Annotated in this window: 42 protein-coding genes and 4 pseudogenes (2 of these 46 cut by a window edge); 23 read left to right on the top strand and 23 right to left on the bottom strand. The window is 61.8% G+C overall.

Annotation, left to right across the window (positions count from 1 at the left end; genetic code table 11):
* The 5 genes from ltrA to E5F05_RS02005 all read left to right on the top strand — a co-directional run.
* On the top strand, nt 1-1414 hold the 3' portion of the coding sequence (ltrA, locus tag E5F05_RS02025) for a group II intron reverse transcriptase/maturase (protein WP_146719809.1). Its footprint begins 110 nt before the window's first position; only the last 1414 of its 1524 coding nucleotides appear in the window; its start codon lies beyond the left edge, outside the window; it ends in the stop codon at nt 1412-1414.
* Nucleotides 1415-1633: 219 nt separating this feature from the next.
* A complete protein-coding gene (locus tag E5F05_RS02020; RefSeq protein WP_184117655.1) occupies nt 1634-2146 on the top strand; it encodes an Lrp/AsnC family transcriptional regulator in 513 nt (170 codons plus the stop codon).
* On the top strand, nt 2143-3663 hold the full coding sequence (locus E5F05_RS02015) for an ABC transporter substrate-binding protein (RefSeq protein WP_146719807.1): 1521 nt from the start codon (nt 2143-2145) through the stop codon (nt 3661-3663). The genes E5F05_RS02020 and E5F05_RS02015 overlap by 4 nt, the downstream gene beginning before the upstream one ends.
* 76 nt (nt 3664-3739) lie before the next feature.
* A complete protein-coding gene (locus E5F05_RS02010) occupies nt 3740-4690 on the top strand; it encodes an ABC transporter permease (protein ID WP_146719806.1) in 951 nt (316 codons plus the stop codon).
* On the top strand, nt 4683-5558 hold the full coding sequence (locus tag E5F05_RS02005; protein ID WP_146719805.1) for an ABC transporter permease: 876 nt from the start codon (nt 4683-4685) through the stop codon (nt 5556-5558). The genes E5F05_RS02010 and E5F05_RS02005 overlap by 8 nt, the downstream gene beginning before the upstream one ends.
* A gap of 494 nt (nt 5559-6052) precedes the next feature.
* Here E5F05_RS02005 and E5F05_RS02000 read toward each other — a convergent pair whose 3' ends face one another.
* From E5F05_RS02000 to E5F05_RS01990, 3 genes are read right to left on the bottom strand one after another with little or no spacing between them, the layout of a single operon-like run.
* Nucleotides 6053-6613, bottom strand: coding sequence for an AAA family ATPase (locus tag E5F05_RS02000; RefSeq protein ID WP_221274310.1), 561 nt, complete (start codon nt 6611-6613; stop codon nt 6053-6055).
* A gap of 40 nt (nt 6614-6653) precedes the next feature.
* Nucleotides 6654-7784 (bottom strand): MraY family glycosyltransferase, encoded by a 1131-nt coding sequence (locus tag E5F05_RS01995; protein WP_146719803.1) that lies wholly within the window; start codon nt 7782-7784, stop codon nt 6654-6656.
* A 38-nt stretch (nt 7785-7822) separates the two neighbouring features.
* Nucleotides 7823-8524 (bottom strand): tyrosine-type recombinase/integrase, encoded by a 702-nt coding sequence (locus E5F05_RS01990; protein WP_146719802.1) that lies wholly within the window; start codon nt 8522-8524, stop codon nt 7823-7825.
* Nucleotides 8525-8666: 142 nt separating this feature from the next.
* Between E5F05_RS01990 and E5F05_RS22035 the strand changes: the two are divergent.
* A pseudogene (locus tag E5F05_RS22035) lies at nt 8667-9185 on the top strand (transposase); the annotation flags it as partial.
* 337 nt (nt 9186-9522) lie between these two features.
* On the top strand, nt 9523-10308 hold the full coding sequence (locus E5F05_RS01980; RefSeq protein WP_146719800.1) for an IS5 family transposase: 786 nt from the start codon (nt 9523-9525) through the stop codon (nt 10306-10308).
* Between the two features lie 145 nt (nt 10309-10453).
* Here E5F05_RS01980 and E5F05_RS21100 read toward each other — a convergent pair whose 3' ends face one another.
* From E5F05_RS21100 to E5F05_RS01965, 4 genes are read right to left on the bottom strand one after another with little or no spacing between them, the layout of a single operon-like run.
* Nucleotides 10454-10594, bottom strand: coding sequence for a hypothetical protein (locus E5F05_RS21100; RefSeq protein WP_184117656.1), 141 nt, complete (start codon nt 10592-10594; stop codon nt 10454-10456).
* Nucleotides 10595-10601: 7 nt separating this feature from the next.
* Nucleotides 10602-10880 carry a hypothetical protein gene (locus E5F05_RS01975; RefSeq protein ID WP_146719799.1) on the bottom strand — a complete coding sequence of 93 codons (279 nt, stop codon included), beginning with the start codon at nt 10878-10880 and terminating at the stop codon, nt 10602-10604.
* Entirely contained in the window at nt 10877-12061 is a 1185-nt protein-coding gene (locus E5F05_RS01970; RefSeq protein WP_146719798.1) for a type II secretion system protein GspD, read from the bottom strand. The genes E5F05_RS01975 and E5F05_RS01970 overlap by 4 nt, the downstream gene beginning before the upstream one ends.
* A complete protein-coding gene (locus E5F05_RS01965; RefSeq protein WP_146719797.1) occupies nt 12058-13509 on the bottom strand; it encodes a S8 family peptidase in 1452 nt (483 codons plus the stop codon). The genes E5F05_RS01970 and E5F05_RS01965 overlap by 4 nt, the downstream gene beginning before the upstream one ends.
* A 292-nt stretch (nt 13510-13801) precedes the next feature.
* On the opposite strand from E5F05_RS01965, the gene E5F05_RS01960 reads away from it, so the two are divergent.
* Nucleotides 13802-21343: a polymorphic toxin-type HINT domain-containing protein gene (locus E5F05_RS01960; protein WP_186805500.1), complete on the top strand. Its 7542-nt coding sequence runs from the start codon at nt 13802-13804 to the stop codon at nt 21341-21343.
* Between the two features lie 35 nt (nt 21344-21378).
* Nucleotides 21379-21777 (top strand): hypothetical protein, encoded by a 399-nt coding sequence (locus E5F05_RS01955; RefSeq protein WP_146719795.1) that lies wholly within the window; start codon nt 21379-21381, stop codon nt 21775-21777.
* A 237-nt stretch (nt 21778-22014) separates the two neighbouring features.
* Here E5F05_RS01955 and E5F05_RS22030 read toward each other — a convergent pair whose 3' ends face one another.
* Nucleotides 22015-22224 (bottom strand): tyrosine-type recombinase/integrase, encoded by a 210-nt coding sequence (locus tag E5F05_RS22030; protein WP_146719794.1) that lies wholly within the window; start codon nt 22222-22224, stop codon nt 22015-22017.
* 71 nt (nt 22225-22295) lie between these two features.
* On the opposite strand from E5F05_RS22030, the gene E5F05_RS01945 reads away from it, so the two are divergent.
* From E5F05_RS01945 to E5F05_RS01910, 8 genes and pseudogenes are all read left to right on the top strand, one after another.
* A complete protein-coding gene (locus E5F05_RS01945; protein ID WP_221274503.1) occupies nt 22296-22589 on the top strand; it encodes a helix-turn-helix domain-containing protein in 294 nt (97 codons plus the stop codon).
* Between the two features lie 131 nt (nt 22590-22720).
* Nucleotides 22721-23212 (top strand): hypothetical protein, encoded by a 492-nt coding sequence (locus E5F05_RS01940; protein ID WP_146719793.1) that lies wholly within the window; start codon nt 22721-22723, stop codon nt 23210-23212.
* 8 nt (nt 23213-23220) lie between these two features.
* Nucleotides 23221-23583: a DUF6960 family protein gene (locus tag E5F05_RS01935; RefSeq protein WP_146719792.1), complete on the top strand. Its 363-nt coding sequence runs from the start codon at nt 23221-23223 to the stop codon at nt 23581-23583.
* Nucleotides 23584-23732: 149 nt separating this feature from the next.
* Nucleotides 23733-24326 (top strand): annotated as a pseudogene (gene istB, locus E5F05_RS01930) (IS21-like element helper ATPase IstB); the annotation flags it as partial.
* Between the two features lie 74 nt (nt 24327-24400).
* Nucleotides 24401-24583 (top strand): annotated as a pseudogene (locus E5F05_RS22025) (hypothetical protein); the annotation flags it as partial.
* 215 nt (nt 24584-24798) lie between these two features.
* On the top strand, nt 24799-26043 hold the full coding sequence (locus E5F05_RS01920) for an ISL3 family transposase (RefSeq protein ID WP_186805499.1): 1245 nt from the start codon (nt 24799-24801) through the stop codon (nt 26041-26043).
* A gap of 284 nt (nt 26044-26327) precedes the next feature.
* Nucleotides 26328-28247: an AfsR/SARP family transcriptional regulator gene (locus E5F05_RS01915; protein ID WP_244944472.1), complete on the top strand. Its 1920-nt coding sequence runs from the start codon at nt 26328-26330 to the stop codon at nt 28245-28247.
* Between the two features lie 589 nt (nt 28248-28836).
* Entirely contained in the window at nt 28837-29841 is a 1005-nt protein-coding gene (locus E5F05_RS01910) for a hypothetical protein (RefSeq protein WP_146719789.1), read from the top strand.
* 195 nt (nt 29842-30036) lie between these two features.
* Here E5F05_RS01910 and E5F05_RS01905 read toward each other — a convergent pair whose 3' ends face one another.
* The 7 genes and pseudogenes from E5F05_RS01905 to E5F05_RS01870 form a co-directional block, all read right to left on the bottom strand.
* Entirely contained in the window at nt 30037-31446 is a 1410-nt protein-coding gene (locus E5F05_RS01905; RefSeq protein WP_221274502.1) for a type II secretion system protein GspD, read from the bottom strand.
* Between the two features lie 83 nt (nt 31447-31529).
* A pseudogene (locus tag E5F05_RS01900) lies at nt 31530-32662 on the bottom strand (S8 family serine peptidase).
* A gap of 917 nt (nt 32663-33579) precedes the next feature.
* Nucleotides 33580-34593, bottom strand: coding sequence for an Ig-like domain-containing protein (locus tag E5F05_RS01895; RefSeq protein ID WP_244944471.1), 1014 nt, complete (start codon nt 34591-34593; stop codon nt 33580-33582).
* A 478-nt stretch (nt 34594-35071) separates the two neighbouring features.
* Entirely contained in the window at nt 35072-35479 is a 408-nt protein-coding gene (locus E5F05_RS01890) for a hypothetical protein (RefSeq protein WP_146719787.1), read from the bottom strand.
* A gap of 566 nt (nt 35480-36045) precedes the next feature.
* Complete coding sequence (locus E5F05_RS01880) at nt 36046-36339, bottom strand: helix-turn-helix domain-containing protein (RefSeq protein WP_146719786.1); 294 nt, start codon at nt 36337-36339, stop codon at nt 36046-36048.
* On the bottom strand, nt 36332-36616 hold the full coding sequence (locus E5F05_RS01875) for a type II toxin-antitoxin system RelE/ParE family toxin (RefSeq protein ID WP_184117680.1): 285 nt from the start codon (nt 36614-36616) through the stop codon (nt 36332-36334). Before E5F05_RS01875 ends, E5F05_RS01880 begins: the two co-directional genes overlap by 8 nt.
* 126 nt (nt 36617-36742) lie before the next feature.
* Nucleotides 36743-37069: a hypothetical protein gene (locus E5F05_RS01870; RefSeq protein ID WP_146719785.1), complete on the bottom strand. Its 327-nt coding sequence runs from the start codon at nt 37067-37069 to the stop codon at nt 36743-36745.
* A gap of 138 nt (nt 37070-37207) precedes the next feature.
* Between E5F05_RS01870 and E5F05_RS21825 the strand changes: the two genes are divergently transcribed.
* Nucleotides 37208-38128 (top strand): tyrosine-type recombinase/integrase, encoded by a 921-nt coding sequence (locus E5F05_RS21825; RefSeq protein WP_184117679.1) that lies wholly within the window; start codon nt 37208-37210, stop codon nt 38126-38128.
* Nucleotides 38089-38406, top strand: a complete 318-nt coding sequence (locus E5F05_RS21820; protein ID WP_146719783.1) for a tyrosine-type recombinase/integrase — start codon at nt 38089-38091, stop codon at nt 38404-38406. Before E5F05_RS21825 ends, E5F05_RS21820 begins: the two co-directional genes overlap by 40 nt.
* 198 nt (nt 38407-38604) lie before the next feature.
* Here E5F05_RS21820 and E5F05_RS01855 read toward each other — a convergent pair whose 3' ends face one another.
* From E5F05_RS01855 to E5F05_RS01840, 4 genes are all read right to left on the bottom strand, one after another.
* Complete coding sequence (locus E5F05_RS01855; RefSeq protein ID WP_146719782.1) at nt 38605-39069, bottom strand: hypothetical protein; 465 nt, start codon at nt 39067-39069, stop codon at nt 38605-38607.
* 26 nt (nt 39070-39095) lie between these two features.
* Nucleotides 39096-46826 (bottom strand): polymorphic toxin-type HINT domain-containing protein, encoded by a 7731-nt coding sequence (locus tag E5F05_RS01850; RefSeq protein WP_146719781.1) that lies wholly within the window; start codon nt 46824-46826, stop codon nt 39096-39098.
* Between the two features lie 476 nt (nt 46827-47302).
* A complete protein-coding gene (locus E5F05_RS01845; RefSeq protein WP_146719780.1) occupies nt 47303-48361 on the bottom strand; it encodes a hypothetical protein in 1059 nt (352 codons plus the stop codon).
* Nucleotides 48358-48657 carry a hypothetical protein gene (locus E5F05_RS01840; RefSeq protein WP_146719779.1) on the bottom strand — a complete coding sequence of 100 codons (300 nt, stop codon included), beginning with the start codon at nt 48655-48657 and terminating at the stop codon, nt 48358-48360. Before E5F05_RS01840 ends, E5F05_RS01845 begins: the two co-directional genes overlap by 4 nt.
* Before the next feature lie 128 nt (nt 48658-48785).
* Here E5F05_RS01840 and E5F05_RS01835 point away from each other — a divergent pair, with 128 nt between their 5' ends.
* Entirely contained in the window at nt 48786-52751 is a 3966-nt protein-coding gene (locus tag E5F05_RS01835; protein ID WP_184117666.1) for an RHS repeat protein, read from the top strand.
* A 7-nt stretch (nt 52752-52758) separates the two neighbouring features.
* Nucleotides 52759-53355, top strand: a complete 597-nt coding sequence (locus tag E5F05_RS01830) for a hypothetical protein (RefSeq protein WP_146719777.1) — start codon at nt 52759-52761, stop codon at nt 53353-53355.
* A 76-nt stretch (nt 53356-53431) separates the two neighbouring features.
* Here the strand turns inward: E5F05_RS01830 and E5F05_RS01825 are convergent, their stop codons facing one another.
* Nucleotides 53432-54031, bottom strand: a complete 600-nt coding sequence (locus tag E5F05_RS01825) for a macro domain-containing protein (protein ID WP_146719776.1) — start codon at nt 54029-54031, stop codon at nt 53432-53434.
* 117 nt (nt 54032-54148) lie between these two features.
* Between E5F05_RS01825 and E5F05_RS01820 the strand changes: the two genes are divergently transcribed.
* Nucleotides 54149-55618 (top strand): polymorphic toxin type 17 domain-containing protein, encoded by a 1470-nt coding sequence (locus tag E5F05_RS01820; protein WP_221274441.1) that lies wholly within the window; start codon nt 54149-54151, stop codon nt 55616-55618.
* Nucleotides 55619-55647: 29 nt separating this feature from the next.
* The gene (locus E5F05_RS01815) at nt 55648-55968 is read left to right on the top strand and encodes a hypothetical protein (protein ID WP_146719775.1); all 321 of its coding nucleotides are present in this window, start codon (nt 55648-55650) and stop codon (nt 55966-55968) included.
* A gap of 179 nt (nt 55969-56147) precedes the next feature.
* On the opposite strand, the gene E5F05_RS01810 is transcribed toward E5F05_RS01815, so the two are convergent.
* The 3 genes from E5F05_RS01810 to E5F05_RS01800 form a co-directional block, all read right to left on the bottom strand.
* Complete coding sequence (locus tag E5F05_RS01810) at nt 56148-56555, bottom strand: RES family NAD+ phosphorylase (protein ID WP_184117667.1); 408 nt, start codon at nt 56553-56555, stop codon at nt 56148-56150.
* Between the two features lie 68 nt (nt 56556-56623).
* Nucleotides 56624-57115, bottom strand: a complete 492-nt coding sequence (locus E5F05_RS01805; protein WP_184117668.1) for an MbcA/ParS/Xre antitoxin family protein — start codon at nt 57113-57115, stop codon at nt 56624-56626.
* 354 nt (nt 57116-57469) lie between these two features.
* Nucleotides 57470-57671, bottom strand: the 3' portion of a protein-coding gene (locus tag E5F05_RS01800) for a hypothetical protein (protein WP_146719772.1). 137 nt of this gene lie beyond the right edge of the window; the window shows 202 of its 339 coding nt (coding positions 138-339); its start codon lies off the right edge, out of view; it ends in the stop codon at nt 57470-57472.

Here is a 57671-nt window from a genome sequence, read left to right as displayed (position 1 = left end):
CGTAGACACGCCGGAAGCCCGCGTTCAACTCCTTCAGGAAGGTCTGAGCCTGAAGGGCTACGGACCCAAGCCTGTCCGAAGGGTCTACATCCCGAAGGCGAACGGAAAAACCCGTCCGCTGGGGATTCCGACCGTGAAGGACAGGGTGATGCAGGCCATCGTGAAATTCGCACTTGAGCCGGAATGGGAATCCCGCTTCGAGGCCAACTCTTACGGATTCCGACCGGGCAGAAGCACGATGGACGCCATCACCGCCATCCACACCACCATGAATAAGCGAGGAAGCAGCCAGTGGGTACTGGACGCCGACATCAGCGGGTGTTTTGACAACATCAGTCACGACGCCCTGCTGAGCAGGCTCCCGGTGTTCACAAAGGTCATCCGTCGCTGGCTCAAGGCGGGGGTAGTGGAGTTCGGGAGCAAGTCGGATAGCCCCGCAGGGACGCCACAGGGCGGCATCATCTCGCCGCTTCTGGCGAACATTGCTCTTGACGGTCTGGAACGGCTGTTCGGAGCGGAAGATGCAAGGGGTAACCCTGTTGCCCCGGCCAAGCGAAAGGGACTCAACCGGGGATTGAGCGTCGTCCGCTACGCGGACGACTTCGTGGTAACCGCGCCCTCAAAAGAGGTGCTGGAGAAATACGTGATGCCTAAACTCACGGATTTCCTGCGGCAACGCGGTCTAGAACTTAGCGAAGCCAAGACCCGCATCGTCCAAGTAGACGAAGGGTTTGACTTTCTGGGGTTCACGGTGCGCCGCTTCAAGGGAACACTGCTCACCAAGCCTGCCAAGGACAAGGTGCTGCAACACCTGCGGAGCATCAAGGCGTATCTGAAAAGCCACGAACAAACCCCAGCAGGACAGGTGGTCAGTGACCTCAACCCTGTCATCCGGGGATGGGCGAACTACTACCGACACTGCGCGGCCAAAGGAACTTTCGATAAGGCCGACCATCGGATGTGGCAGATGTTGTGGGTATGGGCAAGACGCCGACACCCCAACAAGCCCGCCAAATGGGTCAAGCAACGGTACTTCCGCGACGATGGCCTCTGGACGTTCTACGAGGGCAACGCGCAACTTCTGCGCCGGTCGGCCACGCCAGTCACCCGCTTTACGAAGGTCGAAGGGAAATCATCACCCTTTGATCCGGCACTACGGAACTACTGGCAGACCCGACAGAAACGCAGGGTTGCGCGGCAGATTTACCAGAAGGATAGGCTGGAACTTCTGCGCCGTCAGGGCGGCGAGTGTGGCCTGTGCCGTCTTCCGCTGCCAGCGGAAGACATAGACGACCACCACGTCACGCCGAGACACACGGGGGGACAGAACACGTTAGATAACCGGATGCTGGTGCATCGCTGGTGCCATCACGCGCATCATCAGCGGGTTGGGTATAAGGGCTTGAAGGCTTGAGCCGTGTGCGGTGAAAGTCGCACGCACGGTTCTGAGGGGGCTGGGAGAGCCGCCTCCGGCCCTCCATCCCATCACCTCACCGCAGCCATCATCGGGCCGCATCACTGCTTTCGATAATCCAGACGGCCCACTTCTACGTGATGCGAATTCTGGTTGCAATTCGACTCCGAAACGCGTAACTTTTACGACAAGCCCACTTAACTTTGCAGAGGAGGTTTGGTGCTCGAACTCGACGACCTGGATTGGCAGATTCTGAAGTTTCTGCGTGCCGATGGCCGCACGCCCTTTCGTGAGATCGCGCGGCAGGTGGGGGTGACGGAGGGCACGGTCCGCAACCGGGTGAACGCGCTTACCGATTCGGGCTCCGTCCGCATCATCGCGGTGGCCGATCCCATCAGCCTGGGGGTGCCCATCCTGGCCACGACCTACGCCCGCATCCGGCCCGCCGACCTTGAGGCCTTCTGCCGGAAGATGGAGGCCGCGCCCGAGGTCTGTTACCTGGGGACTGGTCTCGGCCAGAAGAACGTGGTCGTGGAGTCGATGCACCCGGACCTGCCGGGCCTCTTCGACTTCACCCAGGCCCACCTGCACCAGCCGGAGGTGCTGGAGTACGACACCGTGCAGGTGCTGCACATCCGCAAGACCGTGTGGGACTGGGACACCGTGAACCCGGCCCAGCAGCGTGAACGCGCCCGCCGCCCCTTCCCCGCCACACCCCTGGAGGAGCCATGAAGACCAGAAGCGCCCTGACCGCCGCCCTTGTCCTCGGCCTGATCCTCACGCCCGCTCTGCCCGTGCAAGCGCAGGCCGCCGTCAAGAAGGGCGGCACCCTCGAGGCCGCTTGGACGCAGGAACCCGCTAGCCTCGACCCTGACGTCAGCAGCGCCTACAGCTCCTTCCAGATTCTGGAGAACGTTCTTGACACCCTCGTTACCCTCAATACCAGGGGGAACATCATCCCCTCGCTGGCGACCTCGTGGAAGACGAGCGCGGACGGCAAGACCTGGACCTTCACCCTGCGCCCCGGCGTGAAGTTCAGCAACGGGCGGGCCATGACTGCCGCCGACGTGGTCTACAGCCTCAACCGCCTGCGGGATCCCAAGACCGGCTCGGGCAACGCCTACCACCTCTCGGGGGTCACCTCGGTCACCGCGCCGAATGCCCACACCGTCGTCCTCACCCTCAAGGAGGCGCGGACGAATATCCTGGGTGATCTGACAAGCAAGTCCACCGGCGTCTTCGCCAGGGAAGGGGTCGCCAACAAGACCATCGCCACCGCCCCTATTGGGACCGGGCCCTTCCGCATCACCTCGTATCAACCGGGGGTGGGAGTCAAGCTCGCGCGCAATCCCTACTACTGGCAGGCGGGGCTGCCGTACCTCGACGGCATTGACATCCGCGTCATCCCCGACGAGGGGGTGCGGCGCTCCTCGCTGGTCAGCGGGGATGTCGACTGGGTGATGGCCGTGCCGCCGCAGGACATCCCCACCCTCAAGAAGAACCCGAAGCTGGTGGTGGACTCTGTCCCGGCCTTCGCGTACTGGTACATCGGGGTGAACACCCGGCGCAAGCCCCTTGACCAGAAGCCGGTGCGGCAGGCCATCGCGGAGGCGATCAACCGCGACCAGATCGTGCAGGGGGCGATGTTCGGGCAGGCGGTGGTCAACCAGGGTCCCATCCCCGCCAACAACGCCTTCGCGCAGAGATACAGCCCCTACACCGGCAGCCTCGACAAGGCGCGGGCACTGCTCGCTGCCGGGCGGGTGCCCCAGGGCTTCGAGACGAGCATCATGGTCACGACCCAGTACCCGGAGACGGTGCGAATCGCGCAGATTCTCCAGGCTCAGCTCGCCGCACTGGGCATCAAGGCGAGCATCCGCACGCTGGAGTGGGCGCAGTGGCTGGAGGAGGAGGGCAAGGGCAACTACGACCTGTTCGTGCTGAACTGGAACGCGATGGTGGACCCCGGCGATTACTTCTACGCCCAGCACCGCACCGGACAGGGCTTCAACTTCACCGGCTACAGCAACCCCACCCTCGACAAGCTGCTCGACGCCGCCCGCTTCTCGACGAACGACGCGCAGCGCAAGGCGCTCTACGCCCAGATCAACAAGATCGTCGTGGACGACGCACCCTACATCTACCTGTTCAACCCGTACAACGTGAACGCCTACTCGACTGCCGTGAAGGGCTACGCCGCCCGTCCCGACCAAGCGATCAACTTCACGAGGACCTGGCTCAACCGCTGAGGCCGCCCCTCCCCGGTGGGCTGCGAACCTTCTCCGTCCACAGCCCACCTCGCTTTCCCTGCCCGAAGAGGAGGTCATGACCCTTTCTTATCTTGTCCGCCGTCTGGGGAGCGTGGCGTTGGTACTCCTGGGGATCAGCGTGCTCACCTTCCTGCTGGTGCAGTTTATTCCCGGCGACCCGGCGCGCGTGGTGCTGGGTGTGCAGGCGAGCGACGAGGCGGTCGCGCAGCTCCGGGCACAGATGGGTCTGGACGCCCCGCTGTACGTGCAGTTCTTCCGCTGGCTCTTCGGCGTGCTGCACGGCGACTTCGGGCGCAGCCTGGTGACGGGGGCCCCCATCACCGGCATCGTCGCTCCGCGCGTCCTCCCCACCGTGACGCTGGCACTCGCCGCCCTGCTGATCGGGCTGGCGCTGGCCCTGCCGCTGGGGATTGCCGGGGCGCTGCGGCCCGGGAGCAAGCGGGACCTGGGCGCGGGGCTGCTCAGCCAGCTCGGCGTGTCGGTGCCGGACTTCTGGCTGGGGATCATGCTGATCTACCTCTTCTCCGAGCGGCTGGGCTGGCTGCCCTCCAGCGGCTACCAGGGGCTGGCCGAGGGCGGGCTGGCCGGGTGGGCGGGGCACCTCTTGCTGCCCGCCGTTACCGCCGGGGTAGTCAGTGGTGCCATCATGATCCGCTTCGTGCGGAGCGCACTGCTGGATGTCATCGGGCTCGACTATGTGCGCACAGCCCGTGCCAAGGGGCTGAGGGCGGGCGAGGTCATGACCCGCCACGTCCTGCGCAACGCCGCGATTCCCATCGTGACGGTGGTGGGGTTGCAACTCGCCACGCTGCTCAGCCAGATCGTTGTGGTGGAGATCGTGTTCGCGTGGCCGGGACTGGGACGGCTGGCGCTGGAGGCGACCCTGAACCGTGACTACTCGATCCTCCAGGCGTCGGTGCTGCTGACCGCCGTGATCTACTCGGCCTCCAGCCTGCTCACCGACCTGCTGTACGGGGCGCTCGACCCCCGGGTGCAGTATGGCTAGCTCGGCCGTTGAAGCTTCGCCACGGCGGGGGCGCAGCTTCTTCAGCCGGGTGCTGGGCCACCGCACCCTGCGGGTGGGGCTCGTCCTCCTGGCCCTGGTGCTGCTCGCCACCCTGGCCGGGCAGCTCTTCACGCCGCAGGACCCCGTCGCCATGAACTTCGCGGCGACCTTTCAACCGCCGAGTGCCGCGCACCTCCTGGGGACCGACAACTTCGGGCGGGACGTGTTCTCACGCATCCTGGCGGGGGCGTGGGTGTCGGTGCGGGTGGCCCTGATCGCGGTGGGGCTGTCGGCCCTCGTGGGCGTTACGCTGGGGACGGCGGCGGGCTACTACCGGGGCTGGGTGGACGAGGTGCTGATGCGCCTGATGGACGTGCTGATGGCCTTTCCGGCGCTGCTGCTGGCGATTGCGGTCATGGCGATCCTGGGGCGGGGTGTGGAGAACGCGATGATCGCTATCGCCGTTGTGTACACGCCTATCTTCGCCCGCATCACGCGCGGCAGCATCCTGACCGTGCGCGAGGAGGAGTACCTGACGGCAGCCCGCGCGCTGGGGCAGACCGACCTGCGGCTGATGTGGCGCCATGTCCTCCCCAACGCGCTCGGCCCCATCATCGTGCAGACCTCGCTGAGCCTGGCCTTCGCAGTTCTCGCCGAGTCCGCCCTGAGCTTCTTCGGCCTGGGCACCCAGCCCCCCACCCCGAGCTGGGGCTTGATGCTCTCCGAGGGGCGGTCCTTCCTGCTGCAAGCCCCGTGGCTGGGCCTGTTCCCGGGCGTGGCGATCATGCTCACGGTGCTGAGCTTCAACCTCGTCGGGGACGGCCTGCGCGACCTGCTCGATCCCCGCATGCGGCAGCGGCTGCGGTAAGAACCAGCCACATCGGGCACCGCGTTGACATCCGTCGCCAGTCCGGGACCTGAGCGGTCAAGCCGCTCTTTTCGGCTTAGCGCTGTACCGTTCCTCCATCTTGTCGGAGCCCCCTACCGGGCAGGAAGACCAGTTGGCCGCGCTCGGGTTGGTGCTGAACGCGGTTCCCCTTTGTGACAGCCGGTATCTGGGGCTGGCCGTCGGGCATCTGCGCGCTCAGGTTTTGAGGTGCGCGATGAGGACGTGGAGCGGCTGTCCCTCTTGCGGTTTAAACACATCTACTGGAGAGGCCGTACGCCTTCCTCTTGGCCGAGGCAGTCAAGCAGGGTGAGCTTCGCCCTTTGCAGGACCCCGATGATGTGCTGTACGAATAGAAAGGGCGATATGCCGGTTCGCCGTTCCATTGCTACCGCAAGGCTATCGCCACTTCCCTTCCAGGCCTCAAAGGGGCGAAGGGCGAAATTTCGGCAGAGAAGAGCGCTGTAACAGGTGGATCAGTCCTGCCGTCGGTGCGCCCACTGCACCTGCCACCGCCGGATGATACTGTTGAGTCGGGAGGTCGTGCGGGGCTCAAGGGTTATGCCGACCTGCCGCGCAACCTCCTCGGCCACCTGCTCGACGCTGCGCCCCTCCGTGTGCACATGTTGCGCGAAGAGCGGCTGCTCCAACTCCCTCAGACACCGCTCCAGTTGGCGAGCGCCGTAAGAGGCCCCTCCCTCCCCACGATTCAGCAGGCGGCGCCGCACCGCGCGTGAGGAAGCCATCAGGGTGAAGTGCCGCACATCGAACCCCTCCCGGGCCAGTTCCCCCACCATCTCGTCGAGGTACTGCGGCACCACCACCGTCATCGGCACAATGACGGCTCCAGACCTCCTCTGCAACAATCGCGCGAGGGTGCGCCGGGTGCCCTCCCGCCACAACGGCTCGTCCTGAAAGTCACCGCGTAGCTCCCGAGGCGTCATGCGGTGCAGCGCGAAGCGCAGGTGCTCCGGGTCACACACAAAGCTGCCCGGCCAGCGGCGTTGCAATTCATGCGCCGTCTGTGTCTTCCCCACCCCAAAGGGTCCGTTCAACCACACCAGCACGGGAACTCCATCAGGCCGTCAGGTGGTCCTGGTCCCGCACGCGCTCCGAGCGCAACGCGCGAACCCGCCGGAAGACCACCAGCGCGAGCAAGGCGATGACCATGACCACGACCACACCGATCACCAGGGGATTCACGCCCTGGACCCACATGCCCAGCGGGCTCAGACCCAAGGTGAGGCTCCACATCATGACGGCGGTCCGCCGCGCATCCGTCCGGGCCAGCAGTTTGTGGTGCAGGTGATCCTTGCCTGGGTGTGACAGCGGATTTTTGCCCTGCGCCAGACGACGCAGCACCACTTGGGTGGTGTCGAGGATCGGCAGGGCGAGGACCAGGAGCGGCCCGAGCAGCGAGTAGCCCACACTGGCCTTCAGGGTGCCCAGCAACGCGACCGCCGCAATGGTGTACCCGAAGAGATACGCGCCCGCGTCGCCCATGATGATGCGGCTGGGATTGAAGTTGTGCCGCAGAAAGCCCAGCGCGGCGCCTGCCAGTCCCGCGAGCAGCACCACCGCCGTGCCTCGGTCCGGAAACTGTGCGGCGACGACGAGCAGGACCATGCTGGCGATGAACCCAATGCCACCCACTAGGCCGTCCACCCCATCGAGCAGGTTGAAGGCATTGGTGATGCCAACGATCCAGAGCAATGTCACGGCGATGTTGAGGGGTTCGAGCAGGGCCGCAGGCAGGGTGGGCAGCCAGGTCATCGCCGAGAGATCGACGTGCAGGCCGTTAACGATGAGCAGCAGCGACGCGACGAATTGCAGGGCCATCCTCAGCAGGGGCGGCAAGCCGAACTGGTCGTCAATAAACCCCATCATCGTCATCAGGGTGGCCCCCAGCAGGATGGCAAGGACCTGGATCTGCACTTCGGGCAGACCGATGGGTCGAAGCATCCAAACGACAATCACGGGCAGCAGGAAGCCCGTGAAGATTGCCAGACCGCCCGCATTAGGGAGGGGCGCTTTGTTCAGCCGCCGCTCGTTGGGCAGGTCCGCCCAGCCCACCTGAACGGCAAAGGCACGCACCCGGGGGATGAAGCGGTGCGTGAACGCCCACGCGGCGAGGAAGGTGAAAATCACGCTGAGAAACCCCCATTTGAGGGGCTCGGCAATACCCAGGGCGTGCAGGAAGTCCTGCATAGCACTTCAACGTACCGCGCCCGAGTGAGACGGGCGCTTCACACCTCCAGCAGCTTGACGGCTTGCTGATAGGCAGCTTCCACGGCATCCAACGAAAGGTGCTGATACACCTCCAAACTCTTCTTGCTCACGTGCCCAGTCAAAAGTTGAATCTGCGCGTCGGACAGCTTCTGCCCGGTCAGGAAGGTCGGCATCTGGTGCCGGAAGAGGTGTGGGTGGACCTCCTCGCTCAGCCCGGCAACCTTGCGGTAGTGCTGCACAATCTGCTGCACTCGCCGCACCGTGTAGGGCCCGCATCGCTGGGTCTCGAACAGGTACACGTTCTTCGGGTGGGCGGCAAGGTGGGCACGCAGCACCAGGCTGAAGGCCTGGGGGAACAGGAGGTAGCGGTCCTTGCTGCCCTTGCCCTGGTCTACGAAGATTTTGCAAGCCGCGAGGTCCACGTCGCCGACTTCGATCTTCACCAGCTCTCCGACACGCACGGCGGTGAAAAACAGCAGCTTGAGCATGATCTCGTGCTCGACCCGGCCACCCTCGCGCACCGCCCGGAAGAAGCAGGTCAACTCATTGAGGGTGAGGAGCTGGGGGAGCTTGCGTTCCCGCCTGGGCTTCTTCAACCCGAGCTTCCTCCGGGCTTGCTGGCAGACATACCCAAACTCGTCGTAGGAGAGCCGTTCCTTCCGGGCGAGACGGACAAGCTGGGCGACGAGTTCAAATTTCGCCTTCTGTGTTGACGGCATGAAAAGCACCCTCGTTCCGGCTGATCTTGACGGGCTTGAGTGGGGCTGGCTGCGCACTTTTCTTCGTGCTTCCGTCAAAGGGCGCAATGTTACGCTAACCCCCTGACTCTGGTGGCGAAGTCGGGCGGGTGCAAACTAGAGCATGTTGCGCCCTGAACCCATCGGTGCCATCCCTGAAGAAACAGTTCGTGTGGCTCGGTCCGCCTTCCGAAAAGGGAGCCTTGCCATGCAGTTACGGGACGAGCTGGGAACGCTGTACACCGACGCGGATTTTGCCGACCTGTATCCCAATCTCGGCCAGCCTGCCCTGTCTCCCTGGCGATTGGCCCTGGTTACTGTGCTGCAATTTCTGGAGAACCTGACGGACCGCCAGGTTGCGGATCAGGTCCGAGGTCGGGTGGACTGGAAGTACGCCCTGGGCCTCGAACTCACCGACCCTGGTTTTGACCGGAGCGTGCTGAGCGAGTTTCGGACCCGTCTAACCCAGAACCAAGCCGAATCGCGGCTACTGGACCGCATGCTGGAGCACTTCCACGCCAAAGGATTGATTCGTGCCCGTGGGCATCAGCGTACCGATTCCACCCACGTCCTGGCCGCGGTACGACGACTCCAACGATTGGAATCGGCAGCGGAAACGGTTCGGGCGGCATTGAATGCGTTGAGTGCGGCGGACCCCGAATGGGTCCGCCATGTCGCACAGCCTGAGTGGTTCGAGCGCTACGGGCACCGGGTCGAGGACTCCCGCCTCCCGAAAGGCAAAGCTGCCCGTGAAGCTTATGGCCTGGCGGTGGCCGCCGACGGCTTTACCCTGCTGGACGCACTTAACGGCGAAGGGACCCCCGAAGGTCTTCGTCGCCTGCCGATGGTCAAGGTGTTGGAGCAGTGGTGGGTGCAGAATTTCATCCGTGAAGAAGGGCGGATTCGCTGGCGACGCGGTGACGACCTGGCCCCCTCAGAGCGTGTTTCAAAAGGGTCAGGTGTTGGGGCAACTTTGAGGTGTGAAACGCAAAGCCTACCCGAGCGACCTGACCCGGAAACAGTTGAAGCGCCTTGAACCACTGCTGCCTGCGGGTCGACCCGGAGGTCGGCCCCGTGCCGTGGACCTTTACGAGGTGGTGTGCGCCATCTTGTACACGCTCCAGAACGGCAACACCTGGCGCGCTTTACCGCATGACTTTCCGAAGTGGCAGACGGTGGATCGGTATTTCCGACGTTTTGAGCAGGAGGGGACATGGGCCGCGATCAACCGTGTCCTGGTGCGGAAGACGCGCTGCGCCTGTGGGCGCAGCGCCGAACCCAGTGCCGCCAGCTTGGCTGCACAGTCGGTCCGGTGCTCTCCACAAGCCGGACCACGTGGGAGAGCTGCCGCCAAGCGACTGATCGGGCGCAAACGGCACGTCTTGGTCGCTACCTTGGGCCTGCTGCTGTTCGTCCTCGTTACCAGCGCGAACGTCCAAGATCACAACGGCGGACGGTTGGTACTGAACGCGGCAAGACATCGCTTTCCCCACATCGAACTGGTGTGGGTGGACCCTGGGTATCAAGCAGGCTTGGAAGGCTGGGTCAGGGCCCTGTGCGGGTGGAAGATCGAGGTCGTGCGCCCGGAACCGGGCGCACGCGGTTTTCAGGTCTTGCCCAGACGCTGGGTAGTAGAGCGTTCCTTGGCCTGGTTGACCCGTTCTCGTCGGCTGTCCAGGGATTTCGAGGGACGTCCTCAAACCACCGAAGTCTGGTGCTATCTCGCCAATATCCGCCTCATGCTTCGCCGTCTTGACCCCTGCTGACACCCTTTTGAAACACGCTCTGAGCGGTGCAGAGAAGCGGGTCAAGTCACCGGAGGCGTGGAAGAGCGGTGAGCCTGGGCGTTTCCATGCCAAGCGGCCGCCTCACCTGAGAGACCCACGTCTTCCAGAGGTTGGCTTGCCCCTCTTACCCCGCCGGGCACGCCTGCCGTTCCAGCACGCGCGCGCTCTGTCCCTCGAAGTACGCGAAGGTCAGCCTGGGCCGCCGACGCTGGTCGTACACGAAGCCGCGCACCTCGTTCCCCCGCGCCGCCAGCGTCAGGTACACCGCCCGGTCACTCGCGGGCAGGAACCCCCCCCTGCACCGGGCAGAACCCCGGGTAACGCCTGTAGAAGTCCCGGGTGGCCACGTCAAACGCCTCGGCCTGACTCCCGCTGTAGCCGTACACGCTCGCCCGGGTCACCGTGATGCCCGCTTCCCCCAGCGCACTCCCGAACGGGGCGATCAGCGCCCGGTAGTCCGCCTCGCCCAGCGGCGTGAAGGTCACGCTGGGCGCCGTCCCCCTGGGCACGCACCCCACCAGCAGCACGCCCAGCAGCGCGAGCCGCTTCACGGTCCCCCCGGGCTGACCACCAGCCGGGGCGTGACCACGATCACCAGGTCGGTGTGGTGGGTCTCGGTGCGGGTGGTGGTGAAGAGCCTGCCGAGGACCGGGATGTCCCCCAGCCCGGGCACCTTCTGCACGCCCTCCACCCGGCGGTTTTCCAGCAGGCCGCCGATCACGATGGGCTGCCCGTTGGCCACCCGCAGGGTGGTGCTGGCCTCGCGGGTGCTGAACTGCGGCACACCCTGCGAGGTCGTCCCGGTCGGCGTGGAGACGCTGATGCCCAGGTCCATCTCCACCGTGCCGTCGGGAGCGACCCGGGGGGTCATCCGCAGCGTGATGCCGGTGGAGATGTTCTGCACGCTCTGGGTGCCGCTCGCGCCCGGCACGATCAGCGGCGTGGTCTGGGTGGAGTTGATCTTGGCCTCCACCCCGTCGAGGGCGGCCACCCGGGGCTGGGCCAGGACCCGGGCGGCGCCGTTGGTCTTCAGGGCGTTGATCTGCACGGTCAGGCCCAGGGGACTGCGGGACATGCCCCCCAGCTTGAAGAGGCCCTTGATGGTGTCCTCGGTGAGTTTCAGCGTGAAGATCGAGTCGTACTGGATGCCCAGGGCCTGGGTGGCGTCCTGGTTCACTTCCAGCACCTCCGCCTCGAACATCACCTGCGGCCGGGCGGTGTCGAGCTGCTTGATCAGGCCCTCGATGATCGCCCGGTCACCGGGCGTGGTCAGCACCAGCAGGGCGCGCTGCCGGGCATCCACCTGCACACGAATCCCCGAGTAGAGCTGTTGCAGCAGGTTCGCCACCACCGCCGGGTCGGCGTTCGCCAGCGGATAGAAGATCGGCGCGCACTCGTCGGCGGGAATCGGACTCAGGGGGCGCAGGGCGGGCGGATTGATCAGCAGCGTCTTGCCATCCGGTCCCAGGGCGTAGGTGGTGCCGGGCGGCAGGCTGAGCAGGAGGCCGTCGGGGGTCTGCTTCCAGACCACGCCGTCGGGAAACCGGCTGTTCTCCCCGAGCTGCACGCTCTGGAGCAGCAGGGTGCCCTGCGAGGGGTCATAGGTGTAGCGCAGGGTGTCCTTGGACGTGAGGGTCCACGACGCGCCGAGCGGGGCGGCGGTGACGGTCTCCTGGGCGAGCGCGCCACCGGCCAGCGCGAGGGAGAGGAGCAGCAGGCGCAGGATCTTCATCGGGCTCCTGTCAGGGGGAGAGGCTGGGCACCGTCGGTCGGCGCGAGGGTGAAGTCGAGGGCCGCGTCCTGGGCGGCCGTGAAGCTCAGGGTCCGCGGCGCGGCACGCAGGTCGCCCGCCTCCCCGAGCAGGCCGTCGTCGTCCCCGTCGGTCACGGCGAAGACCTGCACCGGCTCGTTCGGCGGGAGGTTGGCCAGGCAGTACCCGCCGTCCACCACCGGCGTAAAGGCCACAATCTGCCCGGCGCCGTTCAGCGCGACCACGTACGTCCGGGGCGCTCCCGTCTTCGCCGCGTCCGCGCTGAGCAGGCCCCAGCCGTAACTCTCGTCGAAGCCCCGCACGCCCAGGTCCCAGGCGCGCCGTTCGAGGACAGCCTTCACCCGGTCCGGAGCGACGCCACCGGCCAGGACGAGCGCCGCCGCCCCGCTCACCTGCGGGGCGGCCATGCTGGTGCCCATCCGCAGCGCGTGCCCGGCCGCGCCCCGCACCACGTCCGTGCTGAGGATGCCGTCCATCTCCCCGTTCTTGTCCTGGTCGCTGCCCAGGTCCCCACCGAAGGCGGCCAGCCGCGGGCCCGGTCCCCGGTTGGCGTAGGACGGCTGGTAGGGCACGCTGGGCCCGGCCAGGGCGGTGACCGCCAGGACCCCCGGCAGCGCCGCCGGGTACAGCGGGGCCCCGCCGTCGTTCCCGGTCGCCGCGACGACCAGCACGCCCGCCGCCTGCACGCGCTGCACGGCCTCCGCCAGCACCGGGTTGAACTCGTCGGTGCCGAGGGAGAGGTTGATGACCTGCGCCGGGTGGGGATTGGGCTGGCCGTCCAGCCGGTTCGCCGCCCACAGCAGGCCCGCCGCGACGTCCGCCACGCTGCCCCCTTCTTCCCCGGACAGGACCCGCACCGGCAGCACCTTCGCTTCCGGGGCCGCGCCGGTCACCTGGCCGTGCGCCGCGATCAGGCCCGCCACGTGGGTGCCGTGCCCGTCCGTGTCGTTGGGGTCATCGTCCCCCTCCACGAAGTCGCGGCCGGGCAGCAGGTTCCCCTGCAAATCCGGATGGGCCAGCAGCACGCCGGTGTCCACCACGGCCACCGTGACGCCCGCCCCCCGGATCCGTTCCCAGGTGGCCGGAAAGCCTTCGAGCCTCCAGAACCACTGACCGCCCGCCGGGAGGGTCCCCAGGGGCACGGCCCGCCCCCCGTCCGTGTGGACGGGTGCGTCGTCCGTGACCAGGGTGACGCCCGGATCGGCGGTCAGGCTGGCTCTGGCCTGCCGGGCCTGCTCCGGCGTGGCGTACACCAGGCGGGTCAGCTTCAGGCCCGGCAGGCCCTCGCGGCGCTCCAGGCCGCCGGACGGCGTGACCTGCGGCTGGCCGCGCACCAGCAGGGCGCGGGAGGGAACGCCGGGCCTCAGCGCGGTTCCCCGGAGAGCTAACCCACTGGCAGGCGACGTCACCTGGCCGTGGGCGCTCGCCGCCTCGCGGTTGAGGGCGTAGGGGCGCTCACGTGGCCGTCCACCACGGCCTGGAAGGTATGGGTGGCAGCCACCAGGGGCAGAGGCAGGTGTAGCCGGAGCTGGAGCGCCAGTTCCTCGAGGGCCGCTCAGGCATCAGACAGCCCGAACCGCTCTGGGGGACTTGGGAGGTCCGCCCCTCAAGTCTCCTCAAACACCTTTTGAGGAACGCCTAGCCTCGCCCGTTGGGCAAATCTTCTCACTGATGTGCCTGAGATGTGCTACAGGTGAAAAGATGAATAAGGCATCTCGACCATCTCCACCTCCTCAGTCAGGCGAACGTCGGCGCCGCCTCTACAGTGTCACCCTGGCCAGCCTGTTCCTCACCCTTACCCAGTTACCGGGCGCCGTGGTCCTGGCCGCCCCACAGGTCTTCGCCCGGGTCGGCCCCGGCGCCAGCGGCCTGCCTCTCCAGGTCACGGCCTTCAGTGACCCGAGCTTCGGTGAACTCTCCGATGCCGTGAACGTCGCGACCGGCAACGCCTACGTCGATCTCGGACAGGTCAACCGCAACAACACCAACACCACGGCGACCCCGAACACTGGAGCCGTTGTGGGAGGAGCGACCAGTCCGAACACCAGCCTTTCGGGGAGTTTCAACGTCAACGGCGTGCTGCGTTTGATCGGCTTCGACACCAACAACCCGAACGTTCCGCAGGAGTGGGCCTTGGGCGTGGGGGACGGCGGTTACCAGTACTACCGACGGGCGACCGACGACGAAATCAACAATGCGCCTACCTGGATCAATGAGCGATATGCGGCGATTCGTGGGAGCGCGGCCTTCTTCATTTCCAAGCCGCAGACGAGCCTCCAGGTCGATGAGACGTGGATCGTCCAGTACCGCCTGGGCAATGGGCAGTACGTCGCCCACTACTACGACCACAGCGGCAACCGCACCACCTTTTGGCATGATGGGGAATATGCGGATTACAGCCAGACGCCCCATGAGCAGTACCGGGGTGCGGCCTATGCCAGTGATCCCGAAGGCAGCAACAGCCCCAGGACCGAGTTCACCTATACCTCCCCGGGCAACGGGCACCTCGCCAAAGTCCGGGACAGTTGGGGCCGCACCACCACCTACGAGTGGGATGAAGGCGCCGGGGTGGTGGCCGCCATCAACATTCTGCTCCAAAACGAGAACGACAACGGGAGCTGGCGGAGGCGGGTCGAGTATGCGTATGAGATCGTCGGGAACCAGCGCGTCGTCACCTACATGGTCTTTCGGACGTACGATGCCCGCAACCAGCGGATTGGCCGCTGGTTCGATCTGAACTACCGCACGGGAACCAACGGCGAGGTGCTGCTGTATCAGGTGATCCGTCCCGCGCTGGCGGATGGCAGCGAAGCTCAGCAGATGGGGCCGTACGGACGAAAAACCAGCACGTACGACTACGATGCTCAGAACCGGGTGACCCGGGTGACCGTGCCGGGCGAGCCGGATATGACCTTCACATATGCCGCCGGTGGTGCCGCAGGCGGTACCCTGGTGACCCAGAAACAGGGCGATGATGCCGATCCCCTCCACCGGGAAATCTACCTGCACTTCACGCCGGAAGGCTGGCTTCGCAGGCGTGAGGTGCGGGACTGGAACTCAGCCACCACGGAAACCCGCTTCCTCGTCACGGACTACTGGTACAACGCGACCGGCCAGGTGCTGGCCCTCAACCTGCCGTCAGGGATGCAGTACCAGTACTCCTATGACCGACATGGCAACCGCACCCGCGAAACCACCTACCTGTCGCAACGTCGCTGGCAGGATGGCGTGGACGGCGATCAACTGCGGACCACCTGGTACGAGTACGACCGCGACAACCGGATGACCAAAGAGGTCGCGGAGGGCCGCAGTGGTCAGGGCCGCGCCTACGATCAACTCAGCGAGACGACCTTCAACTACGGCAATAACGAGCGGCAGCTCACGTACCGCGACTTCGACGCGGCAAACATCGGTGGACAGCGCTTCACCGCCAACCGTGAGGTCGAGGAGGCCCGCGTCATTGACGGCAGCCTGCGCCGCAAGTTCTTCACGGGCGTGGACGTCTATGGCCGCATCGCGAATACCCGACTGCACCTGGGCAATGAAACCGATGCCTACCGGACTGTGCAGTACGGTTTCTGGGACGGCTCGACCAATCTGAACAACCGGGTTCAGGTTCCTGATGCTGGCGGCAATGGTGACTGGGCGGACAACCGTTGGGTGAGGAGCTACGGCGACCTTGTCGCCAGCAAAACGGTGACGGGTCGAAACATCACTGACCAGCAGGTCAACTACGCTTACGATGAATTCGGTAATACTACTCTACAGCAGGACATCAATGACTACGTGGGCCGTTGGGACGGGGCAACTGCTGTGCAACGCACCCGCGAAACTTTTGAGGCCTTCGACGGCTTCGGGAACAAGGTCTGGCGCCGGGTGCTCTCACAGGCCAGTGGGCAGGACTACAACTGGTGGGAGGAGAACAAGACCTGGACGTACTACGCCACCGGCGAGTTGAGGGCGGCCTCCGACGGTCACCCAGGCTTGGGGGTGCGCACCCTGACTGACTACACCTACGAGCAGAATCCCAGCTCGGCTAACTTCGGTCGATTGCTGAAGGTCCAAGTGGGGGAAGGGACGGGCACAGCCGTCAGCACGGCCCATCAGACGACCGACTACGGATACGACCCGTACGGACGCGTGAAGACGACGAGGGTGGACGGGTTCACGACCACCCTGGACTACGACACCCTCGACCGGGTGGTGAAGACGACCAACCCGGACGGCAGCTACCGGTGGGTGAGGTACAACGAGGGTGGCGCAATTCACCGCGAGGTCACCAAGAATGTCGGCTCGGGAGAAATGACCACCTGGCACGATGTGGACTCGGTGGGCCGCGAGTACTTCACCGTGTACCCTGATGGTAGCAGTGTCCGGACCTACTACGACGCCTTCGACCGGCCCATCAAGATCAGCGACGCCCGCCTCACGATGGTCAGCGGAGATGACCGTTCCTCGTACCTCGTCTACGACACTGCGGGCAACCTGACCAAGAAACTCGACCCCGCCCTGGTCACCGCTACGGGCCAAGCCTACACCGATGCCCGCCGCCCCTACGCCGAGTACGGCTACGACCTGCTGGACCGCCGTACCTACGAGGCCCACCTGCTATTCGGGGGGACCGTCTCACCGACGAACATGATCTGGCCGACCAACGCGGGCGGGATGGCTACACGGACGGACTATGACGCCCTCGACCACCCCATTCGGGTCACCGACAACGAAGGCTACGCCACGATCCTCGTCTACGACAACAGCGGCAACCTCACGACGCTTTCCAAGCAGGTCTGGAAGGGGAACGAAACCGACCGGGACACCGTCCATACCGGCTTCGACTGGGTGACCATCCGGACCGCCTACGATGCTGTCGGTCACTCTGTTCAACAGTTGGACGCTCGAGGGAACAGCCAGCGCACCACCTACAACGTGCAGGGTCAGCCCACCTCGCAGGTGGATGAGCGCAACATCGTCACTAAGGTGTTCGGCTACACCGCCGACGGCCTACGGCAGAGCGTCTGGGAACCGGACAACAACTCGGGAACAACCGCGCAAAACGGTAGCGTCAATCTGGCCAATCCCAGCAGCACCCATAGCCGCACCGAGTACCGCGAGTACGACAGCCGGATGGTTCCCGCCCGCGTCTACGCCGCGTCCATGAACATCCAGGCTGGTCCCGGTAGTGGGGCGCTGACCCGCTACGAGTACAACGACCAGGGCAAGCCCACCCGCATCACCCTGCCACCAGATCAAAGCGGGGCGACGGCCACCATCGAGCAGACCTACGACAACCTCGGCAATGTCCTCACCCTCAAGGATGCCAATGGCTTCCCCACCTCCTTCACCTACGACTGGGCCGGGCGGCTGATCAGCAAGCACGAGCAGGCCCGGCCCGGGAACCAGACGGACATCGACGCGGGCCTACAGAATGGGTTGCGCGGCGAGTACCGCTACGACACGGCGGGGAACTTAACCTATAAGGAAGAGCGGGGCCTGATCACCGAATACCGCTACAACAGCCTCGGGAAGGTGATTCACGAGTCCCGCCCGCGTGTGGGAGCCGGGACCGCCACCAACTGGAAGCTGCGCACCTATCGCCTGGACGGCCTGAAGACCGCTGAAACCAGCTACGACTACTCCGGCAACCTGACCAGCCGCCCGGATGTGGTCCAGTTCGGCGACAGCAGTGTCAGCGTGAACACCGGCAACCTGACCATCTCGGAGTACAACGGGCGTGGGGACCTGTGGGGCCGGGGGTCCTTCGGACCGGGCCGCTTCAATGAGTCCAGCATGTGGCAGTACGTGGACGGCCTGGGCAACCGGTATAAGCGGGTGTTCGTCGGTCACACCAATATCTACGCCGAACAGCGCACTGCCGGTGGGGAGCCGTTGGGGCATGCCTCAGTGCTGACGTACTGGAAGTTCGACCCAAACAGCAACCTGACCGAGAAGTGGGACACTCCTTCGGCGGGTTGGGGTGGCTGGGATCCCCGGGATGCTAACGACCGGCAGAACGTGTTCACGTACACGTACAGCGCGACGAACAAGGAAGCGGGCCAAAGTCGGACCATTCAGGTGAAGTACCGCAGCCAGGTGCCGAACAACAGCCTGAACACCACCTATGGCAGCAACGGTGTTCTGGTCGCCGCAAGTGAGGCCAATACCACAACGAGTTACACCGAACGCGACCAGATCGAGAAGGCGACCACGACAGACAAGACGCCTTACCTGGACGGCAATAATCCGACCCAGCAGGGCGTGCTGGGTGGGGCCATCACCCGTCACCAGCGCTACGCCTACTACGCAGATGGGCGGGTCCAGAACAGCTGGACCGGCGACGGCACCACGGATACCGCCTACAAGGGAGTCGAAAGCTATGACCAGCGTGGGCGTGAACTCGCGGTGTACGACAGCAACGGCGGCCTGAAGAAGACTGCTCCCGCACGGACCTCCAGCACCTATGGAACGGACGGCTCTGTCTTCAGCAAGATCGATCAGAGTGGGTACACGGTCTATACCGTCAACACGGCTGTTACTGTGGGTGGGCTGACAGCATCCAGCGTCGTGTTCAATAATCCAAGCAATTACGTTAAGCAGCAAAGCACCACAACCACCACGTACAGTTATGCCAATGGTTCTGCCTTGACGGGTGTGCCTTACAGCATCCGATTCAGCACCGGATCGTGCTTTGAAAATCCCGAAACCGGAATAAATCCCTGTTATACACAGAACAATGCGTACTCGGCGTACGGCGAATTGATCCGCAGCACGGACGCCAACGGCGTTCCTGCCTATTCCGCCACATACAACGGCGGCGGGAGCATGACCGGCGAAACCAGAGGCAATATCAACATCACCTATGTCTTGGATTCACGTGGCAACCGCCTGAGTGTGAGTGGTGGGAATGAGAGCGGGTATGTCAAGCGTTACGATGCAGACGACCGGGTCGCACAATTCAACAACCTGAACAACAACGCGGTCAGTACGACCTTCTGCTCGGACAAGTGCTACGGTGTCGGAAATCGTTACAACGATTTCCGCTACGACCCGCTGGGGCAGCAGGTGCTCAGCAGCACCGCCCACGCCCAGATCGAGGAACAGAACGCGGCCCCGTGGTTACAGGAACACGGGGTGTGGCGGGACGTGAACAGCACCACCATCGTGAACGGTGAAGCGCAGCTGATCCTGCGCAAGGCAGGCAACTACATCTGGAAGTGCAAGCAGTCCTGGAGTGGGAGCATCAGTTGCAGTTTGTGGAGTGACACCTACCGCAACAACGCCCCACAGTACCGGGATGCCGCGTACTCTCTGGCGGATGGGTACAACGACGACACCACCTGGGACGGGACCAAACCCTTCGCGGTGACGGCCAGCGTCGAGCAGTTGGATGCTCCGCTCCAGACACTGAGCAGCACCCTGAAGATCAACCCACTCGACCTGGCGCCGCCTACCCTGCCCAAATTGCCTGACCCCAGCCAGATTCAACAGGGGGAGGGCGTGCAGGCCAAAGATGCTCCTGTGACGACGGAACAGGTGCAAAAGATCAACCCACCCAGTCAGGACAAGCACCCGGCAGATTTGCAGGGTGGCACCCAGGGTACTCGCCAGGCCAAGCCCCGTGATGGAGCAGTGCTTATCCAGGAAGTACCTGCCAACTTCGATGACGGCGAAGGCTTCCAGACTGCCGTCTATGCGGTAGCAACCTTAGCAACTTCTAGCTCGACCGCATCAAGTGGTGCGCCTAAGAGTGTCGGGAGTAAAGCTGTTGCAGACGATATACAGGCCAAAACACAAGTAGAGCAGAATAAAAAGTCAGCGGATTCTCTCGAGCAATTGTTGAAAGACAAAGTTGACAGCATGACATTCGTGGACTCAAGCGGTAATAACATTACCCCAAAGGTTCGCAAGTCAATCAACGATACTCTTGCGTGGTCACACGATGTGATGTCGCCCGAGGAGCGGCTAGGCTTGTACGTTGGGATATTCGCGGCCCTTGACCAGGGTTACAGCATGAACAACAAAGGTGACATAGGTATATCGGGCAAAACATCTGAAACTCTTGGAGAAATGGGAGGAGCTCTTCGGAGACTGGGAAATAATCCTAAAAATAACGAGCTATTGAAAGGTGCTCTTCTGGCCACTGCGGCCGCAATATATGCGGACCACCAATACAAGACCATGTTGGCCGATGCGGCGCTAGCCGTCCTAACAATGCCTACGGCGGGCGATATTGAAGGCTTATTCGGATTAATTGCTACCGCGGGTAAGGGAGTCAAGAGCCTTGCCAGGAGGGGTGCGGCTAGGGCACTCCCTGGGCTTGTTAAGGGAATTAGACCGGCAAGGGAGATTGGAGCAGAAGTCCTTGAGGGCGTTATTAAGGGTTGTAACTCCTTCACCCCCTCCACGCCCGTCCGTACCCTCTCTGGTCTGATTGCCATCTCTGCTCTGACCGTCGGGACTCCCGTCTTGGCCTACAACGAGCAGACGGGTGAGAATGGCTACTACCCCATCACGGCTGTCCACAAGAACACCGACCCGGAGATCACCTACCTTGCTATCCAGGACCCTGAGCAGGGGAACAAGCTGGAGTACATCCAGACGACACCGGAACACCCCTTCTACGTCAAGGCGTGGTCTGACACCGGGGAGACGCCCAAACCCGTCGGCCACGAGGACCTGGGCAAGAACTGGGTGGGTGCCGGGCACCTCAAGATTGGGGATAAGATCAAGCAGGCGGACGGCACCACCGGCGTCGTCGCCAACGTGGTCACCCTCGGGCAGACGCGGGAGATGTTCAACCTCACCGTCAGTGAGGCCCACACCTTCTACGTGGGGCGGGACGGCTGGTTGGTGCATAATGGTGGTAATGGCATAAGTAGCGTTCCAAAAGGATATATTTTATACCACTACACTGATGAGGCTGGTGCTAAGGCGATTATGGAGAGTGGAAAACTCCTGCCAGATGCGCGCGGACGCGTTTTCTTAACTCCAGATCAGGTGCCAGCAAGCCATGCTAAAGACGCCTTGTTCGCTGGTAATCCTAGATATGCTGGTAAAGGTGCTTATGTTATAGAAGTTCGTGTGTTGCCGGAAACCGGTCTGGGCTTTGACCCCACCAAAGCAACTCAATATAATGAACTTGTCCATAACGGAACACTGAGGAACGGAAGGCAGATCGAAATCGTGAGCGCCAGCAGGAATACATTTACTGAATACGTGAGCAGGGTTGCGTCAGTATGTCCTTAAGGTATCAGTTGATAGTGGGGGAATATAGTGATCCTATGCAAATGTATTTTGAACTCAAAACCCTATTACGAGCTATTCTTGAATCAAAATTCAACAATGAGTCGTATGACAAGGAAATTCTTGGTAGTGAGACAGTAGCAGCTTTTGCTAATCGAATTGTTGACGACTTGGATCAGCTCCACGGAGAATTATTCAAAGATTTTGGAAAACCAAATAGAAGTTGGCTGCGCTTAAACTCCATCGATAATAGAATATATGAAACTGCGCTCAGGAAAGTAGTAGATCAAGAGACAAAGAGCAATGACCGATTTTGGTTAACGGCCACGACTCACGAACTTGAAACCTTCACGAGAACCATATTTGCACCCTATACAGTTAGTGATGAAATAATCGATAAATTCATCGATGCGGTTAGAGAGTCGATCAGGGACTAAGCTAATTAGCGCGTAAACACTCACCTCCTCGGTATACCCACTGGGGAGGGCATTCCTTTGATACACCCCATGCAGCTCTCCCTAGCCGCTCGCCTAATAATTGGCGCTCTCAGTAAAGACTCTCGACAGAGACAAGCCGCTTTAGGTTCTAAGAGGCTTGAAGAGATTATCTTTGCTCTCACCCCACGATTACATGATAGCTGTGGTGCTACCGAGGTGCTACCGCTCGACTTCTACTCAGCTTGCCCTGCCATGCTGAATCAGTTCTGCAAGGCAGGGCACAGCTTCCCGGCGCTGCTCGTCGTACAGGTGCATGTAGACCTGCATCGTGAACCCTACGTTCGTATGCCCCAACCGATCAGCAATGACCTTCGGCGCCACTCCCCGGAAGGCCAGCAGGCTCGCATGAGTGTGGCAGAGGTCATGTTCTTGCCACGGCTCATCCATCCGGGTGCGTTCCGCCCTTGCTCATCCTGGCAAGAGGTGGGTGGACCAAACTTGGGAGGGGGTGAGCCACCGTGAACGACAAGACCCTGAAGAAGCACGTAGGGAGCAGCTTTGACAACTTTCTAGCGGAAGAGGGTCTGCTGACCGACGTTGAAGCTGTAGCCCTGAAGCGCGTTATCGCGTTCCAACTCGAACAGGAGATGAAGCGCAACGGCTTGACGAAAACTGAACTGGCCTCCCGCATGGAGACCAGCCGCTCGGCGGTGGATCGTCTGCTGGACCCGGAGAACCATGCCGTGACCCTGCGGACCCTGGAACGCGCGGCGGGCGTGTTGGGCAAGCGGTTGAGACTCGAACTGGTCTGATCCGGCACGGTGCTATAGCGGCGCTACATATTCACGAAAGGGGGTATTTTTCACCACCCAAGCCCGAGGCGCTGGTTCTATAAATAACGTCTAGGTCGGCATTTGCAGAAAGCCGTTCTGAACCTTGACAGATGTTCAATCTCACCGTCAGCGAGGCCCACACCTTCTACGTCGGGAATGCAGGGTGGTTGGTTCATAACTGTAACTGGACGGTCGATGCAGCTTTCCAAAAAGCTGATGAGGCAGCCGGTCTTGTTGTCGACGGCAAGTATATTGTTAATCCTACGGCTCGTGATATCACAACGGCCATTGGTCCAAACGGCAACCTCGCAGGACTTAATGGTCAGTATATGTATGTCGTTACGACGGATGGCAAAATCATTATTGGTACACGAGCTGGTACGCGCATGCCTCACCCTACCCTTGTTGGAGGAAGTAATCCTACTGTGCAAGCAGCGGGTATGGTAGAGATTCAAAGTGGTCGAATTGCATGGGTTGACAATGCTTCTGGTCATTTTAAACCCGGGGAAGGCTCTTTACAAGCAGCACAAGATGCGTTTAGTAAACTGCCAGCAAGCGTGTTTAGTAAGAAGTTTCAGGGCTATCTGCCCTGGAGTAGATAGGGGGAGGCATGAGTACCTTCGGATTATATCCTTGGTTTGTGGAACACGGATTGGAAAAGATTCATCCAGAAGACATCGAGGATTTTTCAAAGCTACTACCATACGGTAAGGTGTTTGAGCTTATTTCGAATGACGGAGATTATATAACCATTGCTTACGGCTCTAAGCGGTATAGGGTGCGGCCCGATTTATGGAAACCGGTTGAGGGCGTAGGATATCATGTTGGAGAGCAAGTTTTAGTTAATGGCAGGAAAGGAGTGATTGAGGAGATCGGCTGGCATTTCAACCGAAAAAGTCCATTCTTCCTGTTATCCATAGAAGGAAAGCGGAAGTCAAAGCGCTATTCCGGTGACGAATTGCAGACTTTGTGAATAGTGAAACTCACATCCTGTAGAAGAGCCTATTTTAACTTCAACAACTGCCTTCCAACTCCTGACCCTCGCTCCCCTAACACCTGACACAAACAAGCCGCCCCATATTCCCCAAGAGGGATTGGGGCGGCTGTCCCAGTTCTCATCTGCGGACCCTGGAGGAGTTCGACTTCGCCTTCCAGCCGAGTGTCGACAAGCGCCTGGTCAAGGAGTTGGGGACCCTGGCCTTCGTGGCCGACGGGCGCAATGTCATCCTGCTGGGTCCACCCGGCGTCGGGAAGACGCACCTGGCCGTGGGACTGTGTACGGCGGCCATCCGACATGGGGAAAGCGTGCTGTTCGTGCGTGCTGGGCAATTGATGGAGGACCTGCGCAAAGCGCAGGCCCTGAATCGCCTGGAACACCGGTTGCGGTACTACGCCAGGCCCAAGCTGCTGGTGATCGACGAGTTCGGCGTCTGGCCGTATGACCGCCTGGCTGCCAATGCCTTGTTTGGCTTGATCGCGGCAAGGTACGAGCGGGGCAGCGTGATTCTGACGGCCAACAAGGGGTTCGCCGATTGGGGCGAGGTGCTGGGAGATCCAGTGGTGGCGAGCGCCATCTTGGACCGCTTGCTACACCATAGCCACGTGTTGAACATCAAAGGCGAGTCGTATCGCCTGCGGGAGAAGAAAAAGTCCGGGCTGTTCCCCAGCGCGCTGGTGGGGATCGGCGAGGCAAGTCAGGAGGTGCAACAGCCCTGATCACAGGGGGGTGGTCAAACCCGTGGTTCTGGCGCCATCTCGGTGCGACCCCTGCCAGGCGCCGAAGATGAAGGATGGACTTCGACCTCCGCGCCCTCCTCACCCTCGACGGGTTGCACCTCGATCAGATCGTCCTTGACGAGCAAAGTGGCCTGATCGTCGTCGAGGTGCACAGCACCACGCCCACTCCGCACTGCCCGCAGTGCGGCACGCCCGCAGGTCGGACGCGCAGCACCTACACCCGTACGCTCGCTGACCTGCCGTGGGGTGGGCGGCGCGTCGTGTGGCGGCTGCGCGTTCGGCGTTGCCCCTGTCTCTGTCCGTCGTGCCCACAGCGCATCTTCGCTGAGCGGTTCAAGACTCTGACCGTGCCCTTTGCCCGTCGAACCTCCCGCCTGGCCGAGTCTCTGCGTGCCATTGGACTGGCGCTCGGTGGGCGGGGGGAGAACGGCTCGCTGAGCGGTGCTCACTGGTGGTCGGGCGCAAGGCGCTGCTCACCCTCGTTCGACGGGTGCCGCCACCGCCGGTGGCGGCTGTCCGGGTGCTGGGCATGGACGACTGGGCGTACCGCAAGGGGCAGACGTACGGAACGATCCTGGTGGATCACGAGGCCAGGCGAGTTGTTGACCTCCTGCCCGACCGGAAGCCGAACACGGTGGCCGCCTGGTTGCACGCCCACCCGGGCGTGCAGATCGTGACCAGGGATCGTGCGGTGGTCTACGCCGATGGCATCCGGCAGGGTGCGCCTGAAGCCATGCAAGTTGCGGATCGCTGGCACCTGCTGAAGAACCTGAGTGAGGCCGTGCTGCGGGGGCTGCTCGGGCACAGCGAAGATCTCAAGGTCGCCTTCGCCGAGCCACCTCCAGAGGTGGGCGAGTCGAGTGCTTCGGCACTCGACTCGCCCGAAATGAGCCCAACGCCTTCCAGGCCTGACGTCAGCCCCCACAAGCAAGCGCAGTTTGACCGCATCCACGCCCTGCGCGCTGGGGGCCGCACTTTTCGCAGCATCGCCTTCGAACTCCAGCTCAGCCGCAACACCGTCAAGAAGTACGCCCGGCTTGACCGCTGCCCCGAGCAAGTCCGGTGCCCGCGAGGCCAGGCCATCGCCGCCTTTGAAAGCTACTTGGTCGAGCGGTTCAACGCGGGCCAGCGCAACGCCAGGCGGTTATGGGAAGAGGTCTGTACGCAAGGCTTTACGGGCAGCGCCTCAGTGGTTCGGCACTATATGGCTGACGTCCGCCGACAGCACGGCGTGAAGGGACGGCGGAACGACGGCTCACCCGACCGACCCCAAGCGGTGGTGCCGACGGGAGTAAGACGCCCTACCTTGACCATGCTGGCGTTCACCGTCATCCGTGCCCCCGAAAAACGCAGTGACCGGGAGCGCGACTGGGTCGACAAGTTGATGCAGACGAACAGCGAGGTAGCGAGCGTCACGACGCTCGCCCAGCAATTCGCCGACATGGTGCGGCGCCGCGACCCGAGCGAACTCGGCACGTGGCTGAAGGCGGCAACCGACAGCGGCATCGCGGCGCTCAAGGGCTTCGCGCAGGGCGTGTGGAGCGACCTGGAGGCGGTGCGGGAGGGAATGCGGCAGGCCTGGTCGAACGGGCGGGTGGAGGGGTATGTCAACAAGCTCAAGTTAGTCAAGCGCCAGATGTACGGCCGTGCGAAGTTCGATTTGCTGCGTGCCCGGCTGCTGGCCGCCCCGGGGTAGGGGTCGCACCGAGATGGCGCCAGAACCTGAGCTGTGACCACTTTCGGCGGAACGGGTTTGGTGCTGGAGCCGAAGTGGGGGCCCAACCGCCGCCCCCCACGTTGCCTCCCTCCGCGAGGACCGGAGAGGACGTGACGGTCAGCAGGGACACAAGCAGGACCAGCAGGCGCAATTTCAGCATGGGTTCGCCCCTCCAAAGAGCGTGGAGGGACGGTAGAAATGCGCCGATTTCCCACCGCTGAGGCGTTTTGCCGCCACACTGAGACAACCGGTATGCTGGGAGAGTGCGTCACCCGATCTTTCAGGCGATCTTGGAGGGCCGGTATCAGGACGGCCTGACCCTTCACGCCGCTCTCGAAGCACCCACCGGGGAGGACGACCGCTGGGCGGGGTACTGCCTGTATGCCCTAGGCCAGTTGCTGCCCGCCAAGGAGCTGCTACTGCGCGCCCAGGCCGCTGGTTGCCTTGCGGCGGGCCTGGAACTTGCTCTGGTGCTGCGCTACCTCGGCGAGGAGGCCGAGGCCCGGCGGGTGCTCGACGCAGTTCCCCTGGACGCTCTGGACCCGCTGGACCGCGCGTACGCCCGGTGGGAGCGCGGGGCGGCGTTTCTGGCCGACGGTGCCCCGCTCCCCGCACGTGACGCGCTGGAGGCTGCCTGGCGTGATCTCATACCCCTCGGACCGGACAGCGCCACGCTTCGCGTGTCCGTGGCGCAACTGCTGGGGTACGCGTACGCCCAGTTGGGCCGCGAGGCGCCCGCCCTGCACTACCTGCACATCGCCCTGCGGGGTGCTGCTGGCAGCAAGCGGGTGCACGCCCTGAATACCCGGGCGCAGGTGCACCTCTACGCCGGGCGGTACCCGGACGCGCAGCGGGACCTGGACGAGGCGGCAGGGCTGCTGACGGGGGAACCCATCAGCCGGGCCCACCACGCGTACCTCTGCGGCCTGCTTGCCCGCGCGCAGGGACAGTGGTCTGCGGCACTTGAAGCCTTCTCTCAGGCAGAGGGGCTTGCGCGGACTACCGGGGAAAGCAGCGCCGAGTGCCTCGCTGCGCTGGGCCGGGCAGCGATCCTCACCGCGAAGAAGGACCTGCATGCGGCGCATGCGGCGCTCCGCCGCGCGGACGTGCTCGTGACCAACCCCTGGCAGCGCGCGCTCGTCACACTCAGGCAGGGCGCGTGGCACGCCGCGCAGGGAGAGGCGCGGGCCGCGGCTCTCCTCACGACAGCGCGTGATGCCTTTAGGGAACTGGGCCTGCTGCGGGAGCCAGGCTGGGCAGAAGTGCACCTGGCCGCATTTGCACTCCCCCACAACCCGGAGGGGGCGCGGGACGCCCTGCTGCGCGCGGTCATGGAACGGCACGCGCTGGGGAGCGGCGCGCCTCTCCTCCCAGAATTGCGTCTTCTCCCCCAGGTCACGGCGTTCCTCGCAAGTCAGGCCGAAGACCCGGCGCTCGGCGTCCTCCTCGCTGACCGGGTCAGCGCCGCAGCGGGAACACCTCTCAGGGTGGACCTGGTCACGCTCGGCGGGCAGAAACTGCTGGTTGATGGGCAGGAATTGCGTGTTGGCATGCGCCGGACTATCGAGCTGCTCGCGTACCTTCTCTGCCGGGGTCCCGCAAGCCGGGATCAGATTCTCACGGCGCTGTGGCCGGACGACGACCCGAAACGCGCCGCGAACTACTTCCATCAGGCCCGCCACGAGCTGGGCCTGCATGCGCCTTACCTTCAGATTCACCATGACCGCATGGCCGGGGTGTACCGCGCGCGCTGCGAGGGGCCGGAGCTCTGCTGGGACGTGGAGACTATTCAGCGGGCACTCAATGCCCGGGGGGATGATGAAGTGGCGCGAGCCATTCACCGCTACGGCGGGGCGTTCCTGCCGCTGGCGGTGTCGGAATGGGCGCGGGAGGAGCGTGACCGCTTGGAGTGGAGCGTGATCAGGGCCGGGCTGGAACTGATGGGCCGCTGGAGTGCCGTGGGTGAATACGCGAAGTGTGCCGTGCTTGCACGGAGATTGCTGGATATTTCGCCTTGCGATGAGGCCCTGGTGGAGTATCTCGTGCAGGCCACCGTGCAGTTGGAAGGGCGGGCGGCCGCGCAGCGGGTGCTGTTGGAAGCGACAGCGCGCGCGGAGCGGGAATTGCAGGTCTACCCGGAATGGAGTGCCCGTCTGGCCCGCCAACTCCAGCATCTGAACTGAGGCAGCAACCAACACGGTTCCATCTGTGGCTCGCCGCGCTGGAACTTTTATGGGACGCCCGGCAGGAGCTAAGTGAGGATTAAGTGATGCTCAGGTAGCGTTCCGATCATGCCACTGCGGATGTCGAAGCCGTCATGATCGGAGGCCAGCGCCTCCTGAGGGGCGATGGGGAAATGCTGGAGCAGGCGCTGGAGGTGGCGTGCCGGTGCCTCGCGCAGCGTGTTTTGCTGATCCGCGAATTGAAAGGGTTCCGGGAGGACTGGGCCAACAGGCTGGGGGGGGGTCCTGTTCTTCATGGAACAGGCAGCAAGGCTTCAGGTCAGGCTGGCAGGCTGTCGTTGATCACCATCTTGCGGAACTGCCTGTTCTGGAACGGCATTGTGCGGAGGCGTGTTCCGCATGGCAGACCGTGAAAGCCCCGGGTGCCCCGCTCACCACACCCGCAGGGATCGACGCGTGGATCGAGATGCTGATCGACGGCGCTCAGCCGTGGAAGGAAGGGCGCTGAAGGTGCACTGCAGGGGTGCCGATTGCCTGCCTCACCCAGGAATCGCTGTGGCCCCCCTGACTGCCCCCAAGGGAGCTTCACATGGAATCGGATGACATCACGCTTGCGCGCCTGCTTGGCCAACTGGGAAAGGTCGGCATACACACGGCCCATCTCGCTGCCTGCACCCTGGCAGAGCATTTCCGAACGCAGGCCGTGCAGGTGTTCGGGCAGACCCTCTGGACCAACCGGCACGAGTGCCTGGTCTTCTCTTGTCCGGAGAACCGCGACGAGGTCTGCGCGAACGTGCGGGGGTGGTTCGGACCGCAGACGAAAGTGCAGGTCGTCTTGTACCGCTGGGTGCCAGGCGGCATCGAATTCCCCGAAATCCGCCGGTCTACACGGACGGGACTGGATGACTTGAGCCGCCTGGTCCCGGCGTTTTCCCCTCTGGAGGACACGGAACCCACCACCCCATGGGGTGGGCGACAAATGGACGCTGGGCGTGACGAGCAACTTGAACAGGATCAACGGGTCCGTCGCTCCAGGCTCTGCGTGGAAGAGGCCCGGAGGGTGACGGCCCATGTGGGTCGGAGGCGGGCACTGGACTGGGTGGCCGCCTCACTCTATCTGCAACTTCTCGGCGCGCGCCGCGGCCAGTGGACCGACGTGGATCTCGTCGGCCGATCCGGCGGGCAGACGTATGCGCTGGAACTGAAACATGCGACCCTGAACGCGGGGAGCCTCTGCGTCCGGCAGGATCAGTTGGAGATCCTTGAACGCTTGCCGACGTCCATCGGCGCTCCCATACAACTGCGCTACCTTTGGCTGCTCCGCGAGCCAGGCCGCTACCACCTGAATCTTGGGTACCCGACAGAGGAATTCAAGAAGCAGCGGTTCCTGTCCGCCCGGTCCCCGCGGGATTTCGCGTGGTTGCCCCAGCCTGGCGTGGCTCCCTGGAGAAGGGCGACCGCGCACGACGGCACGCCGCTCCTCTGGCTGGAGTCGTCCAGCACCGAACAGCACGGGAGGCTGGGGACCCTCCGGTTCAGGGATATCGCTGAGCAGCCTGAGCTGAATCAGGTGCCGGGAGATACGTCCTCGTAAAGGCCAGCAGATTCCCCTAGGGTGGTCCCGGTCTTACAGAAGGCCAGTGGCCTCACCTCTTCCCTACGGCAGCATGCAGCGCCCGGCCCTGGGTAGTCCCCCACCGCGCTGGCCTCTTGACCGTCGGTGCTTTCCCAACAGCAGACTAGGGTGATAAAGCGGAGGCTTCTCCCCAGCAGCCTCCGCGCGCTGGAGCTACGGGTGACCGGGGAGCACCGGTGTCCCTGGCACAGGCGGCGCAGGATTCGCTGGGCTGATATTCGGCAGCGTCGTCGTTCCCGCTGGGGTCGCCGGAGTGTTCTCCGTGGTTGGCCCTGTGGGAGGTGTAAGGGGAGCGACCGGGGCTGCCGGAGCTCCATTTGCGCCTCCTGTTCCCGCTGGCAGGGCTGTCGGGGTGGTCACGGGCGGCCGCTCGTTGGGACTCGTAACCAGCCGGGGGGTGACCACGATGATCAGGTCACTCCGGCGGGTGTCGGTGCGGGTGGTGCTGAACAGCTTACCCAGCACCGGAATGTCCCCCAGCACCGGCACCTTCTGCGTCCCGGTCACCTTGCGTTCCTCCAGCAGGCCGCCGATGGCAATGGGTTCCCCATTGCCCACCCGCACGGTCGTCGTCGCTTCCCGCGTGCTGAACTGGGGCACGCCCTGACTGGTCGTCCCGGTCGGCACACTCACGCTGATGGTCAGGTTGGTTTCCACCGTGCCGTCCGGGGCGACCTTAGGCGTCATGCGCAGCGTGATCCCCGTCGTGATGCTCTGCACGCTGGTTCCCCCGCTGCTGTTCGCCGTCACCACTGGCGTGGTCTGGGTGGAGTTGATGCGCGCCTCCAGGCCATCGATGGTGGTGATTCTGGGGCGGGCCAGCACCCGTGCCGCCCCGTTGGTCTTCAAGAGGTTGAGACCCATACTCAGGCTCAACGGACTGCGGCCAAGCTTGCCCATCTTCAGCAGCGAGGGGGACTCGCCTTCCGTGAGCTTGAAGGTGAAGATAGAGTCGTACTGGATCCCCAGGCTGTCGGTGGTGTCCTGGTTGACCTCCAGAATCTCCGCCTCGAACTGGATCTGCGGGCGGCTGGCGTCCAGTTGCTTGAGCAGGTCGAGCAGCAGGTTGCGGTCTGCCGGGTTGGCCACCACGATCAAGGCCCGCTGTCGCTGATCGATCACCACCCGCGTGTTCGGGTAGATGCTCTGGAGCAGCCCCGCGACGGTGCCGGGGTCCGCGAAGCTCAGCGGGTACAGGATTGGGGCGCGTTCATCCTGCGGAATGGGCGACACCGCCTGCCGTCCAGGAGGAGTGAGAATCAGGCTCTTGCCGTCGGGACTCAGGGCATAGGTGGTGCCGTCGGGGATCACCAGTTGGATGGTCCCGTCCGCCTTCTGCCAGCTCAGGCCGTCGGGCACGGTCGTTCCGGGGGCGAGGACCGTCTCGGGCAGAATCAGTCGGCGGGTGAGGGGATCGGTCTGGTAGCGAATCTGGTCCGTCCCCTGAATCACGATGGTGTCCCCGGCGCGGATGATCGTCACGGGCGTCGGTGCGGCCAGTGCAAGGGGGCCGAGGGTGGAGAAGCTCAGGAGCAGGGCCAGGGTGAGGGCGTGTCTCTTCATGGATTCCTTGGGGTCGAGGGGAAAGCAAAGGAGGGCTACGGTCGCGGTGGAAGGCGCCACAGAGCTGCCAGGCGCCGTGTTCTCTACTTGGGCAAGGTGAGGGCCTGCTCTCCGTTGCTGGGGGTCAGCGTCAGGCTTCCGGTCCCCTTCTCGCCGGGCTTGAGGGTGACGTTGACCGGAGTGCTGGTCAGTTCCCCAGCCTCGGCGACGATCCCGTCACCATCCAGATCGGTGGCCGCCACGAGTTGCACGGGCACGTTCGGCGGCAGGCTGTGCAGGGTGAAGCTGTCCCCCACGGTACGGACATAGGTGACCACATGGCCCTGGGGATCGAGGGCCAGGACATAGGTGGCGGGCTGGTCGGCACGGACCGGAGCCGCGTTCACCAGGCCCCAACCCGTGTTCAGGTCCATCCCGGCGACACCGATATCGGTGGCGTGGCCTTCCAGCAGGGACTTCACAGCGCGGGCTGGCGTACCCTGGGCCAGGAGCAGCGCGGCGATACCGCTCACCTCCGGGGCGGCCATGCTGGTCCCTTGCCGCAAGGCATAGCCGGGAGTGCCGTCCGCGTTCAGATCCGTGGAGAGGATGCCGTCCCGTTCACCGTTGTTGTCCTGATCGGCGTTCAGGTCACCCCCGTAGGCGGCGAGACGTGTCCCGGGGCCGCGGTTGGCGTAGGACGGCTGGTACAGGGTGACCGGCCCACCGATGGAGGTCACGGCGATCACGCCGGGGATATTGGCGGGGGCATACGGCAGGCCGCCGTCGTTGCCGCTCGCAGCGACCACGATCACCCCGGCGTTCAGGACGCGGTTGACTGCTTCTGTCAGAATCTCGCTGTACTCGGGTGTTCCCAGGGACAGATTAATCACCTGTGCGGGTGTGGGATTGGGGTCACTCTCGTCGAGCCCTGCGGCCCACAGAAGACCCCGCGCGAGGTCACTGGTGGTCCCCCCTCGGGGCCGATCACCCGGACGGGCAGCAGACGCGCGGCGGGAGCCGCACCCATCACACTCCCGTTGGCGGCGATCAGTCCACTGACATGGGTGCCGTGCCCGCTGCTGTCGCTGGGCGTGCGGTCCCCGTCCACGTAGTCCCGTCCAGACAGCAGGTTCGCTTTCAGGTCCGGGTGGTTCAGGTTCACGCCGGTATCGACAACGGCGACGGTGACGCCTGCCCCGCGCGTGCGTGTCCAGGCCTCCGTCACGCCCAGCATCGGCCAGAACCATTGCCGGGCATTCACGGCCTGGGAGCGCAATCCAGTGAGGGGAACATCGACCTTCCGGGTGTCCTGCACGGCAACTGGACGGTCGAGTTCGGCGCTGACGCCTTGCCGGGCGAGGAGGGTCTGGGCGCCCTGGGCTGTCTGGGGATCACGGTAGGTGGCCCGGATGACACGCAGGGAAGGCAGATGGACCTGCTGGAGGAGGCCTGCTGGCGGAACAGGCTGACCCTCCGGAACGAGCAGCACGGGGGAAGGAACCGTCCCTCTGGGCACAGGGGCGGCCTGGGGTTTCAGGCTCGCGCCATTCAGGGGACGCGTCACGGTGCCCGTGACGCTGGCGGCATCCTTGCGGATGGGCTGCGTCTGGCTAGCCCGCTCCCCGACGATCACGCGCACATTGAAGGCGCCGTACAGGTCACTGGCCGTGCCGTTCCCATTCGGGAGGTTGTTATTCACGGTCGCCCTGAGGGTACCGGCATCCCCGGTGGTGCTGAGCCGTTGCCCGTTTACCTCGATCACCGCGAGGCCGGGGTCCGCGCCCCACCCGGCCCCTTTGGCCTGCACCACGTCTCCCGTGAGGGTGACGCTATCCAGACGCGGCACGACATCCAGGGGGACCGAACTGCCTTCCACACCAGGCACCGTCACGGTGTACAGGCCAGCGAGAAGATCCTCGGGCAGCTTGACACGGACACCGTCCCGAACCGGCGTTCCAGGAAGCGAACGCTCCCCCAGGCGGATCGTCGTCACACTGGACGGAAGCCGACCGTACACGGTCACCTCGGTGCCCGGCGTCGCTGGTGTAGGCAGTGCCGTCGTGAGCAGAAAGGAATCCTGTGCAGGCGCGGTGTCCTCACCACATCCAGTGAGCAGTGCCCCGAGCAGCAGGGCGGCGGCCCCCAGCCGTTTCAAGGCACCACCAGGCGGCGCTGCTCGCTGTAACTGAGAGACACCGGGGTGCCTTTGCCGTTGTTGAAGCGGACGCCAGCCACCCACCAGGAGTAAGTTCCTGCGGGGAGCGGGGCTTTGTTCGAGGGATACACGGCACTCAGACTGCTGGTCACGTTCGGGTAGTTCGTCCAGACGTATTTCGCGCCATCGGTGGTGCAGGGCCGGTCGCACAGGAAGTAGAGGTAGCCTTCGGCACCCGGCAGAGTGTTCCAAGTGAGGACCGGGCGGCCATCTGCCACCTTCTGGTTGTCGACGGGACTGGCGACCTGCTGCGTGTCAAGGAACACGGCGCGTCCTGCATTGGACAGCGCGGATTCGCCGGTTGAGCCGGTGAGGGAGCGGACTGCACCGTACACCTTGTCGCCCACGTTGGAGGTGGTGAGGAACTGGGAGTATTTCTCCACACTCACCGTCCCTGCCGACGCCGCCTGATTGCGAACCACGTCGTAGGGACCCGCAATGCTCTTGGTGGCCATCAGGATGCGGTAGCCGGTGGCCCCGTCCACCGGATTCCAGGCCCACTCGATGCCGAGTTGCCGCCCTTCAGTCGCCTGTGGACGGAGTGGGGACAGCGGCACGGAAGCACTCTTCAAGCCCCCGGGGGGGCGAATCGCACGGGGGTCGATACCCCCAGGCAGACCCGCACCCTCCTTGAGGCTCTGGCCCGTGATGTTCGACGGCAAGTTGTAGGCGACGAGGTAGGCAAGGGTTGGAGCGGTCGCATTCTGCACCCGGACTGGCACGGGGGTACTTTTCCCGGTTGCCCCGCCCCGGCGGGCGACCGCGTAGACTTCCAGGTCATCGCCATTGGGCATGCTGGTCGTGTTCCACGAGATGATGTAGGGGCTGGTGTTGACCGTGCCGACCAGCCGCCCATCTTCGTTGCTGTCGCGCAACCGGGCATACACGCTGACCTCGTCCACCTTCTCGTCGTCCCCCAGCGTGACCTGCACGGCGGCTGTGCCACTCACCACCGCGTCACTGGACGGCGTGATGACGGCGACACTGGGTGGAGGGCCATCGGACCCGCAGGAGCTTAAGAGAACACTGAGGAGGAACACAGCAAGTCCACATCTTTTCACGGGGCCATTCTGCCGGAACGGCCCTTCTCATGTGGCGCAAATCAGTAATGGTTCGACTCGACCAACGAGGAAGCGCGTTCCCGAAAAGCCAGCGGCTGCCAGTCAACGCGCTTCCACCCTGCCGGATGCTGTGGGTAGCTCCGACCTCACCCAGTCCGGGCTGAGCGCGAACGGCGTGAGTTTCTAGGGGCGAGACGTGGCGTTGAGGCCAAGACCTTCTTCACGGCTCAGGACGAGTTGGAAGCGGAGCGGGAACTCCAGCGGCGTGCCCGCAAGCAGCAGGAGTTAGAAGCACAGCGTCAGCGGGAAGCTGAGGCGTTGGAAGAGGAGCAGGACCGGGAGTATGGGCCCGTCCACAATCGAATGATCAAACCTCCTTTAAATCTTCCAACATATCTATGCTCGTCTTAGCCGTATACATTCGTAGAGTTAAGTCATGAACTTCAAGGTGCGCTATCTCTCCGCCTTCTCCTATCAAGGTTGAACCCCTAATGATAGCTTCCACGATCTCTCCCGTGTAATCATCTATTGATCCCAGCTTAATATAAAACGGCTCTGTTAGGTTAGCAACATTTATATACAAGAATCTGTGTAGTGTACCAACCACATCATCAATTGATAGAGTTGAATAAAGCGCCTCATAAGCATATATCCCACTGTCTTTGATCGCCGACCAACCCTGTTCACTTAATTTGTATAAATGTATGGGTTGATCAGTTTCAATGACCTTCTTCACTCTATTCCGAGCTTGTATGACCATCATCTTTTCATTCATCTGATGCCCCTTTACTTTGGAGGATAGTATATATGATCATAGTTTCCAATGTTCTGGTACCGCTGATTCCTGAATCAGATGTCATATCCCACGAATTACCTTTGGGCTGACCAGCATGAGTGTGGGACGCTTTTGGTATATCCCCGTAGTGTTCAACGACTACTCTTGGACCGCCCGGCGTATCATACTGGTAATAGCGACCCCAAGTTCCTTTATCGCTGCTCAAGCTATCGCTTGAGCCAACATTTCGTTGTGAACTCGGACCAACGGTCCATTGATCGACAGGTTGCTGTGAGCGTGGAATTCCAGCTTGGTCTTTGGCCGCATTAAGTGCTGCTCTACGGTTTGGTACAACGCAATCCGCGTTATGCACCAACCAGCCGTCCTGGCCGACGTAGTAGGTGTGAGCCTCGCTGACGGTGAGGTTGAACATCTGCTAAGAGGCAGGACGGCTTTTTACAAACACCGCCCCAGACGTTATTTAAAGAATCAGCGTCTCAGGCTTGAGTAGCTAAAAACACCTCCTTTCGTGAACGTGTAGCGCCGCTATAGCACCGTGTTGGGAGTCAGACCAATTCGAGCCTCAGCCGCTTGCCCAGTACGCCCGCCGCACGTTCCAGGGTCCGCAGGGTAACGGCGTGGTTCTCCGGGTCCAACAGACGATCCACCGCCGAGCGGCTGGTCTCCATGCGGAAAGCCAGTTCAGTTTTCGTCAAGCCGCTGCGCTTCATCTCCTGTTCGAGTTGAAACGCGATGACGCGCTTCAATGCCACGGCTTCGATGTCTGCCAGGAGTCCGTCTCCTGCCAGAAAGTCGTCGAAGCTGCTTCCGATGTGCTTATTCACAGGCTCGTTACTCATTGTCATTCGCCTCCACCTGGCCTAGGCGTTTCCGGGCAGTCTCAAGGTCATTCTTCGGGGTCTTCTGGGACTTCTTGACGAAACCGTGAAGCAGGATCATGCGGTTGCCGACGACCGTGAAGATGACGCGAGCGATCCCGTCTTCCAGCGTGGTACGGACTTCCCACAGCCCTTTCTCCAGCTTGCGGATTAAGGGCATCCCGATAGGCCAGCCGAACTGAGCCGTCTTGATGTCCTCCCCGATGCTCTTGCGGTCCTCGCGGGTCAGGGACTTCAACCATTCCCGAACGGGTTCATTGCCGCCGTGGTACGGAAGAACCGAACCTCAAGGATGGGCTGGGGCGTCTCGGGTTCGGAAGGAACAGTCACGCCAAAGGAATGTACCATTTTTGGTACAGTCCGGTCAATCCGCCTCGACCTCTTCCCAGGCTAGGATTTCCGAGAGTTCCACTTCTCGCCCGGCCATCTGTTCCAGCGCGGCGAGGATGCGTTCCAGGGTCGCCGTCTGGATGCGTTCGGGGGGTGTGGTCGCCCGGCACCAGTTGTAGATGGTGTTGGGACTGAAGCCAACCGGACGTTCCCGCTCTCCTGTACTGGCCCCTTCACGCTGGTTTGTGGCGGCGCGTTCAGCCTCTAGGGCAAGGTTTGCTCTTAGCCGGGTCTCCAGTTGGTACGCGGTCGCCCCAAGGGCCTCAAGCGCAGTGGGGAGTTTCCAGGTGAGGCGCTTCATGGCCCCCACCTTACCCCACCTTGGTATTGCAGACGTACTTTCTATCAATACTATTGCAAATGTATTAAAATAGGTCGATTGGGGCCGATGGCCTGGAAAACCCGGCCCCAGTCGAATCCACGTGTCAAGGGGATCACCATGAAGCATAGCAGTCCACCGCCCTCCCGACCCAAGCGAGGGAAGCCCACCAAGAAGCGAGCCAACAACGAAGGCAGCATCTACGCCCGCAAGGATAGGACAGGTCGCATCATCAGCTACCGAGGCTCCATCACCGTCGGCTGGAGGGACGGCAAACAAGTCCGGCAGTCCTTCACCGCCCCCACCAAGGAAGGGGTGCGGGAACTGATGAACCGCGCCCTGGTCCAGCGGCAAGATGGCATCCTGCCTGCCGTCTCTACCCTGACCGTGAGCAGCTACCTCGACACCTGGCTGCAACACAAGGCGACCGAAGTTCGCCCTTCCACTCTCCAGAGTTACCGGGGGGTGCTCGAGAACCACCTGAAGCCCATCCTGGGTAAGGAGCGGCTGGACAGGCTGCAACCCCGGCACATTGACCACCTGCACAAACAGATTCAGGCCAAGGGGTTGTCCCACCGCATGCTAGAACACGCTCACGTCCTGATTCACGGGGCACTGGAGTATGCCGTGCGGTTGGAACTGCTGCCCCGCAATGTGACAGACGCAGTGAAGGTGCCCAGGAGGGCCACGCCACGGGCGGAGATGAAGGTGTGGACGACCGGGCAGGTGGGCTTGTTCCTCGAACAAGCCCGCTCCCACCGCCTGTACGCCCTGTTCTACATCGCCCTGGCGACGGGGATGCGGCGTGGGGAACTGATGGCGCTGCCCTGGGCCAACACGGATTTGCAGCAGGGGGTCATCCGCGTGCGGACAAACCTGGTGGAACTCAAGGACGGCTCCCACATCACTGAACCCAAGACGCGGGCCAGCAAAAGGCTCATTCCCCTGGCCTCAGATGCCGTACAGGTTTTGCAGGAACACTGGGGGCGGAACGCGCCGAAATGGGCGAGCAGTGGCAGGAACACGACCTCGTGTTCCTGACGCAACTCGGCACGGTGCTGGATTCTGCCAACCTGACCCGGACCTTCCACACCCTCGCTAGGGCCGCTGGGGTGCCTCGTATTCGCCTGCACGACCTTCGCCACACCCACGCCAGCCTGCTGGCCTTCTGGGGAGTCGCGCCGAAGGTCATCGCTGATCGGTTGGGGCAAACCAACGTGGGGTTCACCATGCAGGTGTACACGCACCTGTATGACGAGCAGCGCCGGGAGGCTGCCCCCAGTTTGAGTGACCTGCTTCAGCAGAGCAAGGCAAGCTGAGCAGAAACCGGCGAGGTAGCACCTCGGTAGCACCCTGTCACTTAACAAAGGTGATCTTGAACAGAAATTAAGCCGCTCCAAGTTCCAGAAGGGTACTGGAGCGGCTATTTTAGAAGGCGGCGGTACGAGGGTTCGTGGTCAATAATCGGGCATTTGATTGGTTTTAGAACTTCTTATAGTCACGAAGAAAACTAGAAATTACGACCAGTATTTTTGCCCCTTGCCTTCTAATAACTTTTCAAGAAACTCACTTAGTGACGACGCCACTACGGGCCAGTCCTCCTTGCTTTCAAGAGGCTGCATAATTTTTATTGAGCCATAATCAGCAGGATCGAGCGAGATAATCGCCTTTTCGCTGTCACCTAAGAATTCTCCAAAAATAAGATCTTGGGTGCTTAACTGATCTGGGTACATGTCTCTGTAGAGTTCAGTTTCTCGGTGAGCCCAGGAGTTATCATGTATAACTAGCCCCCACTGTCCATAAGACATATCTTCATATATAGATGTCCTCGATGCCTTACTCCAAAGCTTCTTAAGCTCTGCTGGAATGTCGTGCGAGTTCACATCGTTTTGAAGTTCTTCGGCGGCTGGTACGTAGTATGATTTATATTCCGACAAGACTCCACTTCCAAAGTCTAGGGTTTCAGAGGGAATTAAGCTCAAGCTATCAAGGATCGAAGATATGCTGCTCATTTGAAGCCTGCCCACCAAGGAGTAACGACTTGCTGATGGAAATCTCTAGGCATTGGAACGAGATTCATAAAATCGTTCGTGCCGCCATACTCCCTCGGCAGGATATGATGAATGTCATAGTTAGCCCAACCGCCCTCAGGTGTAGAGTAACCACGGTCATACCACTCCTTGATGAACTCTCCTCGTTCCTTATTAGTCCAAGTCACACGATTAGCTTTAGGAACTTGAGTAAGGTTAAAGCCGGACGGCGGGCTTATGTATTCCCCAGTTCTAGGGTCCTTGAACAGCGGGTACATCTGCCCCTTGTTGTTGACAAACGGGTTTGGCCCACAGTTATGAACCAACCAGCCGTCCTGGCCCACATAGTACGTGTGAGCCTCGGAGACGGTGAGATTGAACATCTCCCGCGTCTGCCCGAGGGTGACCACGTTGGCGACGACGCCGGTGGTGCCGTCCGCCTGCTTGATCTTATCCCCAATCTTGAGGTGCCCGGCACCCACCCAGTTCTTGCCCAGGTCCTCGTGGCCGACGGGTTTGGGCGTCTCCCCGGTGTCAGACCACGCCTTGACGTAGAAGGGGTGTTCCGGTGTCGTCTGGATGTACTCCAGCTTGTTCCCCTGCTCAGGGTCCTGGATAGCAAGGTAGGTGATCTCCGGGTCGGTGTTCTTGTGGACAGCCGTGATGGGGTAGTAGCCATTCTCACCCGTCTGCTCGTTGTAGGCCAAGACGGGAGTCCCGACGGTCAGAGCAGAGATGGCAATCAGACCAGAGAGGGTGCGGACGGGCGTGGAGGGGGTGAAGGAGTTGGGACAGGGCGAGCGTAAGTCATACCCATTACTGGTCCGACCACCGTAATATTGGGAACGCGAAGATTTTAGGGACCCCGCCATCTTCGTAAATCTGGCAAAAGCCACACCCCCGCCTATAACCCCAGCAGTAACTGCATCAGCAAGCAACTCACCGCTGTATACTTTGTCAAGCCAGTACATCTCGGGACTCAATAGAAAGCCAATCCTGCTGCTATAGCTGAAACTGCCCGATTTGAATAGCTCTCCAATCTGCCCAGGGGCAATAGGATGATAACCCTCGCCCGGAGTGTTGACGCTATCGATTAAGGTAGCCATACTCTGCGAAAAATCAGCCTGACTTGTGGAGGCCAATGCCTTACGGGCAAGTCTTCCGGTTTCTCGCATGGACATTCCAAAAGATTTGTCGCCAACGCCCTTTGTTGCGGCAAAGACCTCCAAAGCGACAATTGCTGTTTCATGCAGCCTAGCAATTGGCGACAGATTAGAAATAGCCTCAAATGTATCCTCCAGGTTCTTGATAGTTTCGCTGCCAAAGTTATTTTCTTTTGCCAACTTAATAGTTGCTAGGGCAATTTCGCGAGAAGCTCTATCGGCATCGCCAAGTGCTGCATTAATTGTTTTTCCGTCAACCCAGGCTCTTCCCTTAACATCCGTCACTCGGACAAGCCATGCTTTAAAGTCGTCCTCTGTTCCAAGTGTTTGAATTTCCAACAGATAATCCTTTTTGCTGGTTACCGCATAGACGGCAGTCTGGAAGCCTTCGCCGTCATCGAAGTTGGCAGGTACTTCCTGGATAAGCACTGCTCCATCACGGGGCTTGGCCTGGCGAGTACCCTGGGTGCCACCCTGCAAATCTGCCGGGTGCTTGTCCTGACTGGGTGGGTTGATCTTTTGCACCTGTTCCGTCGTCACAGGAGCATCTTTGGCCTGCACGCCCTCCCCCTGTTGAATCTGGCTGGGGTCAGGCAATTTGGGCAGGGTAGGCGGCGCCAGGTCGAGTGGGTTGATCTTCAGGGTGCTGCTCAGTGTCTGGAGCGGAGCATCCAACTGCTCGACGCTGGCCGTCACCGCGAAGGGTTTGGTCCCGTCCCAGGTGGTGTCGTCGTTGTACCCATCCGCCAGAGAGTACGCGGCATCCCGGTACTGTGGGGCGTTGTTGCGGTAGGTGTCACTCCACAAACTGCAACTGATGCTCCCACTCCAGGACTGCTTGCACTTCCAGATGTAGTTGCCTGCCTTGCGCAGGATCAGCTGCGCTTCACCGTTCACGATGGTGGTGCTGTTCACGTCCCGCCACACCCCGTGTTCCTGTAACCACGGGGCCGCGTTCTGTTCCTCGATCTGGGCGGTGCTGCTGAGCACCTGCTGCCCCAGCGGGTCGTAGCGGAAATCGTTGTAACGATTTCCGACACCGTAGCACTTGTCCGAGCAGAAGGTCGTACTGACCGCGTTGTTGTTCAGGTTGTTGAATTGTGCGACCCGGTCGTCTGCATCGTAACGCTTGACATACCCGCTCTCATTCCCACCACTCACACTCAGGCGGTTGCCACGTGAATCCAAGACATAGGTGATGTTGATATTGCCTCTGGTTTCGCCGGTCATGCTCCCGCCGCCGTTGTATGTGGCGGAATAGGCAGGAACGCCGTTGGCGTCCGTGCTGCGGATCAATTCGCCGTACGCCGAGTACGCATTGTTCTGTGTATAACAGGGATTTATTCCGGTTTCGGGATTTTCAAAGCACGATCCGGTGCTGAATCGGATGCTGTAAGGCACACCCGTCAAGGCAGAACCATTGGCATAACTGTACGTGGTGGTTGTGGTGCTTTGCTGCTTAACGTAATTGCTTGGATTATTGAACACGACGCTGGATGCTGTCAGCCCACCCACAGTAACAGCCGTGTTGACGGTATAGACCGTGTACCCACTCTGATCGATCTTGCTGAAGACAGAGCCGTCCGTTCCATAGGTGCTGGAGGTCCGTGCGGGAGCAGTCTTCTTCAGGCCGCCGTTGCTGTCGTACACCGCGAGTTCACGCCCACGCTGGTCATAGCTTTCGACTCCCTTGTAGGCGGTATCCGTGGTGCCGTCGCCGGTCCAGCTGTTCTGGACCCGCCCATCTGCGTAGTAGGCGTAGCGCTGGTGACGGGTGATGGCCCCACCCAGCACGCCCTGCTGGGTCGGATTATTGCCGTCCAGGTAAGGCGTCTTGTCTGTCGTGGTCGCCTTCTCGATCTGGTCGCGTTCGGTGTAACTCGTTGTGGTATTGGCCTCACTTGCGGCGACCAGAACACCGTTGCTGCCATAGGTGGTGTTCAGGCTGTTGTTCGGCACCTGGCTGCGGTACTTCACCTGAATGGTCCGACTTTGGCCCGCTTCCTTGTTCGTCGCGCTGTACGTGTACGTGAACACGTTCTGCCGGTCGTTGGGATCATTCACACCCTCGTTGCTGCTGTTGCCGGGTGTATCCCACTTCTCGATCAGGTTCCTGTTGGAGTCGTACCGCCAGTAGGTCCAGACGTTTCCATGACCCAGCGGTGCACCACTAGCATTGCGCTGCTCGGCATAGATGGCCGTGCTGCCCCAAAAGCGGCGTTTGTAGCGGTTGCCTACGCCGTCATAAGAAGTGTGCTCCGTCTTCTCCCAGGCTCGCCAGGGGCCCCAGGAGGTCGTAAACATGGGATTCCCGACATAGTCGTATTCGCGTTGGGTGATGTTGCCGGAGGCTCCCGGCGCAACATTGGCATCCCAGGCACTGATCACATTCGGATAGCTCGCCAGATTGCCGGAGTAGTCGTAGCTGGTTTCGGCGGTCTTCAGACCGTCCAGGCGGTAGGTGCGCAGCTTCCAGTTGCTGCCAGTGCCGTCCCCCACCCGGGGACGGCTTTCGGAGATAACCTTCCCCAGACTGTTGTAGCGGTACTCGGTGATCAGGCCGTGTTCCGTCTTGTAGGTCAGATTCCCAGTCGCGTCATACCTATAGGAAGAGGAAAGGCCATTCCCCAGGCCCGCATCGATGTCCGTCTGATTCCCGGGCCGAGCCTGTTCCTGCTTGCCTACCAGCCGTCCAGCCCAGTCGTAGGTGAAGGTGGTGGGGAAGCCGTTGGCATCCTTGATCCGCAGCACGTTGCCGGTGTTGTCATAGTCCTGCTCAATGGTGGCGGTCGCACCGCCCTGATCAGGGGGCAGGGTGGTGCGGGTGGGCTTGCCCTGGTCGTTGTACACGTAACTGGTCAAGGCTCCACTGCTGGGACCAGCCGGTGTGTTCATGTGGGCGGTATAGATGCGGGCTGGGAACACGCGGTTGTCGTACTCCCGGTACTCTACCCGGACGTGCGTGCCACCGGGATTCCAACGGTCCACGCTGCCATACTGCGCAGTGGTACTGGTGTTGTTGTCCGGCTCCCACACCCCTTCGAGCAGGCCGTCCGGGGTATAGGTGAAGACCTTGGTGACGATGTTGCGTTCGTCCACCTGCATCGTGGGGCCGAAGAAACCATACGTGGTCCGTCTGCTGTTCCCTCTTGCGTCCACCTGCTGCACGGGATGCGCGAGGGCATCATAGGCCGTGCGCGTGATCACCCAGTCGAAGCCATTCCGCACGGTGTCGCGGTCGGTTTCATTCCCCTTCCAGACCTGCTTGGAAACGGTGGTGAGGTTGTCACCATTGTCATAGGAGAAGTAACTTTCATACCCTTCCGCGTTCGTGATTTTGGTGGGGCGATTGAAGACATCGTAGGTCGTGTTCGTCCAGGCCACCGCAGCGCCATTGGGGAAGGTCATGGTGGAGGGGGTAATTGTGGCCCCGTAGAGCAGGCGGCCCTCGACGGTGCGGCGATCCATCTGGTCGTACCCGTATTCCGCGTAAGGGCGGCGCGCGTCCGTATAGGGTTGCCCCCCTGCCGTCACCAGAGCCGGACCGAGTTCCTTGCCCAGGTTGCCAGCAGTGTCGTACACAAGATACGTCGATCGGTCGTTCTCGCTGCCGTTCATGGTGAGCCGGTTATCGGTAATCTTGACAGGCCGGTCAAAGGCGTCGTAGTAGGTCCGGACGGTCCCTTCGGGGTAGATGGTGTTGACCTCGCGGCCCAGCGTGTCCCACTCATGCCAGACGACCTGCTCGGGAGCGCCCACATTCTTGATCACTTCGAGATGGAGGTTCCCACCTGAGTCATATTCCATCTTCCGGTAGCTGCCGTCGGGGTTGACGGTCTGCACCACGCGATCAAGGCTGTCGTAGGTGAGCGTCGTGGTGAAGCCGTCCACGTTGGTCGCGTTGGGCCGCCCATAACCGTCGTAGGTGTAGTTGATGGTTTCGTGGGGTGTGTTGACCCCGAAAGCGTTGCTGCTGCCCACACCGGTCACCTTGGCGGCCAACCGGCCTCGATTGGCTTCGTCCATGTAGTAGCGATAATCCGTGACCCGGTCAGGGGTCCCTTCCCAGGAGGCGTCGAGTTCACCCGAGGCGTAGTACGCCCACTGCCGACTGATCAGTTGCGGCCAGCTGTCTTTTTCCGGCAGATATTCCCACATCGATTCCCAGACGGGTTGACCGAACCCGTTGTACATCCACCAGTGGTGCCGCTGCGCATTCTTGGCCACCCCATTGTCCCAAGCATAGGTGTGGGCAGTGGGCAGCAGCTCGCGGGCAACATTGCCGTACTCGTCGTACAGGTACTCGGTGCGGACACCATTGCTGACCTTGGCTGACACCTGATCGGCATACTGCCGGACACTCTTGTCCCGGTCATAGGTCCGGCCATCGGTCTTGGGGGTGGTCATGCTGCTGGGGTAGACCAGCCCCACGTAGGCACCGTCGCCGTAGTAGGAGTAGTCCACCGTCTTGTAGGGCGAGCCGTTCAGAAACAGGACCGTGTTGGTGGTCCGCCCGTACACATCGAGGGCCGTGTGGAATTGGCGTCTCAGTTCCCCCGCCACATACAGGTCTTCGGCCACCAGCCGAACCGCAGTGAAAGGCCCCGTACTCGATTGAACCGGATCGTGCTGGCCATAGGTGTACCGCTTCTCGACACTACCGTAACTAAAGGACGCATCCGAGGCGGTCCCCAAATATCCGGCCTTGCCCTGACCACTGCGGGCCACCTGTGTTTCGCGGGTCAGGCGGTTGTCGTTGTCGTAGGTGTATTCGGTGAGGCGCTCATAACCGGCTGGCGGGGTCGGTGCCCAGTTGACTGCATTCGGGTAGACCGCCTCGGTGATTCGGTTGCCGTGCCGGTCATAGGTGTACTGCAACTGCATCCCGCTGGGCAGGTTCTGGGCGAGCAGGTGCCCGGCAGCGTCATACCACGACATGGTATTCAGACCGTTCCAGATGCTGTTGCGCGGGTCTTGATCCACACCCCTGACCGGGTTGAAGTGGCGGACGCTCCTGTTGCGGAGCCAGCCCTCGGGGGAGAATTCGTACACCGTGACGCGGTCCCCCTGCTGCTGGGTGACACGCGGTCCCCCTGCCCCCGTGTCCGCCGTGGACTGCCCGTAGGAGAAGGTGGTGTCCGGCTCGCCGGGCGTGCTGGTCCGAATGACCTGGTTCTGGCTGTCGTAGGTGTAGGTGGTGGTCTTGCCGCCCCCCTCGCCCAGGGTGCCTTCCACATTGCCCGCCAGCGAAGGCCGGATGAGCTGATACAGCAACACCTCATTGTTTGTGCCCAGGCGGTAGTTCAGATCGAACCAACGCCCGATGCGGTTGCCCCGGCCGTCATAGGTTCGGAAGGCCATATAGGTGACCACCCGCTGATTCCCCACCACCTCGTACGCGTACTCGATCCGCCGCATCCAGGAGTTGTTGTCGTTCTCGTCCTGGAGGAGCATGTTGACCGCGACGACAACTCCTGCGGCCTCATCCCACGTGTAGGTGGTGACGCGGCCCCAGCTATCCCGCACCTTGGCCAGGTGGCCGTTGCCGGGGGCGGTATAGGTGAACTCGGTCTTCGGCGCCGCAGGACCATAGCCCATCTCATCGCCCTGAAACTTCAGGGCACGGTACTGCTCGTGCGGCGTCTGCGTGAAGTCCGCGTACTCGCCATCACCATAGAAGGCAGTGCGGTTCCCGGAATGATCGTAGTAATAAACGATATTCCGTGCACTTCCGCCGCCCAACGGTGTGACGGGAGCCTGGACCAACCAGGTTTCGTCCACCTGAACGCTTGCTTGTGGTTTGGAGATGAAGTAGGTCAACTGACTGCGGACGCCAGCATATCGGGCACTGATCCACGTGGGGGCATTGTTGATCTCGTCATCTGTGGCGCGACGATAATACTGATAGCCGCCATCCCCCAGGCCGAGTGCCCATTCCTGGGGTGCTGTGAGGTTATAGGTGTTAAAACCGCTCAGCCGCAAGAGACCGTTGACTTGCGTCTTTCCCGGAGCATCCGGGGTGGCTGTGAAGCTCGAGGTGGTACTGGTGGAAGCGAACGACGACGTGGAGCGGGCCGAGTTTGCCGCTGTCTTGCTGGTCGAGGGAGAGGACATGCCGTAGCCTCCTCCCGGAGGGGGATCGACCGTACAGCAGGGACTGGGCTTAGGGCTCGGGGGCGGTTTGGGTGAGGGCGTCGGACTTGGCTCTGGAGGAGGCGCCGGACTCGGAGCCGATGCGGTGGCGAGCGAGGAGGCCAGGGAATTGTTCCAATTCAGCTGGTTCAGCTCGAAGTAGACGTTGCCGGTCGCCACGTTCACGGCATCGGAGAGCTCGCCAAAACCGGGATCGCTGAAGGCCGTGACCTGGGGAGGCAAGCCACTCACGCCTGGCCCGACACGGGCAAAGACCTGCGGGGCAGCGACCACCATGGCCCCGGGGAGATGCGTGAGGGTGAGGAATAGGCTGGCGAGGGTGACGCCATAGATGCGCCGCCGCCGTTCGCCTGATCCGCCGACTGTCTGAGAGGAACGAGGTATTTTTGCCATCTTTTCACCTGTAGCACATCCCATGCACATAGGTGAGAAGATTTGCCCAACCGGATGAGGCCAGACCAACTTATGGGAGTTTGGTTGCCCCTGCAGAGTGTCTCCTGATCGGCCTCGTCCTTCAGCAGGTATCAGCCCGTCTGCCTCACGCAGGTGAATTCGTTGGGTGGCTTGTCGCCAGCGGCAGTGCAGGTCGAGGCTGCCCGTACCACACTGGACCACTGGGCCGTCCAAGGGGTACGAGACACCCACTGCTTCAGGACCTGACGGATGAATTCCGGGCGATTGTCTGTGCTCCTCGTGGCCGGACGACCTCTGCCAGCCGCACACCCCGTCTGTCTCGGTGTCAGAGGGTCCCCGCGTGCAGCGTGGTCAGGCGTGTCCTGCACCAGGTGTTACCTCTACACCGTGCCTGATAAACGGCCATCTCAACCTGGGATGAACCATCAGCGGTGGTGATCTGCGCAATGCGGCGATCAGTGCCCGGTTGGCGAATCGTTGGTGGCCGAGTCGGTGAATCTTCGCGACGAACGGTCACCCTCGGGGTGAATATTCTCGCCGCCCTTCTCCCGGCGCACTCCCTGGGCATACAGTTCCGCAAACTGGGCACCCGAGATACGGAGGGGAAGGCGCGACAGCGTGCGCCCACTTCCCAGTTTGAGGCCGACCCGTAGCGTTTCCTGCCGCGATACCTCTCGCGTGAACACCTCCGGTCGGATGCACACCAGAGCGGTCAGGCGGACGTCCCGATCTCCGGCCAGGGCCTGCACCTCGCTGCGGGTCATGCCAGGCAGGTGGCCGAGCGTACGCAGCAATGCCGCTACGGTCCCCTGCTGCACTTCCTGAAGCACGGAACACCCCACCAAGCGCGTTTGCTTGCCCCGGCCCGTCGCTCGCTGCATCCAGAGGAGCCGCGCCCCAGGCTGGAGCCGGGTATCAGGCCGGGCGGCCAAGAACTGCACATGCCGTTCGCTCCAAGGAGACCACTTGCCAAATGGGGGCGGCCGCCGAGCGACCTCCATTCCGAATACAGACTGCACCCAGTTCACCCCTACGGGCACAATAAAACTCGGCAAGTCGTCGTGGATGACCTTGGTGGGCCACAGTTCCCGTTCCAGGCTTTGGAAATGCCACTTCAGGTCTTCTCCAGAGCCAGTCGTCTTCATCCCGGCTGCTCCCCGCAGCAGGCGAGATTGAAGGGCACCGGCGAGAGCCGTGAATTCAGGAAGGACGGCGGCGATTTCCCCCAAACGTTCGCTCAGCCTCTCGGGGGTTTCCGACAACAGCGGATGCAATTTTCCCCACCGGTCATCCGCCAGCCGCGTCCACCCGCCGTCCAGCAGCGCTGCCTGTAAGGCAGGGTCCGCGTTGCCGGTCAGCACACTTCCGACAGCGTCCTCGCTCAGCAGAGCCTGCCCGACGAAGACATCCAGTGCTGATGGGCAGGGCAGGGGGCTAGCTCCAGCCCGTACACCGGCCAAGCCATTGAAGGAGTTGTGGACGACACGGAACGCGGCGGACGGGTGGCTGGTCATGGGGCCTTCTTCAATAGTACAGCTGCGGGATCAGGAGCAACGGCGCGTCCAGCACGCGCGCTCTGTCCCTCGAAGTACGCGAAGGTCAGCCTGGGCCGCCGACGCTGGTCGTACACGAAGCCGCGCACCTCGTTTCCCCGTGCTGCCAGCGTCAGGTACACCGCCCGGTCACTCGCCGCCAGAAATCCCCCCTGTACCGGGCAGAACCCCGGATAACGCCCGTAGAAGTCCCGGGTGGCCACGTCAAACGCCTCGGCCTGGCTCCCGCTGTAGCCGTACACGCTCGCCCGGGCCACCGTGATGCCCGCTTCCCCCAGCGCACTCTCGAAAGGGGCGATCAGCGCCCGGCAGTCTCGCCCTGCCCAGCGGCGGCACCACGGCCAACACGACCTATGGGTACGACGTCCGCGACCGGATGACCACGGTGGCGGACCCCGCGGGCTACACCACCACGGCGACCTACGACAACGACGACAACACCACCTCGGTCACCCCGCAGGTGTGGCAGGGCAACGAGCCGGACTACACCAACCTGAACAGCGGCTTCACCAGCGTCACCTCCCGCGCGGCCTACGACCCCCTCGGGCGCGCCGTGAAGAGTGTCGACGGGCGCGGGAACGCCAGCCAGGCCGCCTACGACCTCCTGGGTAACACCGTGAGCGAGACCGACGCGCGCGGCATCGTCACCCGGGGCTACACCTACACCCCGGACGGCCTGCTCGAAGGCGTGTACGAGCCGGACATGAACAGCGGGACGAGCGCCGCGACCTTCGACCCGGCCAATCCCAGCGGCTTCACCAAGACCCGGCACTACACCTACGGCCCGCGCGTCTACCCGACCGAGGAGCGCCGCGCGAACATGAACACCGCCGCGGGGGCGACCAGCGGCTCGAAGTCCTCCTACACCTACGACTTCGCCGGGCGGCCCACGTTGCAGACCCTCCCGGACGGCATGACGATCAGCCAGGCCTTCGACGGGCGGGGCCACCTGCTCAGCCGGACCAACCCCGAGGGGTTCAAGACCACCTTCGCCTTCGACTCGGCGGGCCGCATGACCCAGCGCCGGGAGCACGCCCGCACCAGCGGCACCGGGGCCACCACCGACAACGCGGCGGGCCTGGCGAACGGGCTGAGCCTGGCCCTCACCTACGACCCGGCGGGCAACGTCATCTCCCGGACCGAGAACGGCCTGGTCAGCGACTTCACCTTCAACAGCCTGGGCCAGACCCAGTCCGCCAACCGCCCGCATACCTCCGGGGTGGCCGAGCAGTGGAAGTTCCTCAGCTACCGCCTGGACGGGGCGCGCACCGCCGAAACCACGTACGGGTACGCCGGGGACCTCACCAGCAAGCTGAACACCGTGAACACCGGGACGCAGTTCCCCACCGTCACGGCCGGGAACGTGATCGCCTTCGACCTCGACGGGCGCGGCCTGATCACCGGCGAGAAATCCGCCGGAATGTGGAACGGCAGCGCCAACAACTGGGCCTACACCTCGGCCAGCACCTACGACGGGCTGGGCCAACGGGCCAAGCGCGTCTTCACCGGCACGGGCGCGATCTACCAGACCATGCGCTCGGCCACCGGCGCCGATCTGGGCAATCCCAACCACAACACTGTGTGGAAGTTCGACGCGAACGGCAACCTCAGCGAGGGGTACGACACCCTACCCGACGGCAGCGGCAAGCAGAACGTCTTCACCTACACCTACTCGCCGACGAACCGCGAACTCTCCCACACCCGCGACGTGCAGGTGCGCGTCCAGAGTGCCGACTCGGCCAACCGGCTGTGGAACATGGGCGGCAGCGCCGGGGTGCTGCTGGCGGGCACCCAGGGCAACGCGAGCCTCACCTACAACGAGCGTGACCTGCCCGACACCATGAGCGTCACCGACGCCGCCCCCGCCAAAGGGGCCACCAGCGGCAGCGAGTTCAGCGGCTTCGGTCCCAGCGTCACCAAGACGAGCGCGCTGGGCTACTTCCTCGACGGCCACCGGTATATGACCACCACGACCGGCAGTCTGGTCAAACGGGTGGACGGGCTGGACGCGCGTGGCCGCGAGACGAACGTGTATGACCCCACCAGCACGTACGGGGCCGTCAACGTGATGAGCACCTACGGGGCCGACGGCATGGTCACCCGTGAGGTGCGCCGGAGTGACGCCACCACCGCCTACCAGGAGATCATGAAGCCGACGCTGGGCGGGCGGCGCTACTCGACCTCCAACAGCAAGGGCGGCGAGAACACCACCACCTTCTCGCAGGCGGGCAGCCCCCTGGTCGGCGTCCCCTACGTCACCAGCGGGCGCGGCGCGGTCAGCTACGGCTACGACGGCTACGGCAACGCCACCACCCAGGTGCGCGGCGGCGTGACCACCACCTCCAGCTACGACGTCAACAACGGATTGACCGGCCTGACCGACGGCACCACCAGCATCAGCTACAAGCTCGACGGTCAGGGCCACCGCATGTTCACCACCGGCGGGGACTTCGACGGCTACGCCACCCGCTACAGCGCCGAGGGAAGGGTCGCCGGGCTGAGCAACGGGGCGTCCGGCCTCCGGCGCTTCGACGACTACCGCTATGACCCCTTCGGCCGCCAGGTGGTCACCTCCACCGCCGGAATGAACGAACTGGCCAGCAACGGCGGCTATCAGCTCAGAAGGGACAGCATCAACACCGTGGGCCTGCTGGGCGTGCCCAATCTGATCACCCGCACCCAGGAGCTGCGCGACGACACGATTGGGCAGACGAGTACGAACAGCCCCAGCGCCGCCTTCAAGGATTTGAGCTACAGCGCGGGCCCGAGTTACCTCAGCACCACCTTCAAGGACCTGGGCTACAGCTTCGCGGACGGCGCCACCGATACCTTCGGCTACGGCGGCATCGCCTCCTTCAGCAGCACGGGCGGCGTGGGGACCCTGAGTGCCCCGGTCAAAGCCCTGTCCGACCAGCTCAAACTCAATCCGCTGGACATCAAACCCACGCCCTCCCAGGACCTGCCGGTCAATCCCGGGGAGATCAAACCCGAAGGCACTACGCCGGGTGGGATGGCGGTCCAGGGGTTGCAGGCGCTCAGCGTGCAACCGTTGCAGGCCCCTAAGAGCGTGCTGCCGTCGTCATTGAACACGCTCAATCCACTGGACGTGAAGGGGACGGGCAGCAGCCTGCCGAGCGTGCCGGGGGCGGACACGGTGAAGCGGCCGACGGACGGGGGGATCAAACCGCAGTCGATCATCGTCAACCCGGCCGACACCTACACCGAGACGCCCAGTGACCTCAGTGAGGCCTGGAGCAATGCCACCGCCGGACAGGCGAGTACCACTGGGAACTACACCTACGATGATCAGTACACGGCAACGACGAATAACGACTACGCCAGCAACATGACTGCGTCTGGGACAGACGCCGATTCCTACGCGAGTGCCAATGATACTGCCGTCCAGCAAGCGAGCAGTACCGAAGGTGTTTCTGCGGCTCGTCAAACACGCAACGACGTGTATGCCAACGTCCAGGCGGCGTATGCTCAGCGGGGCTTGACCTACACGCCCGATACTGATGTCTCGGCCAGCGAGGTTAATACGGCGGTGACGGCAAATACAGCGGCCGTAAATCGAGGGGAAGTACCAACAACCGTAGTTGGAAATGTGACTTCGGAAGATCGATCTTACGAATATCGAGTAGCTAACAAAACGACACGGGAAGACGTCGGGAAGGCAATCCTCGGCAGCAACGGAAATCCATATCTGTTCACAGACGATGAAGCTGGTAAGGTTAATCTCAACAACTTAGCATCATCGGGAGGCAATCAAGCTCAGAGCCAGTTTATGTTCGCGTCATTAACTCAAAATGCTCCAGCTATCCCAGCTCCCAGCCCTCCAGCGGGATTGCCTATTCCAAAGGGAGGCGGTGGTCTAGCTGGCGGTCTATTCCTAGTGGAGTTGATAATCGAGTATTTCGCAGATCGGGCAGCAGATGCTAGCGACGTACAAAAAAATAGGTACAGGGGAGGTAAAAATATTACATTTTACCGGGGCACGAACTACTACGATGCTCTAGACGCAGTGGAAAATCAATCTCTAAATATTGAGAGACTTATGGCTAACCAGATCAGACGACCGCCAGAAGGGAATAGGCTTGGCGCCTACTTCACCACTCAGCTTTCCACTGCGGATTACTACTCTTCAATGAGCGCCAACTACGGTGGTGGCCCCGCAGTTATATCAACAACAGTACGAGCCGACTCATTCTTCAGATTTGCCAGGAGAAATAATGTAGTATTTGAGGCTCCTGTTCCTAGGTCGCCGGTACCAGGACAAACGGAGACTCTTATCCCTTATAATAGTATCAGGGAGTTTGAGAGCCTCAGAAGTTATTACTTAATTCAGTGAGGTAACCGTGTTCAGAGTGGTAGAAATTCCAATTGATTTAGTAGACTTGAAGAAACAAGCCGATATTACTAAGGACGACATATATCTTGATCTTTTTATGGATACCCTCGATAATATACCTGCGGTTAAAGTACACATAAATAGAGCGACAGTTAAAGTAGTCTCTAGAGAAAAATACGCTTTATCGGCGAAACGCTTACATCGAAAGACCATAAGAGCGGTCGTGGACAAATCTTCTGACGAAGATCTCGTGAAACAGCTACTGCATGAAGGCATACTGAAGTCTGTTGACTGGTTGCAAGAAGAAGATTATCGGACAAATTCTCTACCTCAAATGTTTGTTTTCCGGGAACCACTAACATCGAATGATAAAATGTTATTCACTAACTTTATCTATAATTATCTTTTATTCAGAAACGCTCTCTTTGATGATAGCTCGCTCACATTCAAAGGAGATAAGATAGCATTTTTTATAATGCGCTCCGACATATTTGAAAGTTTATACATAGACTATGTAAAGCAAATCATAGAGTTTGATAGAGTCAAGAAGATAGAATACTGGCAAGGTGAGGCACGCAATTTCAGCAACAATGTATTAGATTAAAAACAGGCAGAGAACAATTCAAAGATGAATTGTTCTCTGCCCATACGTGAGTCTATATGTAATATGCAGCCTAAAATTAGCCAAGAAGTCTGTAATGCTCCTCAACTGCTTGCCCAAGCGTCAGGGGCATGTTCTCTTGACCTAATATACATACTGCATAAGCGGCAGCCATCTGCCTGGCGCTACGGTCAGCGGGCATTTTGCCAATAGCCGTGCATAGGCCCGGACAAACAATAGATTTAATGGGAGCTGGATGCTGCGTATTATGTTTTTGAATAACTCTCAACACAGCCCTAAACGCAAGGTAAGCATTGATAGTCAAGGACACGTCAGAGGGCACTCTCATGGTAGGCGCGCTAATCAGATAAGGGATTTCTGAATCATAAGTTTCTATCACCAATGCCTGCCCTACTGGAAGTTCACCGTCATGCTTCTCGCATAACTGTGTTCTCAGCCTAGTCTGAAGATCCCAGCCGAATTTAGAAACATAGATAAGATCAATGCCACCGTCCATGAACCCAAAACTGTTGGCGGGGCTAACAACAGCATCTGCCTTAAAGTCCATGACATCACCTTGAGACACATCAACATTTTTAATTCCCTTAAAATGAAGGCTCAAAGCGGATACGACGTCTTGGCTCCGATCTCGCAGAGATATCTTGATTGATGAACGCATCTACTAATTATAATCGTCTAAACCCAATTTTCAACTAAACGCCTAAGTAAGTAGGCGTTTACTCAATCGAGTACCTTCGGCTACGGCGGCATCGCCTCCTTCAGCAGCACGGGCGGCGTGGGGACCCTGAGTGCCCCGGTCAAAGCCCTGTCCGACCAGCTCAAGCTCAACCCGCTGGATGTCAAACCCGCTCCAGCGCCGGGACTGCCGGTCGATCCCGGGGAGATCAAGCCTGAGGGCAACACCCAACCGCAAGGAGTGAAGAGTGGCCTGCAACCGCTGGGGGTCGGGACTCTGGCGGTGCAACCGCTCCAGGCGCCGCAGAGTGCTCTGCCTGCGTCGCTGCACACCCTCAATCCGCTGGACGTGAAGGGACCGGGGAGCAGCCTGCCGAATGTGCTGGGGGCGGAGACGGTCCAGCGGCCGCAGGGGGGCACGGTCACGACGCAGAGCATCATCGTCAACCCGGTCGAACCCTCCACCGAAGCGCCCTCGGACGTGTACGGGGCGTCCAACACCGATGGCGCCTATCAGCAGGGCGCCACCGGCAACTACACCTATGATGATCAATACACCAGCTCGACCAACACGGATTACACCAACGACATGACGGCGATGGGCACGGACGCGGACTATTACGCGAGTGCCAACGAGATGGCGACCATGAACGCCAGTAGTATGGAAAATGTCTCGGCGGGGCCGCAGCTTGGTGGGGACGTGAAGGACAACGTGCGGGCCGCCTACGCCCAGCGTGGCTTGAGCTGGACACCCGACAGCGATATCACGGCCAGCGAGGTCAACAGCGCCGTGGAGGCGAACCTGGCCGCGAGGGAGATGGGGAGTACGCCGAGCGTCGTGACGGGGGACGTGTCGGTCGCGGACCCGGAACAGGCGGCAGAGTCGGCAGGAGCGAGAGGTTATGCCTTTGTGCCGGACGAAGCCGTCAGTGAACTTGCCGAGTCCCGTACGGTGCAAAGGCGAGCGGAGCAGGCCATGGCGGCCAGCTCAGGCGAGCCGGTAAAGGTCAGTTACGTCCCATCGGCGGCGGTCAGAACGGCAGCCGTACGAGCCGGTGCGGTGGTTGTGGGAGGTGGTGGGCCAGAGGATCTCTTGGCAGATGCCATCGCAGTGGGTACATTCTTCTATAGTCTTTACCAATACAATAAAAATGCTGCCTACCTGGCGTCAAATGGATCAGGAGATTCGTCCAATCAACGAGCGACAAACGTACAAACTGGAGCTGCCGCTGGCGCGCCCAACCCAAACGGTGATAAGAATAAAGGCTCGACACAACCTACAAAGAAAGGATCGGTTAAGGACGCACAGCTACCTACAGAAGGTAGAATACGTTACGTTCCTCCCCAGGACTGGGATCCATCCAATCCACTTCCACGCGCTAAAGTTGGTGGTAGAACCGGTTATGTTGATCGATTTGGCAATGTCTGGATTAAAGGTCCCTCTCGTACGCCAGGAGAAGCTTTTGAATGGGACGTTCAACTCTCTCGCCAAGGAAAATCCCAATTAGGTTGGGCTTCACGAGACGGCAGCCATCTTAATGTTTCTTTACGGGGGAGGATTACACACTAATGCGAAAAATGTCGGCCGAATACTCTCTAATGACGATTGGACTTACGCAAAGTCAAGCACTGAAAGTCTCCTTATTAGCAGTGAGCGAGATCGAGAAAATAGGTGTAAGTGTTACTTCTACTACGATTGAAAACTATTTTAAATTTGAAAACGCTAAAATGATTAGCTTAGCTCTTAGCTTTGAGGATCAATTAGCAGAAACCTTGAGTCTCTATTTAGATTCGCTTTCTGAGGAGTGGAAAGACACTAGTCGGTCAAAGCCTAATTTACATCGTGTACTTGACTTGCGGGGCAGGGATCCCTTATATTTAGGAGCAATCTGGTTGTCATTTGATCTGCTTCCGGACTGAATATGATAAATAAGGCGTGGTCTGGGTAGGTGAATTATCAGGGGACGGTACTCACATGCCGTCCCCCTTCCCTCCCGAACCGCACCCCGCTCTCCCGCCCCAGCCAGGGCCGAGGCCGGGGCGCGTTTCTGTCCCCCTCACCCGCGTCTCCGGGTGATGCCAGGACCGGACACCTCAGCTCAGTCGCCCCGTTTGGCGGCCTCAATCAACGACGTGATGCGCTGGTCGTACACGAAGGGGCCGACGTACACGACCTTGCCCGGGTCGTACGCCGGGTGGTTCGGATTGATCACGTAGTTGCTGCTGGCGGGTAGCACCACGCTGGGCACCCTGAGGGCGAGCGAGCGGCCTTCCTCCGCCCAGGTGTCCCCAAAAGGGCGTGTCTGGCTCTTGTCATGGGGGTTCAGCCCTGGCTGGGTGGTCAGGGCGTCCTCGATGTCCGCCTCGTTCAGCGGGTACATGTAGTGGTCATACCCCTGCAAATTCGGATAGTTCGCCCAGTACGTGAGGATTTCCATCGCCGTGAGGCCGATGTGTTCCCCGGCATACGCGACCTGCACCCCGTGGCTGTTCCAGCGCGCTTCCACTGGGGCGGGCGCAAAGGGGTCAGGGGACGAGAGGCGGCCCAGTGGGTGACTGAGGCGGTGAACGAGGATCAGAGGACCGCTCCCTGGAGCAGGGCGGTGATGACGTTCTGCACCTTCTCCTCCCCGTAGCGCGTGCTGAGGAGGGTGAAGGGTGCCTCGCCCTCCAGTGCCGGGTTGGGGGTCCGCAGCCAGTGTTGCGCGCCTTCCGGTCCCAGGACCGCCATCACCTGCGCGAAGATCCGCACCACGCTGTAGGCCCGGTCGATCAGGAGGCGCGACGGCACGGGTTGGCGCGTCAGGGTAGATTCGCTCACGCCCAGCACCGGCATTACATCCTTGAGGTTCACGTCCAGCAGCGCCGCGAGGTTCAGGGCGATGAGACGGCTGCTGGTCCGTGGCGGCACCGGGGCGTCTTGCAGGAGCAGGGCATCGAGCCGATACGGGTCGAGATGGGTCACCTGCTCGAAGAGCTGCTGACGTGCCTGCCGGGGAGAGCTGCGCCGCAGGCCCGCGAACACCTGATCGGCGTCAAGGTCGGGTTTCAGACGAGCCTGGGTCATGGCTCCAGTCTGGATGGTCGTAGCTTCAAAGTCAAGGTTAAACGTTGCACTTGCAAGGAGAAGTAGGGGATGGGAGGATCGTGGCAAGCGGTGCTGTCTCACCCCAGTCGTCCTGACCTTCCCCGCTCCCACCCCGCATACTGGCCTGATACGCCTCGTAGGCCGCCTGCTCAACAGGCCGAACCAGGAGCGTGCGCTTGAGTTCCAGGCGTGCGGCCCGTGTGGCATCCAGCATTACCCGTGGGGGACTGGGGTGGGCCGCCACGACCCCGATCGGGTCAGCGGTGGGGGATGGGTGGCGTCCAGCCGGGTGAGCTGAGCCGCCATCTTATCCAGGCACTACTGGCGGCGCGTTTAGACAGGGTCGTCCAGATGTGCCGTAGTTCGAGGAAGGCATGGGCTGGTACCGCTCAGGGCATCGGCGGGGTGTAGGTGGCCGAGGAGGCTGGCAGTGGCGGCGTTCCCGGCCACCTCCGAGGCGAGCAGATCAGCCAGCGACTGCGACTCCGCCCGCTGCTGGTCCCGACCGACCAGCACCAGAAGGAGGTGGTACAGG

This window comes from Deinococcus metallilatus, assembly GCF_004758605.1.
GTDB lineage: Bacteria > Deinococcota > Deinococci > Deinococcales > Deinococcaceae > Deinococcus > Deinococcus metallilatus.
Note: the sequence above shows the minus strand (reverse complement) of the source record. Positions and strands in the feature narration are given on the sequence as shown.

Bases quoted from the DNA above. Each gene is read 5' to 3' on its own strand.
- E5F05_RS02010 (WP_146719806.1), top strand. From the start codon at position 3,740: ATGACCCTTTCTTATCTTGTCCGCCGTCTGGGGAGCGTGGCGTTGGTA.
- E5F05_RS22030 (WP_146719794.1), bottom strand. From the start codon at position 22,224: ATGGATGAGCCGTGGCAAGAACATGACCTCTGCCACACTCATGCGAGC.
- E5F05_RS01990 (WP_146719802.1), bottom strand. From the start codon at position 8,524: ATGCCGTCAACACAGAAGGCGAAATTTGAACTCGTCGCCCAGCTTGTC.
- E5F05_RS01845 (WP_146719780.1), bottom strand. From the start codon at position 48,361: ATGACCAGCCACCCGTCCGCCGCGTTCCGTGTCGTCCACAACTCCTTC.
- E5F05_RS01890 (WP_146719787.1), bottom strand. From the start codon at position 35,479: ATGAATGAAAAGATGATGGTCATACAAGCTCGGAATAGAGTGAAGAAG.
- E5F05_RS01960 (WP_186805500.1), top strand. From the start codon at position 13,802: ATGAATAAGGCATCTCGACCATCTCCACCTCCTCAGTCAGGCGAACGT.
- E5F05_RS01910 (WP_146719789.1), top strand. From the start codon at position 28,837: ATGGAATCGGATGACATCACGCTTGCGCGCCTGCTTGGCCAACTGGGA.
- E5F05_RS01995 (WP_146719803.1), bottom strand. From the start codon at position 7,784: ATGCAGGACTTCCTGCACGCCCTGGGTATTGCCGAGCCCCTCAAATGG.
- E5F05_RS01905 (WP_221274502.1), bottom strand. From the start codon at position 31,446: ATGAAGAGACACGCCCTCACCCTGGCCCTGCTCCTGAGCTTCTCCACC.
- E5F05_RS01935 (WP_146719792.1), top strand. From the start codon at position 23,221: ATGAGTACCTTCGGATTATATCCTTGGTTTGTGGAACACGGATTGGAA.
- E5F05_RS01825 (WP_146719776.1), bottom strand. From the start codon at position 54,031: ATGCGTTCATCAATCAAGATATCTCTGCGAGATCGGAGCCAAGACGTC.
- E5F05_RS01850 (WP_146719781.1), bottom strand. From the start codon at position 46,826: ATGGCAAAAATACCTCGTTCCTCTCAGACAGTCGGCGGATCAGGCGAA.
- E5F05_RS21825 (WP_184117679.1), top strand. From the start codon at position 37,208: ATGAAGCATAGCAGTCCACCGCCCTCCCGACCCAAGCGAGGGAAGCCC.
- E5F05_RS01940 (WP_146719793.1), top strand. From the start codon at position 22,721: ATGTTCAATCTCACCGTCAGCGAGGCCCACACCTTCTACGTCGGGAAT.
- E5F05_RS02005 (WP_146719805.1), top strand. From the start codon at position 4,683: ATGGCTAGCTCGGCCGTTGAAGCTTCGCCACGGCGGGGGCGCAGCTTC.
- E5F05_RS21820 (WP_146719783.1), top strand. From the start codon at position 38,089: ATGGGCGAGCAGTGGCAGGAACACGACCTCGTGTTCCTGACGCAACTC.
- E5F05_RS01805 (WP_184117668.1), bottom strand. From the start codon at position 57,115: ATGACCCAGGCTCGTCTGAAACCCGACCTTGACGCCGATCAGGTGTTC.
- E5F05_RS01880 (WP_146719786.1), bottom strand. From the start codon at position 36,339: ATGAGTAACGAGCCTGTGAATAAGCACATCGGAAGCAGCTTCGACGAC.
- E5F05_RS01870 (WP_146719785.1), bottom strand. From the start codon at position 37,069: ATGAAGCGCCTCACCTGGAAACTCCCCACTGCGCTTGAGGCCCTTGGG.
- E5F05_RS01970 (WP_146719798.1), bottom strand. From the start codon at position 12,061: ATGAAGATCCTGCGCCTGCTGCTCCTCTCCCTCGCGCTGGCCGGTGGC.
- E5F05_RS02015 (WP_146719807.1), top strand. From the start codon at position 2,143: ATGAAGACCAGAAGCGCCCTGACCGCCGCCCTTGTCCTCGGCCTGATC.
- E5F05_RS01815 (WP_146719775.1), top strand. From the start codon at position 55,648: ATGACGATTGGACTTACGCAAAGTCAAGCACTGAAAGTCTCCTTATTA.
- E5F05_RS01955 (WP_146719795.1), top strand. From the start codon at position 21,379: ATGCAAATGTATTTTGAACTCAAAACCCTATTACGAGCTATTCTTGAA.